Below are 41,463 nucleotides of genomic sequence, written 5' to 3' on the forward strand. Positions count from 1 at the left end.
CGTCCGCACGGGTCACTTCGCGGGTAAACCCGCTCCTATAGGACAACCGCAGGTCCTGTGGGAGCGGTCCCCCGTGAAGGAGCCGGCACAGGCAACCAAAGGCCCCGCCCATGCCCACGATTCCCTACTGGCGCCTGTCCAGCTTCTACCTCTTTTACTTCGCCTTGCTCGGCTCCACCGCGCCGTTCCTGGCGTTGTACTTCGACCATTTGGGCTTCTCGCCGGCACGCATCGGCGAACTGGTGGCCATTCCCATGCTGATGCGCTGCATCGCACCTAACCTGTGGGGCTGGCTGGGGGATCGCAGCGGTCAACGGTTGCTGATCGTGCGCCTGGGCGCTTTGTCGACTCTGGGCACCTTCTCGCTGATCTTCATCGACAAAAGCTACGCCTGGCTGGCACTGGTGATGGCGCTCCATGCGTTCTTCTGGCATGCGGTGCTTCCGCAGTTCGAGGTGATCACTCTGGCGCACCTGCACGGGCAAACCTCGCGCTACAGCCAGGTGCGCCTGTGGGGGTCGATCGGTTTCATCCTCACCGTGGTCGGCCTGGGACGGCTGTTCGAGTGGCTAAGCCTGGATATCTACCCGATGGCGTTGGTGACCATCATGGCCGGGATTTTCATCGCGAGCCTCTGGGTGCCCAATGCCCAGCCGGTGGAGCATGCCGAGCGCAAGGGGGCAGGGGGCTTCCTGCGGCAACTGGCGGCGCCGGGTGTAATGGCGTTCTATGTGTGCGTGGCGCTGATGCAGCTCAGCCACGGCCCTTACTACACCTTCCTCACCCTGCACCTGGAACATCTGGGCTACACCCGTGGCGCCATTGGTTTGCTGTGGGCGCTGGGGGTGGTGGCCGAAGTGCTGGTATTCATGGCCATGAGTCGAATCTTCGCCCGGGTTTCAGTGCGCCATGTGCTATTGGCGAGCTTCCTGCTGGCGGCGCTGCGTTGGCTGTTGCTGGGGAATCTGGCGGACATTCCAGCGGTGCTGGTGTTTGCCCAGCTGCTGCATGCGGCGACCTTCGGCTGTTTCCATGCCGCAGCCATTGCCTTCGTCCAAGGTAGCTTCGGCGCGCGTCAGCAAGGGCAGGGGCAGGCGTTGTATGCGGCCTTGTCTGGCACCGGCGGTGCCCTGGGCGCACTCTATTCGGGCTACAGCTGGAAACTGCTGGGCCCGTCCTTCACCTTTGGTATGGCCAGCGTCGCGGCGCTCGCGGCAGCCGTTATCATTGCCCTTTGTTCGAAACAGACCAGGACCAGCCCCTGATGAGCATTCTCAGCGTTTTCCATCTCTACACCCCCGAGTTGCCGAACAAGGTGCTGACCCACCACGACGATATCGCCGCCACCCTCGCCGAGCAGGGTGTGCGCCTAGAGCGCCGTACCGATGAGCTGCGCATCCGCCCGGGCACAGCCCATGAGCAAGTGTTGGCCGAATGCCATGGGCTGTTGGACCAACTGATGACCACACATGGCAGCGTCGCGTTCGGCCTGCTCAACCGCGATGGCCTTGACCCGAGCCAGGCTGATCTTCGCGCTGAGCATGTGCACGAAGCGGTTGAAGTGTTTGCCGTGATGGGCGGACGCGGACAGGTCAGCTTGCGCCTGGGCGACTACGTGTATGCGGTGTTGTGCGAGAAGGGCGACGTGTTGGTGATTCCCGCCGGCGTGCGCCGTTGGGTGGACTTGGGGGACAACCCGTTCTGCCTGGCGTTGCGCCTGTTTGGCAGCGAATCGGGGATGCAGCCGCAGTTTACCGGCGATTCGACGGCCCGGCAGTTTGCCGGCATGGATGAGCTTTGAGGTACGTTTTTCACGGATAAGCCGCCCCCACAGCCACTCCACCGCCTTTGGAACGATGGAACACCTGTGGGAGCGGGTTTACCCGCGAAAGTCGCGCCGCATCAGCGATAAGTCGGCAGGGCAAAACGCTGCTGGCTCTGCAACATCGAGATCACTGGAAGCTCACTGGCCTGTTCGGCCAAGTCGCGGCGGATGGCGCTGATCGCCCAGGACAACTGCTCGGCGCTGTGCAACTGTGCGTAGGTCAATGCACGGCGAGTCACCTTGCCATCGGCTGCCCGCAGGGTCAGCTGGATACCGCCGTCGGGGCGAGGCTGGGTTTCGACTTGATAGGCGCAGAATACCGAGGCGAACTTTTCCTGGATGAGGTCCATATCTCAACTCCTGACTGTTGTATGGGCAGACGTGAGTTGAGTGTTGCAGTGACCGTGCCATCCTTGCTGATTTGGAAAATTCGTTTGAATTCAATGAGTTGTGAAGAAGAGGAATTTGGGCAACCGTGCATTTCGCATGGTCGTGCATTTTGCACAGTGCAATTTGCAAGGGTCATAAGGTTTGTCTTTCGAGCCGATAGAATCTGAACCTTTGACCGCCTGGCAGTGCCTGACGAAGACTTGGGCTCTTTTCTTGCCAGGAGGTTCCAGATGTCCGACCAACAGCCCACCGCCATGACTGACGAAGAGACGGCCGCGTTTGCCGAGGAAGTCTTCGAGCGTGCCCGGCGCGGCGATGCGCCGATGCTCGAGCGCCTGCTGCAGAGCGGTCTGCCCGCCAACCTGCGCAATCACAAGGGCGACACCTTGCTGATGCTGGCCAGCTATCATGGCCACATCGACGCGGTGCGTGTGCTGCTGGCCCATGGCGCCGACCCGCTGATTGCCAATGACAACGGTCAACTGCCCATCGCGGGAGCCGCATTCAAGGGTGACCTGGCCATGATCCGCTTGCTGATCGAACATGGCGTGCCAGTGGATGCCGCCGCCGAGGACGGTCGTACCGCCCTGATGCTCGCGGCGATGTTCAACCGCAGCGAGATACTCGAGTTCTTGCTGGCTCAAGGTGCCGATCCTGCACGCCAGGATGCCCGCGGCGCCACTGCCTTGGTCGCCGCCCAGACCATGGGCGCACCGGACACTGCCGCGCGCCTGCAGATGCTGGCCGGCTAACCCTCAGGGGGCATTTGCGGCTATCCTTGGCGACTTTTTCGCCAGCGCAGGGGCCCCCCATGAAAAACCAGTTGTTCGAACTCATCAGCCTCATCGGCGCCGGCTGCATGCGCGAGCAAGACATCGAGCGCATCGCCGACGAAGCAGCCCAGGCCTACGCCGATCCCGCCGCCTTCCTGGCCGCCAACCCAGACATCAACTACGACGACAGCTTCCCCATCCCACTGGGTGAATGGGTGGTGGTCGGCAGCCTGCCGGACACCGTGCTGTTCCAGGCCGATAGCTACCAAGAGCTGTTCGAGCGCATCACCGACTCATTCGACAAGAGTGTGCCGTTCAACCTCAAGCCCAAGCAGCTGGCGCGCACCGAGCCGCTGACCGCACTCAATCGCATCCAGGTCCAGATGGGGGCCCTGAACAAGGAGGCCGGCGGTTATGTGCTGGTCAACTTCAGCCAGTTGCTCGATGACGAGTTGCAGATGGTGATGGTGGGGCAGAACGACCTGGCCCGAGTGCTGGAGTTGGGCGCTGAGGTGGGGATCAAGGTCGAGCCGGCGTTGGAAGCATTGAAGGTCGCTGTTCACGTCTGATGGGCTGCTCGTTCGCGGGTGGTCCCGCTCCCGCAGGTATCGATGCGGACCTGCTGGGAGCGGGTTTACCCGTGAAGAGGCGGTAGTGTCAGCCCAACGCGGTATCGAGGAACATCATCACCGCGAATCCGCCCATCAAGCCCAGGGTTGCCGAGGTCTGGTGCCCATTGCGGTGGGTTTCGGGAATCACTTCATGGGACACCACGAAGATCATCGCACCCGCCGCCAAGCCCATGCTCACCGGATAGGCCAGTGCGAAGCCGGTAGAGATACCCAGGCCAATCACCGCACCCAGCGGCTCCATCAGGCCGGAGCCGATCGCCACCAGCGCCGCCTTGAGGTTCGACAGGCCTGTCGCGCGCAGAGCCAGGGCCACGGCCAGACCCTCGGGGATGTCCTGGATGGCAATCGCGCTGGTCAGCGGCAAGCCGATGTTCATGTCGCCGTTGGCGAAGCTCACGCCAATGGCCATGCCTTCGGGCAGGTTATGCAGGGTGATCGCCAGCACGAACAACCACACTCGGTTGATGCGCTCCGCCTCTGGGCCGCAAGGGCCAGTGCTTTCATGTTCGTGCGGGGTGAAGCGATCAAGGCCAAGCATCAACAGCACACCCAGTCCCATCCCCAGCACCACGGTGAAGGCCGCTGCCGGGCCATTGCCGGTGATTTCCCGGGCAGCGTCCAGGCCTGGCAGGATCAACGAGAAGGAACTGGCCGCGAGCATCATCCCAGCGGCAAAGCCGAGCATCACGTCCTGGCTGCGCGTGCTGACATCGCGCAGCACCACTGCCAGCACCGCGCCCAGGGCTGTGGCGCCGAACCCTGACAGCCCACCCAGCAGCGCCAAGTGCAGGTTGTCGGCATGGTCGCCATGGATTGCATTCCACAGGCTGGCCGCGAGCAGGCCGAGCACCACCAACAGGCTCAGGCCCAGGCCGGCGCTGAGCCATGGGGTGGTCGCGGCTTGTTGCCGCCAGGCGTTGAACAGCGAGGCGGGAGCAGGACTTTCAGGAGCGTGGGCAGGGGGCATGCGGACCTCGTGACAATGTATGAACGCAGTCTAGCCATTGACCTATTCCAGCGGCCAAGCATTCCATTCTATCGACGCAATAGCCGGCTATGCTTGGCAGCAAATCTTTTGCCAGGAGCAGTCGCATGGGGTCCACCTTCAACAGCCTTGTCGGGCTCATCATTCTCGCCCTGGACATCTGGGCGATTCTTCACGTGCTCAAGAGCGGCGCCGAGGTGGGCATCAAGGTGCTCTGGATCTTGTTGATCGTATTGCTGCCGGTGATCGGGCTGATCATCTGGGCCATCGCCGGGCCCAGGGGCAACCTGAAATTCTGAAGGCCGCGGTACCAATCCGGCCCATTGGCAGGTTTATCCGCCAATGGGCCCGCTAAACACCGCAAACGCCAGCTCGTGACGAAATTTTCACACTGGATTATCGAAAATCCGCGCCGCACAATGCTGCGTTGGCCCTATAGCCGTGCTTTGATGGCCGGGCCCTTCAGGTAGCAGGGCGATTTCGCCTTTCCGCAAACCCGCAATCCTAGGATCCCCTCATTCATGGCTAACACGGATGCCTTGAAGCAACGGGCCGTGCCGGCTCCGTTCGCGCCGACCCTCAAATCGCACCTGGCCTATACGCTGCTCAGCGGCCTGGTGATCATGCTGATGCTGAGCCTGGTTCGCCTGGCGTTGCTGATCTACAACAGCGACATGATCGGCGACACCCCGTCTTCCACCGTCGCCGAAGGTTTCCTCAACGGCCTGCGCTTCGACCTGCGGGTGGTGGTGTATCTGAGTATTCCGCTGTTGCTGGCGTTGCTCAGCCCTTGGGCGATGGCCCGTCGCGGGTTCTTCCGTCTTTGGCTGACCTTGACGTCCAGCGTGGTGATGTTCCTTGGCCTGATGGAAATGGACTTCTACCGCGAGTTTCACCAGCGCCTGAACGGCTTGGTGTTCCAGTACATCAAGGAGGACCCCAAGACCGTCCTGAGCATGCTGTGGTACGGCTTCCCGGTCGTGCGCTACCTGCTGGCCTGGCTGTTCGGGACCTGGCTGCTGAGCCTGCTGTTCAAGGGCATCGACCGCCTGACCCGCACTGACGGTGCCTCCCAGAGCCTGGCGCCGCGTCGGATCGCCCCTTGGTACCACCGCCTGGCGGTGTTCATGGTGGTTCTGCTGGTCGCCGTCGTTGCTGCCCGTGGCACCCTGCGCCAGGGCCCGCCGATGCGTTGGGGGGATGCCTTCACCACCGACTCGAACTTCGTCAACCAGCTTGGCCTGAACGGCACCTTGACCCTCATCGACGCGGCCAAGAGCCGTTTCGGTGAAGACCGTGCCAACATCTGGAAGCCCACCGTCGAGCAGGACGTGGCCACGCAAACCGTGCGTGACCTGCTGTTGACCCCCAACGACACCTTGGTCGAGGCCGACGAAGCGGCAGTGCGCCGTGACTTCCAGCCGCCCGCTGACCGCACCCTGCCGGTCAAGAACGTCGTCGTGATCCTCATGGAAAGCTTCGCCGGTCATTCGGTGGGCGCCCTGGGCAGCCCGAACAACATCACGCCGTACTTCGACAAGCTGGCCAAAGAAGGCCTGCTGTTCGACCGCTTCTTCTCCAACGGCACCCACACCCACCAGGGCATGTTCGCCACCATGGCGTGCTTCCCGAACCTGCCTGGCTTCGAATACCTGATGCAGACCCCGGAAGGGGGACACAAGCTGTCTGGCCTGCCAGCGCTGCTGAGCGCTCGTGACTACGACGATGTCTACGTCTACAACGGGGATTTCGCCTGGGACAACCAGTCTGGTTTCTTCGGCAACCAGGGCATGACCACCTTCATTGGCCGTAACGATTTCGTCAATCCGGTGTTCTCTGACCCGACGTGGGGCGTGTCCGACCAGGACATGTTCGACCGGGGCAACGAGGAATTGGCCAAGCACGATGGCAAAAAGCCGATCTACGCGCTGCTGCAGACGCTCTCCAACCACACGCCGTATGCGCTGCCCAAGGACCTGCCGGTCGAGAAGGTCACAGGCCAGGGCCGCCTGGACGAACACCTTACGGCCATGCGCTATTCCGACTGGGCCCTTGGCCAGTTCTTCGAGAAGGCGCGCAAGGAGCCGTACTTCAAGGACACCCTGTTCGTCATCGTCGGCGACCATGGCTTCGGCAACCAGCAGCAGGTCACCGAGCTGGACCTGGGCCGCTTCAACGTGCCGTTGCTGTTGATCGCCCCGGGGATCCAGGAGAAGTTCGGTGCGGTCAACCACACCGTGGGTACCCAGGTCGACATCGTGCCGACCATCATGGGCCGCCTGGGTGGCCAGACCCGCCATCAGTGCTGGGGCCGTGACCTGCTGAACCTGCCTGAGGGCGACCCGGGCGTGGGCATCATCAAACCGTCGGGCAGCGAGCAGATCGTTGGCTTGGTCAAGGGTGACCGCATCCTCATCGAGTCCAAGGACATGACCCCGCGCCTGTATCGCTACCAGCTGGGTCGCGAGTTCAAGGCCGAGCTGATCGAGAGTCCCGACCAGCCTGAGCTGCTGAAGAACCTCGAGTCCTACATCCAGACGGCGACCAAGAGCCTGATGGACAACACCGCCGGTGTCGTCCACGGCGTGCCCAAGGACTGACGCCCTCGCGCGCTCCCTCCCACAGGTGATGGACAAGCCTTCACCTGTGGGGCGGGCTTGCCCACCACTGCGGTGAACTGAACAAACGCCCTCGCCGACGGTCAAGGATACTGGCAGTACACACCCGGTATTCTTTGATTGAGAGGACAATTCAATGAAAGAGTGGGAAGTCACCTTCGTCGACCAGAATGGCGTACAGAGCTCACTGCTCTACAACGGCGATCAACGCCCAAGCGATGAGCAAGCCGCCCGCCTGATCCGCTCGCATTTGTTCCCGGTCATCGATGAACTTGACCTCAATGACTTCCAGGACCGCAGTCCATTCCCCACCGTGCGCTGGCTCAAGGAGCAGAGCGGCGTCTCCATCACCCGCATCGAAGAAAGGCCCTGAACGCGCTGCGCTGGCGTTGTGAGCCAGCAGGCACTACGCTCAGACGAGGCCCGGATCTTTCTGCGGATCCGCGTCGGCTCCATTCGCGTCTCTCATTAGCTCGATCTGCCAGGCACTCGATTGTGCAAAGCAGGTGCGTTGTGCACGGAAAGTCTATCCATTGCGTTTGTAGGAGGACGTTTCATGAGCAGCCAGAACGACGATATCAGCAGCAATGTCCTTCGCCAGATGAAAGCTGGCGGTTTCGACTTCACCCGAATCCATCCCATCGAGTTCTATGCGGTGTTCCCTGACGAGGCTGGTGCCCGGCGTGCGGCCGGACAGTTCCGCGGTGAATCCCTCAATGCCCAGGTACGTGAGCTGGACGACGGCGCTTGGCACCTGGAGCTGAGCAAAATCATGTACGCCACCTACCGAGGGATCGGGGCCTTCGAGGAGGCCTTCGAGCAGGTCGTCTCGCCCTTTGGGGGTGAGGTCGAGGGATGGGGCGTGAAGCAGGAGCGGCCAGTCGCCTGAATACCCTGGGCCTGGGGCCGCTGTGCGGCCCTTTGCAGCCTGCGCCGGCGGCACAACCTTTCAAGGCTTGCGCTTGGCCATGTGCGCCAGGTAAGCGATCAATGCGTCGAGCTCTTGCTCGCTCAGCACGTTTTCGGCAAACCCTGGCATTTTCGCCTGGGGCCACTGCCGTAGGCTTTGCGGATCACGAATGTAGCGGCGCAAAAAACCCGGCTGGAAGTACTCAGTGGGGTTGTGGGGCACGTTCAAGTCTGGTCCGAACTGGGCATCGCCTGCGCCATTGAGGCGGTGGCACGCCAGGCAGTTCTGCTGGAACAGGGCAAAGCCTTGGCGTACCGGATCGTTCGCTGCGAGCGTGGGGTCGGGCAGTAGGGCAGGGAAGCGCTCCTGCACCGGTGCCAGGCGGCGAATCGTGGTGATCTGGAACGGCCATTGCTCTGGGCGGATGTTCCCGGCTTGAGGATCGGTCCACACCAGGTAGAACGGCCCGGCACCCGGTTTGCCGTTGCCCAGCGCCGGCCAGGGTTTGGCCGGGTCTTCCACGGCCAGCCAGGCCCGTGCGGGGCCGGCCTGGAGCAAGGGCGCGGCAGGCATTTCGGCGGCGAAGCCATCCAGCGCGACGGCTTGCAAATGATCGTTGGGGCCCACCCCCTCGAGCAGTGCACTCAATGGCACAGCGCGGTAGTGCATGGGGCGCTTGTAGGAGACATCCTGCTCGATACTGATGTCCTGGGCCTGTGGGTGTGCCAGCAATGCCTCGCTTTGCCACTGGCGCGCGGTATGACCGAATTCCAGATGCAATTGCGCCGCCGATAGCGGCAGACAGAACAGCAAGGTCAAAAGGGCAAAGCAATTGCGCATGGGTAATCTCCAACCTTGAGTGGTCGAGAGATTACCTGTGCAATGCCAACAATGGCCACGGCTGCGTTTATCCGAACAAGCGTGTCAGGTTCGGCAGGATGAGCAGCAAGGTCGTGGCGAAGAGAATGAGCCCGGCTTGGCGTACTTTCGATTGTCTGAACATGGCGGACCGCCTTCTTGTTGTTATTCCTGAATAGCCCTTGGCTTCCTTGTCTCGCTTCGGGTCGATCGCAACGGCGCTCGGTGACGCCGGTCGTGCATGCCTCGTGTGTCTGGATATACAACCAACAGTAGGGTGTGCGTTATCCATGTTTGAGAACCCTTTGTTCTATTGGCAGATTCGTTGATTTCTTTCGTTTATGAGGCCAAGGGCTATCACGCTGGCATCCTCTGGCTAGACAGGTGCGGCATGAACGAGCGCCCCGGTGAAATTAGTGACCGTTCGTCAGTGCATCCTACTTGCTTGTAGGTAGGTTTCGCGTCAGTCTCTACAGCAAAAATCCCACACACGTCGTTCAGGACTATCCCTATGTCGTTACGCATCTGCATCCTGGAAACCGATGTCCTGCGACCGGAGTTGACCGCGCAGTATCAGGGCTACGGAAGGATGTTCGAGCAGCTGTTCTCGCGTCAGCCGATCGCAGCGCAGTTTCACGTCTATAACGTGATGAACGGCGAGTACCCTCCCGAGGGCGAAACCTTCGATGCGTACCTGGTGACCGGCAGCAAGGCGGACTCGTTCGGCTCCGATCCGTGGATCCAAACGCTCAAGGCCTACCTGCTCAAGCTCTACGAGCGTGGCGAGAAGCTACTGGGTGTGTGTTTCGGCCATCAGGTGCTGGCGCTGGTGCTCGGCGGTAAGACCGCGCGGGCCGATCAGGGCTGGGGCCTGGGTATCCACCGTTATTCCTTGGCGGCCCATGCGCCGTGGATGGATCCTGAAGTGTCCGAACTGACTCTGCTGATCAGTCACCAGGACCAGGTGACCGAGCTGCCTGAGGGCGCTACGGTCATCGCCTCCAGCGATTTCTGCCCCAATGCGGCCTACCACATCCGCGACCAGGTGCTGTGCTTCCAAGGGCATCCGGAGTTCGTCCATGACTACTCCCGTGCTTTGCTCGACGCGCGCCAGGATGTGTTGGGCGAAGAGGTCTACCGGCGAGCGATCGCCAGCCTGGAGCAAGACCACCAGGGCGATCTGGTCGGCAAGTGGATGTTGCGGTTCATCGGGCACTCGGACAAGGCCAAGGAAAACGCGGCATAAAGAGCCCTGTGGGGGCCGCTTTGCGGCCTCTCACAGGCTTCAAAGCAGCTCGAAGATCGGCCCGTGCGGCAAACGGCTACAGCCAGCCCGAGCGCTTGAAGCTTGCGTACAGCGCACTGCATCCCACGCCAATCACACCTAGAACCCCAAAGTACCCGTAATGCCAGCCAAGCTCCGGCATGTTCTGGAAGTTCATCCCGTAGATGCCTGCAATGGCGGTGGGGAACGCCAGGATCGCCGCCCAGGCAGCGAACTTTCGCTGCACGATGCTCTGGCGTGACGACTCCAGCAGCATGCCGATCTCGATAGTCTGACTGGCGATGTCGCGGATACTGGCCAGATCTTCCATCTGCCGAGTGACGTGGATCTGCACGTCCCTAAAGTACGGGCGCATGTTCTTGTCGATGAAGGGGAAGTTCAGGCGCTGCAGCTCCTCGCTGACCTCCACCATCGGCGCCACGTAGCGGCGTAGGCGCAGGATGTCCCGGCGCAGGCTGTGCAGGCGCTGGATGTCCTCCTCTTGGAGCGAATTGCTCAGCACGCTCTGTTCCAGCTCCTCGATCTCGCCGTGGATGGCCTCGCTGACCGGCTGGTAGTTCTCGGTGACGAAGTCGAGCAAGGCGTAGAGCACGAAGTCTTCGCCATGCTCGAGCAGCAGCGGGCGTGCCTCGCAGCGTTGGCGCACCAAGGCATAGGATTTGGAATGGCCGTTGCGGCAGGTAATGATGTAGCCGTTGCCGGCGAAGATGTGCGTCTCGATGAACTCCAGCTTGCCTTCATGGCGCACCGGCGAATAGGTGACGATGAACAGGGCGTCGCCAAAGGTCTCGAGCTTGGGGCGGCTGTGCTTTTCCAGGGCGTCTTCGATGGCCAGTTCATGCAGGCCGAACTGGCGCTGCAGGTTGGCCAGCTCTTCGGCATTGGGCTCTTCCAGGCCGATCCAGACGAAGTGCCCGGGCTTGCTGGCCCACTCGCTGCCCTCGTCGATACTGATATTGGTGACCTTTCTGCCGGCGCTGTACACCGCCGATGCCACGACTCGCCCCATGGTTGTCCGCTTCTTCGGTTGAACACCCGATACAGCTTGGGCTCAGTCACGTCATAGAGCAACCATCGCCTGTGCCGCTGAGGGCGTCGAGCGCATTGCCGAGCGAATCAGCTTTGCGCCAGCTCACCCTCCATGCGGTCGATGCACTGCTGCATCTGCGTGCGGCATTGCTCGATCAGTGCCGGCAGATCCTGCTGGCCCAGGCCGGCAGTGGCGATCGGTGGCAGCGAGCGCACGATCACTGTGCGCTGGCGCCAGCTGTTCAGGCCCAGGCGCTTGGAGTAGCGACTGACGCATACCGGCACGATGGGCACACCGGCCTCGACGGCCATGTGGAACGCGCCTTTCTTGAAGGCTAGCAGTTGCTCGCCGGGGTTGCGGGTGCCCTCGGGGAAGATCCAGATCGAGGTGTCGTTACGCAAGATGCGGGTGGTCACCTGCATGGCCTTGCGCGCCTGGTAGGCGTTCTTGCGATCCACCAGCACGTTACCGCCGAGCCAGAACAGCTGGCCGAACAGGGGGATCCAGCCCAGGCTCTTCTTGCCGATGGCCACGGTGCGTTGCGGTACCACCTGGCCGAGGATGAACAGGTCGAAGTTGGACTGATGATTGGCGACGATGACGCAGCCGGGTGGTTGGTCCCACAACGGGCCGACCTCGGCCTTGACCTTGATCCGCATCAGCCAGGCGGCAGGCAGGCTGTAGAGGCGGGCGAACAGGCGGCTGTTATCGGGGTTGAACGGCCGGCACAGGCCGATGACCAGACCCGCCACGCCGACGAACAGAAAATGCAGCGCCAGAAGGAGCATGCGGAGCATATAGAGCATGGGACGACTCACACACCAGACAGTCGCGGCGCAGTGTACGGGTGTGCACTGCCTGGGGCAAACCTTTGGGTGTTGTGTCATGGCAAAGCCCGCGGCTAGAGGCGCGCGGGCTCGCGTTTGTGAAAGGCGCTGTCGACTCAACCCATTTGTTGCTGGTCCAGCAAGATGGCGTTGTCCAACGTCTCGAGCAGGTCTTTGCGCACCTTCAGCTTGGTGTTTTTATGCGCCAGCATGTTGATCTTCTTCAACTCGCGGGCGGCAGCCAGGGCAGCCTCCTGCAGTTGTTCAGCGGGCACCACTTTGTCGAGGAAGCCTGCATCCACCGCGGCATGCGGGTCGAACACTTCGGCATTGATCACCGCACGATGGAAGGCCGAACGGCGTAGACGGTCACGGGCCAGCTCGATGCCCGCGTGGTGCATGGTCATGCCGATCTGCACTTCGTTCAGGCAGATCTTGTAGGGTCCTTCGACACCGATACGGTAGTCCCCTGACAACAGCAGGAACGCGCCCTTGGCCACGGCGTTGCCCGGGCAGGCGACCACCACCGGGAAGGGGTGGCTGAGCAGGCGACGGCTCAGGGTGGAGCCCAAGGTGACTAGGCCGACGGCTTCCTTCGGGCCGCTGGTCATCACCTTGAGGTCGTAGCCGCCGGAGAGAATGCCCGGCTGGCCGGTGATGATCACCACGGCGCGCTCTTGCACGGCGCGGTCCAAGGCGGCATTGAAGGCGGCGATGAGATCCGGCGAGATGGCATTGACCTTGCCGTTGTTCAGGGTCAGGGTGGCGATGCCGTCTTCGGCATGGTAGGTAATCAGCTCGCTCATGACAGAGTCCTTTGGGTGACGTGGCGACGACGGTACCCAGCGGCGCCGGTCAGGTAAAGCGATAAGGCTGACCGGTCGGTCAGCGTCTGGGCCGCGCCCCTTGTCGCGACGGGACAGGGGCAACATGGGCTGTAAAAGCACTGGCCAGATTGGCAGCATTGCCCTGGCAGGCCCGTTGTTTTGGCCAATTGGCTTAAGCACATGAAAATTCTGAAAAAAATGCTTGCCAAAGGAAAAGGCTTCTACTAAATTAGCGCGCCTCGACAGGCTGAACTGCTTGAAGAGATCCGGTGAAGTGTCCGAGTGGTCGAAGGAGCACGCCTGGAAAGTGTGTATACGAGAAATCGTATCAAGGGTTCAAATCCCTTCTTCACCGCCACATTCCACAAGAAGCCCCCGTGCAGAAATGCCGGGGGCTTTTTGTTTGTTCGTCTTTTGGCTCAGGGCTGCTGTGCAACCCGTCCTGTCCCGCAATGGGGCTGCCAGGCAGCCCCTGATCTCTCAGAAGCTGACCGAAGCCGACAGTCGCGTTGTGCGTGGTGCGCCCTGGAATAGGTAGTTGTCGCCCAGGTAGTTCCCCACATCCCGCCAGTAGCGTTTGTCGAAGACGTTATCCACCGTCAGGCGCAGCACAGTCTCATAGCCGCCGATGCGGGTGCGATAGCGGCTGCCGAGATCGAACACCGTGTAGCCACCCACCTCCACGTTCCCCGCCTGGCTTGCATACTTGCTGGCGCTGTAGCGGGCGCCGCCGAGCAGGGCCAGGCCTGGGACCGGCAGGCTGTAATCGGCCTGCAATGCGGCGCGCAGACGCGGGACGTTGATCGCCTGGTGCCCTTCGTAGTCATCGGTGCCACTGTTCTGCACCCGGGCATGAATCGCCGCAGCGCTGGCCTGGATTTGCAGGCGCGAGGTCACCCAGCCGCTGGCACCCAGTTCCAAGCCGGTATTCTTCTGCTGGCCTTGCTGCACATAGGTGAAGCCGCCGTTGTCCGGGCGTGCGTATTGATAAGCCTGGCGGATCTGGAATAGCGCGGCGCTGAAGCTCATGCCCTGCCAGTCATGCTTGATGCCCAGCTCCGTCTGGTGCGACAGGGTGGGGGCGAGGATTTCAGAGGCGTTGCTGGCGAACCAGGGCGCGGTACCACCGGCGGACAGGCCTTTTGAGTAGCTCGCGTAGAGCGTGGTGTCCGGCTGCGGCTTGTAGATGAGCGCGGCGTTGGGCAGCAGCTGGTATTGCTGGGTATGGCGACCGGCATCGCCGTTCTCGTCCCAGGTTTCTTCGTCCAGGCGCACTTCGCGGGCACCGATGATGGTTTGCCACTGTTCGTTGAAGGTGATCGTGTCGCTGACGAACAGGCCATACTGGCGGCTGTCCAGGCGGCGTTCGCTGGAACCGACGGGAGCGGTGGCCGGAGGGACTGCAGGTACATCTTCGTTGATGTTGCCGCTGCCGACGCCAATGTTGTAGTAAGGGCGTTGATCCAAGGTGCGACGCTGTGCACTCGTTCCCACCGTCAGCTCATGACCCACGCCCAGGGCGTCGAAGCGGCCATTGAGCATGGCCTGCGCTTCGTCGATGCGACGGGTGTCGTCCGGGCTTCGGAAGTCATAGATGTCGTAGTCGCCTTCGGGGCTGAAATAATTGGGTACCGCGGCACCTGCACAACTGGCTGCGCCGTAGCAACCCCAGGCGAATGCACTGTAATCATCGATCACTACTTTGCTGCGCGAGGCGCTCAGGGTGCCGCTCCAGGCATCGCTGAAGCGGTACTCGAACCGCCCACCCACGTTCAGCGAGTCGTTCTGCACAGGCTTGGCCCAACGCTGATAGGCCAGATGGTCGTCAGGGTCCACGCCATGGGGCACTTCGGTACCGCCCAGCAGTTGATACCCTGGAACCGACAGTTGCTCGCGATGTTGGTACTCGGCATCGAGTTGCAAGATGGCATCGGGGTTGATCTGCCAGTCGAACGCCAGGGAGGCGAAATCGCGCTTGCCGTCGGCATGCTCCACGTAGGAGCGGATGTCTTCATGGGCCAGGTTGGCGCGCAGGCCAAACTGGCGCTCGCTGCCGAACCAGCCCCCGAGGTCGGTGGCCAGGTAGCGCTCGCCTTCCTCGTTGGTCGATACGCTGACGCTGCGCACGTCCTCCGGACGCTTGGTCACGTAGTTGATAAGGCCGCCAGGCGCCGACACACCGCTTTGCAGGCCCGACAACCCCTTGAGCAGTTCCACTTGCTGCTTGTTCTCCAGAGCCACGTTCTGCTCGCCAGCGATGGTCTGACCGTTGATGCGGTAGCTGCTGGCGGCGTTGAGCTCGAAACCCCGCACATTGAAGTTCTCGTAATAGCCGACCGGGGCGTAGCTTTCACCGACCGAAGCATCGCTTTGCAGCACTTCGCTGAGCGTGCGAACCTGGCGATCATCCAACAACTGGCGACTGAACACGCTGACCGAGGCTGGTGTGTCGAGCAGCGGGCCTGGTTGCAAGCCGCCGACCTGGGCTTCGCGAGCCTGATAACCCTCGTCGCCGTAAACCTCCGATACGCGCAGCGGCGCCAAGGTGACGCTGTCATCGGCTAGCCCCTGGGCGCTGTGCAGGGCAAGGCCCAGGCCAAGCAGGCTGAGGGGCAGGCGAGGGCGAAGCGGGGTCATGCAGGGCTCCTTGAAGGCTGGGCGCGGGGTGCGCAGATGCCGGGATGTCAGGCAGGATGGGCGCCGTCGGCGTTGCGTCGGACGGGCAAAAGGGCGCCATGGTAGCAGGCGCGAACGCCCCAGGCGCCAGCATTTCGCAGGCACCTGGGGACTGAAACGATTGGGTGAAGAAAAAAGATCAGCGAGCGGCGGAACGCTGATGTTTTCGCCAGTTGTCGTCGATCTTCGACCAGGTCTTGCCGTCGGTAATGGCCATCAGTTTGCGGCCGTCCTTGAAGGTGGCCAGGAAGGTAGCCTCTTCATCCTTGCCGCCTAGCCAGAGCCCGGCAAGCAGTCCGACGGGCCCTGCTACCAAGGCACCGGCCACGCCCCAGCCGATGGCGCTGCCCAGGCTGCGACTGGGCTCAAGGCTGGCGAGCCTGAGGTCCTTGATGCGTGTGAGGGAAATCCGCTCGCCTGGGGATGGGCTGCGCGGGGTCTTGAGTGTGAGCGATCCATTGCGATACTCGCCTTCACCTTGCAAGAAATCGCCGGATTGCACCGTGAGTCTTGTCATTGTGTCGTCCTGTCCGGGAAAGGGCTTTGACCAGCGCCTACTGAGCGCTGTAGCGCTCGGCAAGTCAACGGGCAGGCGACGGAGGGTTGGTGGCGCATTGCCGCAGGATCTTGCGGGTTAATCCCACGGGCAGGCACAACGAGGATCATCTGCGCCGGCTCTTCCGCGGGTAACCCCCCACAAGGCTTGCCCAGGCCCGCTGGGAGCGGGTTCACCCGCGAAAGGCCAGACAGTCACGCCGCCTGCATGGCCAGCTTGCGCTTGCGCTCGGCCATTGCCCATACCACCAGGGCTAGCGCGCCGATGACCAGTCCGGCCACGACGATCCCCATCCAGCCCTGGCGCTGGAACAACTGGGTGCCCAGCAGCGAGCCCAGCGCTCCACCGATGAAGTAGCAGGTGATGTACCCGGCGTTGAGCCGTGTGCGGGCTTCTGGGCGCAAAGCGATCACTGCGTTCTGGTTGCTGACGTGTATCAGCTGCACCGCAAGGTCCAGTACCAGCACCCCGATCAGCAACGCCATCAGCGAGCTCTGGGCAAAGCCCAGCGGCACCCACGACAGCAGCAGGGCGACCAGCCCGACGGTGGTGCCCAGCGAGCCTTGGCCACGGTCGGCCAGGCGTCCGGCCCAATTGGCCGACAAGGCACCGGCCGCCCCCGCCAGACCGAACAGGCCGATCACGGCATCGGAGTACTGGTAAGGCTCACGGGCCAGGAGGAAGGCCAAGGGGGTCCAGAACAAGGCGAACAGACTGAACGCCAGCAGGCCCAGCAGCGAACGCAGGCGCAATACCGGTTCTTCGACGAACAGGCGGAACACCGAACCGATCAGGGCTGGGTACTTGAGCCCCGCGTGGGAGTGGTGCTGCGGCAGGCTGCGATACAGGGCGATGGCGGTCACCGCCATCAATACCGCGGCCAGTACATAGATGCTGCGCCAGCCGCCGATCTCTGCCATGAACCCTGCGGCAGTACGTGCCAGAAGAATGCCCAGCAGTAGCCCGCTCATCAGCGTGCCCACGGCGCGGCCGCGTTGCTCTGGGGCGCTGAGGGTGGCGGCCATGGGCACCAGCACCTGGGCCACTACCGAGAACAGGCCGGTCAGCGCCGTGCCGAGCAACAGCCAGGGCAGGCTCGGCGCACAGGCGCTGATCACCAGGCCCAAGGTGGCGATGGCGACCATGCAGACGATCAACCGGCGCTGTTCGAACAGATCGCCGAGCGGCGCCAGCAGCAACAGGCCAGCCCCGTAGCTGAGCTGGGCAGCGATGACGATGGTCCCGGCGCTGGCGGTGTCCAGGCCAAATTGTTCGGCGATGCTGTGCAGCAGCGGTTGGGCATAGTAGTTACTGGCCACGGCCAGGCCGGTGGCGGTGGCCATCAGCAGGATCAAGGCGCGGCTCAGGGATGGGGTGTTCATGGCTGCTCTCGTTGCGGGCAATCGGAAGTGGATGCAAGTATCGGGAAGTGCGCGGCATGACGCCAATGTATAGTTTTCAACTTATCTATCTCGAAAACAGATCAATTCATGAACCTCAAGCAGCTCGAATATGCCTTGGCCGTGGCTGACACCGGCAGTTTCACTCGCGCCGCCGAGCGCTGCCATGTCGTGCAGTCGGCACTGAGCCATCAGGTGGCACGGCTGGAGGCGCAACTGGGGGTGAGCCTGTTCGAGCGAAGTTCGCGGCGGGTGCGGCTCACGCCGGCCGGTGAAGCCTTCGTGCTCAGTGCCCGGCCGGCGGTGGAAGCGGCGCTGCGCATCCCCGAGGATGTTGCGGCGGCCTGCGGCCAGGTGCGAGGACGGTTGGCGATCGGTGAAATCAGTTCGCTCACGGCGCTCGATCTGGTCGATCTGTTGGCGGTGTTTCACCAGCGCTACCCAGACGTGGACATCCGCTGGTTGACCGCCAAGAGCGAATGGCTGGTAGCCGATGTCAACGAGCGCCGTCTGGATGTCGGCTTCATCGGCCTGTGGCAGGGCGAGACGCTGCAGGGCGTACAGCATCGTTTGTTGGCCCGTGAGGCCTTGGTGGCGGTGCTGCATCCGGACCATCCTCTGGCAAATCGTGGGCAACTGGCCCTGGCGGAACTCTCGGACCAGGTGTTGGTGGACTTTCCCGAGGGGACCGGTGCGCGCCGGCAGACCGATGAGGCGTTCCTGGCCGCGGGTGTGCAGCGTCGGGTGCAGTTCGAGATCGGTCATATCCGCCTGGTGGAAAAATTCGTCCAGCGCGCCATGGCCGTGGGTTTGGTCCCCGAGCGTATCGCCCAGGGTTTCCAAGGCGTGGCCATGGCCTATCTGGACGATGCGCCTGTGCGTCACCTGTACGCGGTGTGGTCGAGCAGCCCGACGCCGGCGGCGCGGGCGTTCCTCGAGTTACTCCAGGCGCATCTGCAGCCACTATGAGATGTCGCCTCTACGCGGGCAAATCCGAGAAGAGGCGACACGACTCAGGCGGCAAAGCCGCCGTCGGCCGTCAGGCTTGCGCCGGTGATATAACCGGCTTCAGGGCCAGCCAGGTAGGCAACGAAGCTGGCGATCTCTTCGACCTTTCCGTAGCGCCCGATGGCCATCAGTGGGATCAGGCTGTCGGCGAACTCGCCCGACGCCGGGTTCATGTCGGTGTCCACCGGCCCGGGCTGCACATTGTTCACGGTGATGCCCTGTGGGCCCAGGTCGCGAGCCATGCCTCGGGTCAGGCCGACCAGTGCCGACTTGCTCATGGCATAGGGCGCGCCGCCTGCGAACGGCATGCGCTCGGCGTTGGTGCTGCCGATGTTGATGATCCGTCCGCCCTGACCCATATGACGCGCCGCGGCCTGGCTAGCGACGAACACGCTGCGCACGTTGATGGCCAGCATACGGTCGAACTCGGCCAAGTCGAACTCGGTCACCGGCGCCACGGCGAGCACGCCGGCGTTGTTCACTAGGATGTCGAGGCGGCCAAAGGCTTCGACGGTCGCCTGCACGGCCTGCTGCACGGCGGCGGCATCGGCGCTGTCGGCGCGCAGCGCCAGTGCCTGGCCGCCTTCGGCGTGGATGTCGGCAACCAACGTGGCAGCGGTCTCGGTAGCGCTGACATAGGTGAAGGCGACCTTGGCGCCTTCCTTGGCCAAGCGGCGGACGATCGCCGCGCCGATGCCGCGAGAACCGCCCTGGACCAGAGCCACCTTGCCGTTGAGGTTGAATGTGTTGGACATGCTGATCTCCTGCTTCTAAGCAAGGCCCGATGCCTTGGATGGACGCAGTATCGACCCTGGATTACCCGCTGATAAGATGGCAATCACGATTAGCAGAGTAAACCTTAGGTTGATAATCATGGCCGTGGAATCGTTCAGCACACTGGAGTGCTTCATTCGCAGTGCCGAGGTGGGCAGTTTCGCCGAGGCGGCCCGACGCCTGTCCCTGACCCCGGCGGCCGTCGGCAAGAACGTCGCCCAACTGGAAGCACGATTGGGCGTGCGGCTGTTTCAGCGCAGCACGCGCAAGCTCACCCTGACCGAAGCGGGGCAGCGGTTTCTGGGCGAGGTCAGCGACAGTTTTCGCACCATCCAGTACGCCATGGCTAACCTGGCCAGCGCCGAAGGCCAGCCGGCCGGGGCGTTGCGGGTGAGCATGGGCACGGTGTTCGGGCGCCTGTACGTATTGCCATTGCTGGGAGAGTTTTTGCAGCGATACCCGGCGATCATCCCGGATTGGCATTTCGACAACCGCCAGGTCGATCTCATAGGCCAGGGTTTCGATGCAGCCATCGGCGGCGGCTTCGAGCTGCCGCCGGGCGTGGTGGCGCGCAAACTGACGCCTGCGCATCGGGTGCTGGTGGCTGCACCTGGCTACTTGCAACGCCATGGGCCGATCGAGGCACCCGAGGCTTTGCCGCGCCATACCGGTATTCTCATCCGTTCGCCGCAGACCGGCCGCGTGCGTTCCTGGCCGCTGACCAGCCGCTGGCAGGAACAGCGGCCTTTGCAACTGCACCAAGCGATGACCATGAGCGATTCGGACGCCGCCTGTGTGGTGGCCGAGCAGGGATTGGGCATTGCCTTGGTCAGTCTGCCGTTCGCAGTGCCCTATCTGGAGGCCGGGCGTTTGCGTAGAGTGCTGCCGGATTGGTACGTCGACGATGGGCATATCAGCTTGTACTACGCCGAACACAAGCTGCTGCCGGGCAAGACCCGGGCGTTCATCGATTTTGTGATGCAGCGGTTTGCCGAACAGGGGTTGGCGAGGCGGTTCAATGCTCTGGAAGCGCTGTAGATTTGCGGGTTTGGCGTGGGTGGATTCACCCGCGGATGGGCGCGCTCAGACCACCTCGACTACCACCTGAACCTGAGCCACGCCGGCCACCACCAAGCTCACTTCGTCATCGACCTTCTTGCCCAGCAACTGCTGCCCCAGGGGCGAGCGCGGGGTGATGACCGTTACCTGTCCATCCCCTGCATCGATCTTGAGCCCGGCGGCCTCGGGACCTAGGAACAGCAGACGTTGCTCACCGCTTTCGTCTTCCAGGGTGACAAGGTTGCTGATCTGGATACCGCGCGCCGGATCATAGTCGCGTAGCAGCAACTGCTGGTACGCCAGCAGCGACTGGCGGATCTCGGCTGTGCGTCGGGCCTGGCCGGTGGCGAGGTACGAGGCCTCGAGACTCAGGGTGTCGTATTTGTTCTCGGCGATGTTCTCCTCAGCGGTAGCCGCTTCGTAGGCGGTCTGGGCCGCGCGACGGAGCACATCCTCATCGCGTGCGAGGGTCTCGACGATACGGGCGAGCAGGGTAGTCTTGTCCATGGTCAGTAGCAGAATTCCAGCACGTTGGCCTGGCTCTTGTCGGTGGGGGCGGTGCGGTTTTGCTGCAGCCAGAACTGGCACTTGGGGTTGTTCAGGTTGCGCGGGTTGCCCTGTGCGGCATCGGCGGCCTGGCGGGCCTGTTGCTCCTGCAGGATCACCTTGTAGCGTTCGAACATCTCGGCCTGGGCATCGGCGGGCTGGGCTGGTGCTGGCGCAGCGGGGTAGAGGGCCGGTGCAACGGTCTGGGCCACCGGTTGCACCTGCTGCGGCCACCACCGCCAGGCCAGCCATAGGCTCAGGGCGATGGCCACGGCGCCGAGCCATAGGCCAAAGGCCACGCAGAGGATCAGCTGCGCAGGCTTGAGGGTAATCTTCAGTTCGCGGTGACGGGGCATGAGGGCCTCCTGGCAGGCAGTTCTTGGCCTGCATTGTCGCATGGCGGCGGTCGATATTTTCAGCTTCGCGCTTTCGTCTGCGACAATTTATCCGCAGAATCCGCGGTTTTTCCGCGCGGTGAGGGGAGTGGGCATGAAAGCCACCTGGGACATCTTCTGCACAGTCGTGGACAACTACGGCGATATCGGCGTGACTTGGCGCCTGGCCCGGCAACTGGTGGCCGAACAGGGCCTGGCCGTACGCCTGTGGGTGGATGATCTGACCGCGTTCGTGCGCTTGTGTCCGCAAGCCGATGCCGGTGCCTCGCAGCAATGGCAGGCAGGTGTCGACGTGCGGCACTGGCCGGCCCCGTGGCAGCCGGTGGAACCCGCCGATGTGGTGATCGGCGCCTTTGGTTGCCGGCTGCCTGCGGACTACGTCGAGGCCCTGCGGCTGCGCCCCCGGCCTGCGTTGTGGCTGAACCTCGAATACCTCAGCGCCGAAGACTGGGTGGAGGGCTGCCACGGGTTGCCTTCGCCACAGGCCAATGGCCTGCGGACGGTGTTTTTCTTCCCAGGCTTCACCGACAAGACCGGCGGCTTGCTGCGCGAGGGCTCGCTGCTGGCTCGGCGTGAGGCCTTCGAGGCGGATCCAGCGGCACGCCGGGCGTTTCTCCAGCGCCTGGGTGTGCAGGTGGAGGAGGGCACTCGGTTGATCTCGCTGTTCGCCTACGAGAACGCGCAACTGGGGAACTGGCTCGAGGCTCTGGCCGAGGATGCCCAACCCAGCCACCTGTTGGTGCCAGAGGGGCGCATCCTGGCCGGTGTGCGTCGTTGGCTCGACGCGCCAACCCTGGGCGTTGGCGACATGCGGCGCAGAGGTGCGCTGACCGTGCAGATCCTGCCTTTCGTCAGTCAGGACGACTACGACCGGTTGCTCTGGGCCTGCGACTTCAATGCCGTGCGTGGCGAGGACTCGTTCGTGCGCGCCCAGTGGGCCGGCCGGCCCATGCTGTGGCACATCTATGTCCAGGAAGAGAACGCCCACTGGGAAAAACTCGAGGCGTTTCTCGCACTTTATCGCCAGGGCTTATCAGAAAAAGCAGGGGATGCGCTGGTCGATCTTTGGCGTGCCTGGAACAAGGATCAGGACATGGGCGCCGCCTGGCGCGGGGCGCTTGGGCACTGGCCGGAGCTCGTGGCCCATGCCCGCCAATGGAGCGCCGCACAGGCCGCTCGGCCGGACCTTGCCACGACGCTGGTACAGTTTTACCGAAATTGGCTATGATACGCGGCCTCGATTTTTATAAATCCATCCAGATTCGGATACTTCGTAATGAAAACTGGTAAAGAACTGAAACCCGGTACCGTACTGCGGATCGACAACGATCCGTGGCTGGTACAGAAAGCCGAATTCACCAAGTCCGGTCGCAACAGCGCGATCATGAAGACCAAGCTGAAGAACCTGCTGACCGGCTACAAGACTGAAACCGTCTACTTCGCCGACGACAAGCTGGACGACGTGATCCTCGATCGCAAGGAAGTCACCCTGTCCTTCATCAGCGGTGATGCCTACACCTTCATGGACACCACCGACTACACCATGTACGAACTGAACGCCGAAGACATCGACGCCGTTCTGCCGTACATCGAAGAAGGCATGCAGGACGTCTGCGCCCTGACCATGTACGAAGAGAAAGTCGTATCGGTCGAACTGCCGACCACCATCAGCCGTCAGGTCACCTACACCGAGAACGCCGCCCGTGGCGACACCTCGGGCAAGGTCATGAAGCCGGCCAAACTGGCCAACGGCACCGAAATTCAGGTTGCCGATTTCATCGAGATCGACGAGTGGATCGACATCGACACTCGCGACGGCAGCTTCAAGGGCCGTTCCAAGAAGTAATCCTTCTTGCGATCGCAAAAAACCCGGCCTCGGCCGGGTTTTTTTTGCCACTGCAAAATCTTCATGTGATGCCAGGCAGTGCCTTTTACGGGAATGAACCCGCTCCCAGGAGGACACCGCGGCCCTGTAGGAGCGGGTTTCTCGCGAAGAGGCTCAGACGGTCACATGCAGCCTGACATCCACATTGTTGCGGGTGGCGTTGGAGTAAGGGCACACGTGGTGCGCCTTCTCGACCAGTTCCTCGGCTTCGGCCTGGGCCAGGCCTGGCAGGTTGATGTGCAGATCGATGTCCAAACCGAACCCGCCGGGGATCTGGCCGATGCCGACCTTGGCCGTGATCGAGCTGTCTGCTGGCAGTTGCTTCTTGGCCTGGCCTGCGACGAACTTCAAGGCGCCGATGAAGCAGGCCGAGTAGCCGGCGGCGAACATCTGCTCAGGGTTGGTGCCTTCGCCGCCTGCGCCGCCCAATTCCTTGGGAGTGCTCAGTTTGACCTCGAGCTTGCCGTCGCTGGAGCGGGATTTACCATCGCGACCGCCGGTGGAGGTTGCTTCAGCGATGTACAGGGGAGTGACCTTTTGCATCTTGAGCCTCGCTTGTGTGCTGTGCGCCATGGCGCTGGGGTGGGTACGGGATTTAAATTAGCGCTCAATTATTTTGCGCGCAAGATAAATTTGCCACCGCTCATCGGAACGGCCCTACCAGCATAGCCCTCAGAGGTTTTTTTGCAGGCTGGCGCGTAACTCCAACAGGTCGGCTTGCAGTTGTTGCAGGCGTTCGACGCTACGTCCGCTGGCCTGCAGGATGCACGGGGGTACGCGCTTGGCCTCGATCTGCAGGGCGCGGCCCTTGTCGGTCAGTTCTACCAGTACCACCCGTTCATCCTCACGGCTGCGGGTGCGCTTGAGCAGGCCTTCGCTTTCCAGGCGTTTGAGCAAGGGTGTGAGAGAACCGGGATCGGTGAGCAGGCGTTGGCTGATCTCGCCCACGGTCAGGCCGTCCTGCTCCCAGAGCACGAGCATGGCCAGGTACTGCGGATAAGTCAGGCCCAAGGCTTGCAACAAGGGCTTGTAGACCTTGGTCATCAGCAACGAGGTGGAGTGCAGGGCGAAACAGACCTGGTTGTCCAGCAGCAGCTCGTCGCAGGGGGCATTGGTGGTGGCGTTCATGCAGGTCCTTCAATGAGTTCAAGGTGAAAATCTAGCACGCTGATGGTTAGCGCGCTTACTACCCGCGCAGTTCGCTGCGCAGGGCCAAGTCCCATGGTGGTATCGGGCTGAATCGGCTCTTGAGGAATTCGAGCAGCAAGCGACTGCGAGAGTTCGTTTCATGTGCCAGGCGCATTGCATAGATGCCGCTGCTTTCTGCTGGCGGCAGGCCGTTGTCGCAGAACAACGGCACCAGTTCACCCCGCAGCAGGTAGTCGCTGATCAACCACGTGGGCAGGTGCGCGATGCCGAGCCCGGCCAGGGCGCCGAACAGCAGGGTTTCGGCATTGTTGGCCGCCATGCGCATGCGCGCGGGGCGATACAGGCGTGCCTGGCCATCTACCGTGAAGCGCCAGGCGAAGGGGGGAGCCAGTCCGTCCCAGTCCAGGCCGTGGTGCTCCGGCAGTTCGCTGGGGCAGGCCGGTACGCCGCGGCTGGCCAGGTAGGCGGGGCTGGCACAGGCAATGCGCACCATGTACGCCAGGGGTGTGGCCACCAGGCGGGTGTCGGCCAGGGGGCCTGCACGCAGTACCAGGTCGACCTCTCCCAGGTGGCTGCCGTGCAGGTCGACGAAGCTGTCGATCAAGCGCAGCTGCACGTCCAGGCCCGGATAGGCCGCCAGGAAATCCGCAATCGCCGGGGCCAGGTGGCGGCGACCGAAGGCAGCCGGGGCATCGACGCGGATCAGGCCTTCCGGCGCGCTGCTCAAGGACACTGCTTCGGCTCGCGCCAGGCGCAGCTCCTCGATGATGCGTCGGGCACGTTCGGCGAAAGCCTTGCCGGCGGGCGTGGCTCGAACCGCGTGGGTGCTACGGTCGAACAGGCGGCTGCCCACCGCCTGTTCGAGATTGTCGATGCGCCGCGCCACGGCCGAAGGCGTCAGCGGGTGACGCCGGGCGGCGGCGGAAAAACTGCCGGTTTCCAGTACATCGAGGAACAGGCTCAGTTGTTCGGTGAGAATATCGGGGCTCATGGTGGCTCTGCTTGTGCGAATGACGCAAAGCCATTGTGCGCTGCTGTGCGTTTCCCTGCCAGGCATCAATCGCTAGCATGCGGACATCGTTGAATGTGGATGAGGCCCTGATGATCGAGTGGTTGATGAACATAGCGCTGGGCGCTGCCCTGGGTACCCTGGGTGGTCTGTTCGGCATCGGTGGCGGTCTGATCGCCATACCGGCCCTTGGAGTGCTGTTCGGCCTCGACCAGCAACTGGCCCAGGGCACGGCCTTGGTCATGGTGGTGCCGAACGTGTTGCTGGCGCTGTGGCGCTATCACCAGCGCAACCGCATCGAACTGCGCCACGCGCTGCCGTTGGCGGCGTGCAGCTTTTTGTTCGCGTGGCTCGGTTCGATCTGGGCGGTGGGCATCGACGCCCATTCCATGCGCCTGGGCTTCGTGGGCTTTCTGGTGGCGCTGGCGGTGTGGAATGTGGCGCGGATGTTCCTACCGGTCGCCCCGCCGAGCACCGAGCTGCGCTACTCCTGGCCGTGGCTGGGCGTGCTGGGCAGTTTTGCCGGTGCCATGGGCGGGTTGTTCGGGGTAGGCGGGGCAGTGGTGGCCACGCCGATCCTGACCAGCGTATTCGGCGCCACACAAGTTGTGGCGCAAGGGTTGTCCCTGGCCTTGGCCGCGCCCAGCACACTGGTGACACTGGTCACTTACGGCGTGCACGGCAGTGTCGACTGGCACGCGGGTATCGCGCTGGCCATCGGGGGCCTGCTCAGCATCAGCTGGGGGGTGAAGCTCGCCCACGCGCTCCCGGAAAAAGTACTGCGTACGCTGTTCTGTGCCTTCCTGGTGGTCTGTGCGGTGATGCTGGCGTACGAGCTGTAGTTGCCGGCCTTACTTGAAGCCTTCCACGATGTAATCGGCCATGCAGTCGGTGATGGGCGACTGATGCTGGGTATTTCGCAGCAGCATCACGTTGGCCAAGGGCAGTTGCGGCAGGCCTTCCTGCTCACCGAGGGTGCGCAGATTGCCGCTGATCAGGCTCTGCAGTTGCGCTGTCACCGCCAAGCCAGCGGTGACGATGGCGAAGATCGCCGCGAGGCTGGGGCTTGTGTAGGCGATGCGGTAGTCGATGCCTTGGCTTTCCAGGGCATTGCAGGTCCAGGCGCGGCAGAAGCAATCGGTGTTGAACAAGGCCAGAGGCATGGGCCGTTGCTCCTGCGGGCAAAAGCCCTGGGCTGCGGCCCAGACCAGCCGCTCCTGGCGCAGCAACTGGCCAATCTCGTTGCCGGGCTCGCGGGTGACGATGGTCAGGTCCAGATCCTGGCGCAGCATCAGTTGCTTGGACGAGTCGCAGTGCACCTCCACTTGGATCAGCGGATACGCCTGGGCGAAGCTTGAAAGAATGGTAGGCAGAAAGCGCATGGCGTAGTCATCCGGCGTGCCGATGCGCACCACGCCGACCATGTGCGGCATGCGCAGGGTGTTGAACACCTCGCCCTGCAGCTTGAGGATGCGCCGGGCATAGCCGAGCAGGACCTGGCCTTCGGCGGTCAGGCGGACTTGGCGGCCGTCGCGCTCGAACAGCTGGCGTTGGAGGATGTCTTCTTCCAAGCGTTTCATCTGCATGCTCACCGCCGACTGGGTGCGGTTGACCACCTCGCCGGCGCGGGTGAAGCCGCCTTGCTCGGCAATTGCAACGAAGGTGCGCAGGACATCCGAATCCAGGTTCTGGTACTGGGACATTGCATCAATCTCCGAGATGCATGGCATCAGAAACATTCGTTGGATTGATCTTAAGCCTGGCGAGAGACTGAAGCCATCTTCACGGAGGGCTTCAAGATGAAAGGTCAGATCACTTCCCTGTACGTCAAACCTGCCTTTTCGATCACCCATCTGGGAGAGGCCGCACTGGCGCGGATCCTTCGCTGGTATCAGCTGTACCGTCAGCGTCGTGAGCTGCTGAGCCTGAGCGATGCGACCTTGCATGACCTGGGGTTGAGCCGGGCGGATATCCAGCAGGAGGCAGAGCGGCCATTCTGGGATGACCCACTGCGCAAATGACCGGGTGTTGCGGTGGTTTTTTGCGGGTAAACCCGCTCCTACAAGGGTACTGCCACCCTTGCGGTAGCGGGTTTACCCGCGAAGCCGCGACGCGATGCGCCCTTAGCGACGCACTTGCTTGAGCGTTTCGGCAATCAGGAAGGCCAGTTCCAGCGACTGATCAGCGTTGAGCCGTGGGTCGCAATGGGTGTGGTAGCGATCCGACAAGCCATCCTCGGTGATCGGGCGCGCTCCGCCAATGCACTCGGTGACGTTCTGTCCGGTCATCTCGATGTGGATACCGCCGGCATACGAGCCTTCGGCCTGGTGCACCTGGAAGAACTGGCGCACCTCATCGAGAATCTGCGCGAAATCCCGCGTCTTGTAGCCGCTGCTGGCCTTGATGGTATTGCCGTGCATCGGGTCGGAGCTCCACAGCACTTTGCGACCTTCGCGCTCGACGGTGCGGATCAGCCCGGGCAGGTGATCGCCTACTTTGCCGGCGCCCATGCGCACGATCAGGTTCAGACGGCCGGGGTCGTTGGCCGGGTTGAGGGTGTCGATCAGGCGGATCAGTTCCTCAGGGTTCATGCTCGGGCCGACCTTGACCCCGATCGGGTTGTGCACCCCGCGCAGGAACTCCACATGCGCGCCATCCAGTTGCCGGGTACGGTCGCCGATCCACAGCATGTGCGCCGAGCAGTCGTAGTAGTCGCCGGTCAGGCTGTCGCTGCGCACGAAGGCTTCCTCATAGTTGAGCAGCAAGGCTTCGTGGGCGGTGAAGAAGCTGGTTTCGCGCAATTGCGGCGCGCTATCCAGGCCGCAGGCACGCATGAAGGCCAGGGTCTCGTCGATCCGTCCGGCCAGTTGGTGGTATTTCTCCGACAGCGCCGAGTTGGCGATGAAGTCCAGATTCCATTTGTGCACCTGGTGCAGGTCGGCAAAGCCGCCCTGGGCGAACGCGCGCAATAGGTTCAGGCTGGCGGTGGCCTGGTGATAGGCCTGCAGCAGGCGTTCGGGGTCCGGAACGCGGCTTTGCTCATCGAAACCGATGCCGTTGACGATGTCGCCCCGGTAGGCCGGCAGTGTCACCTGACCGATGGTCTCGTCGCCTGCGGAGCGCGGCTTGGCGAACTGCCCGGCCATACGCCCGACCTTCACCACCGGGCAGCCGGCGGCGAAGGTCATGACGATCGCCATCTGCAGCAATACCTTGAAGGTGTCACGGATCTTGGCTGCCGAGAATTCGGCGAAGCTTTCGGCGCAGTCGCCACCCTGAAGCAGAAACGCCCGGCCCTCAGTCACCTCGGCGAACTGCCGGCGCAGCTCCCGGGCCTCACCGGCGAACACCAGGGGCGGGTAACTGGCCAGGGTCTGCTCGACCTTGAGCAGGTGCGCAGCATCGGGGTAGGTCGGTTGCTGCTGGATCGGCAAGGCGCGCCAGCTATCGGGACTCCAGGGTCGGTTCATCACAGGCTCGGTGTTGTCGGCTATAGGCATGATCGCCATGGTATCAGTTGGCGACGCGCTTGTTGCACCGGGGGCATTGGCGGAGAATGTCGGCTTTTGCGCGCACAGGTGTCGGTCATGGGGACGGAGCGGGAAGAGCGGTTGTTGGCCCGGGTCGAGGACGCCTTCGGGGTCATCAGCGTCTATGAAGTGGACGACTACCGCTTCCTGGAGTTTGGCGATGCCATCGAGCAAAGCTGCACGTTTACCGCCGACCCCAGCTGGCTGGAGTACGACTACACTCGCGCCATGCTGGTAGGCGCACTGTGCCATGAGCAGCCCGAGAGCGCGTTGTTCCTCGGCTTGGGGGCCGGCACCCTGACCCAGGCGTGTTTGAAGTTCCTGCCCTTGGACGATGTCGAAGCCATCGAGCTGCGGCCGGATGTGCCGCGCCTGGCCATGGAGTACATGGGCCTTGACGATGATCCGCGGCTGTACGTGCGGGTTGGCGATGCCCTGGAACTGCTGCCGACCGCCGAAAAGGCCGATCTGCTTTTCGTCGACCTGTATACCGACCACGGGCCGGGCGTCGGTCATCTGGCGTGGGGCTTTTTGGAAAACTGCCAGAAGCAGCTCAACCCCGGCGGCTGGCTGGTGATTAACCAGTGGGCTGGCGATGATGGCAGGCCGCTGGGCGCGGCCTTGCTGCGAGGGCTGTACCATCGCCATTACTGGGAACTGCCGGTGAAGGAGGGCAACGTCATCCTGCTGGTACCGGCCGATCTCGACCAAGTACTGGACCTGGACGGCGTGGGTGAGCGGGCCGCGGCCCTGGCGCCGCGTCTTGGGTATTCGCTGGAGTATCTGATCAAGGCGATCCGGCCCGCGACCTGACGGTTGACGAGCGTCTGGGAGGCGTCGCTTTCCATCGAGGCTGTAGAAACGATTCAGCGGCGACGACGCGATAGCGGCAAGGTGGCCCTCTCCACTGAAAAAAATCTCACGGTCGAGCACGGATTCGGGTATAGTACGCGCCGGTCTTTTAGCGGACCTCAAAATCAGGTGGTGCAAACCCTCCGAGTCCAGCTTCGGCTGCACGTCCGCTAGGCGGACCTCCCCAAGACGTTCCTTTTTCAATCGTTTTCGCAAATCCCCGCCGCCAAAGCTGCCTGGGTGACCTTTTGGTCTTTCAAGGCATGTGCAGCTTTGGAGCATGGGTCTTTGCGGATGCACATAGAGGCAGACCCATGACCCAGGAAACCGGCGGATTCGCCGCTCTCGATCTTCATCCGAACATCGTTGCCGCCGTGCTGGCCACAGGCTATGAAGAGCCATCGGCCATCCAGCAACAATCGATCCCGATCATCCTCGCCGGTCACGACATGATCGGCCAGGCGCAGACTGGCACCGGCAAGACCGCTGCCTTCGCCCTGCCGATCCTCAACAAGATCGATGTGAGCAAGCGCGAACCGCAAGCCCTGATCCTAGCGCCAACCCGCGAGCTGGCGCTGCAAGTAGCCACCGCCTTCGAAACCTACGCCAAGCAGATGCCTGGCGTGAACGTGGTGGCTGTCTACGGTGGTGCCCCGATGGGCCCACAACTGCGCGCCATTCGTAACGGCGCACAGATCGTCGTCGCCACCCCGGGTCGCCTGTGCGACCACCTGCGCCGCGACGAGAAAGTTCTGTCCACCGTCCAGTACCTGGTACTCGACGAGGCAGACGAAATGCTCAAGCTCGGCTTCATGGACGACCTGGAAGTCATCTTCAAGGCCATCCCGGAGTCGCGCCAGACCGTACTGTTCTCCGCCACCCTGCCGTCTTCGATCCGCTCCATCGCCGAGCGTCACCTGCGTGAACCGAAGCACGTCAAGATCCAGAGCAAGACCCAGACCGTCACCGCGATCGACCAGGCCCACCTGATGGTCCATGCCGACCAGAAGATTCCGGCTGTGCTGCGCCTGCTGGAAGTGGAAGAGTTCGACGCGCTGATCGCCTTCGTACGGACCAAGCAAGCCACCCTGGACCTGGCCGCCGCGCTGGAAGCCAAGGGCTACAAGGCCGCCGCGCTGAACGGCGACATCGCCCAGAACCAGCGTGAACGTGTCATCGACTCGCTCAAGGATGGCCGCCTGGACATCGTCGTCGCGACCGATGTCGCCGCCCGAGGCCTGGACGTACCGCGCATCACCCACGTGTTCAACGTCGACATGCCGTACGACCCGGAGTCCTACGTGCACCGTATCGGCCGTACCGGTCGTGCCGGTCGCGATGGTCGCGCACTGCTGCTGGTCACCCCACGTGAGCGTCGCATGCTCCAGGTCATCGAGCGCGTGACCGGGCAGAAGGTCGCTGAAGCCCGCCTGCCGAACCCACAGGCCGTGCTCGATGCACGTATCAAGAAGCTGACCGCAAGCCTGGCACCGATGGTTGCCGAGGCAGAAGCCAGCCATGGCGAGCTGTTCGACCGCCTGACCGCAGACCTGGGCTGCAGCCCGCGTGCCCTGGCTTCGGCCCTGCTGCGCAAGGCCACCAACGGCCAAGCCTTGGATCTGGCTTCGGTCGAGCGTGAGCAGCCTCTGGTGCCGACCTTCACCCCGCGTGAGCGCGGCGAGCGTTCCGATCGCGGTGAGCGCAGCGAGCGTGGTGATCGCGAGCGCCGTGCGCCAATGCCGCTGGCCGAAGGCCGCGTGCGTTGCCGTACCGCCCTCGGTGCCCGTGACGGCATCGCCGCCAAGAACCTGCTCGGCGCGATCCTCAACGAAGGTGGCCTGGCGCGTGACGCCATCGGCCGTATCCAGGTACGTGACAGCTTCAGCTTGATCGAGCTGCCTGAAGACGGCCTGGAGCGTCTGCTGTCCAAGCTCAAGGACACCCGTGTGGCTGGCAAGCAGCTGAAGCTGCGCCGCTACCGCGAGGATTGATCCTGGCGCAATGAAAAAATCCCCGGCCTAGGTCGGGGATTTTTTTTGTCGGTGCATTGGCGTGATGTGCCGTACAGGGCCGCACAGGCCTGGGGCGTGAAACGGTCCTCAGTCGAATCGATAGATGTCCATCCCAAGCGCCCCCAAGGTGAATCCTTGATGGACGACACCAAAGCGCTCGCCCGCCCCCAGGGCAAAGAACAACGGCAACAGGTGTTCGTCGCTGGGGTGATTGCGCACGGCAAACGGCGCCTGTTGTCGGTAGTCGAGTAGCGCCTGCCGGTCATTCTGTGTCAGCTTTTCCACTACCCAGTCCCGAAACGCCAGCGCCCACGGCTCGATCACGTCCGGCCCGGCGTGCCAGTCTAGCTCGCCCAGGTTATGGGTAATGCTGCCGGAACCGATCAGTAGTACGCCTTCGGCGCGCAACCCGGCAAGCGCTTCGCCAACTTTGAGCTGCAGGGCTGGGCCAAGTTGGCTGGGCAACGACACCTGGATGACGGGAATGCTGGCATCCGGATACATCAGCGACAGCGGCACCCAGGCGCCGTGGTCGAAAGGGCGGTGGGTGTCCAAGTGGGTGGGCAGGCCTGCTGCCGTCAGCCGGTCGCTGACCTGTTGGGCCAGTTCCGGCTCACCGGGGGCGGGGTATTGCACGGCATACAGCGCAGCAGGAAACCCATGAAAGTCATGCCAGGTTTGTGGCTGTGGATTGCCCGTCACCAACAGCTCACGGCTCTCCCAGTGCGCCGATACCACGATGATCGCCGCGGGAGGTGCCAGGGCATTGGCCAGCTTGGACAATGCCGGCCCGCTGGCGCCGGGTTGCAAGGCGAGCATGGGCGAACCATGGGAAATGAACAGGCTGGGCAGCATGGCGATGTCCTGGCGGTTAAGATGCGTTCATCTTCGATCAGTTACCGATCGAGATCCAATATAAGTTTTCAGCGCATTTCATCGAAAAACCGGGAGGAAGCATGGAGCCGGCGTTCTGGCACAAGCGGTGGGCGGACAATCAGATCGGCTTTCATCAGGCTCAGGTCAATCCTTACCTACAAACCTACTGGCCTGCGTTAGGCCTGGCGCAGGGTAGTCGCGTGCTGGTGCCCTTGTGTGGCAAGAGCCTGGACCTCGCCTGGTTGGCGGGGCAGGGGCATCAGGTGTTGGGCGTCGAGCTGTCCCGGCGCGCAGTAGAGGACTTTTTCAACGACCACGGCTTGGCGCCGCAGGTGACCCAGCAGGGCGCCTTCGAAGTATGGCGCAGCGGTGATGTGGAACTGTGGTGCGGGGATTTCTTTGCGCTGACCGCGCAGCATGTGGGCGATTGCGTCGGCCTGTATGACCGTGCGGCGGTTATTGCCTTGCCCCCTGCCATGCGTGAACGTTACCTGGCGTTGCTGTCGCGGCTGTTGCCGGATGCCTGCAAGGGCCTGATGGTGACGCTCGACTACGATCAGGCACGGCTCGACGGGCCGCCGTTTTCGGTGGCGGATGACGAGGTGCGGGCAGGGTTCGCTGGCTGGCAGGTGGAAACGCTCGAGGAGCGGGAGATCATCCAGGAGAGCCCGAAATTCGAACAGGCCGGGATCACGCGTCTGATTGAGCGGGTATATCGGCTGTTGCGGTGAAGGAGTGTGGTGCAGCGATTGCACAACGAAAAAGGGCGACCGAAGTCGCCCTTTTTTTCATGCGATTGGATCAACCGCGGCGGCGCAGCGCCTCGATGCGGTCTTCCAGTGGCGGGTGGCTCATCAGCAGGCCTGCCAGGCCGTGCTTGAGGCCACCATTGATGCCGAACGCCTTCAAGGTGTCGGGCATGTGCACAGGCATGCCTTGCTCCACGCGCAGGCGCTGCAGGGCGCCGATCATCGCGCCGGTGCCGGCCAGCTGGGCGCCGGCTTCGTCGGCACGGTATTCGCGGCGGCGCGAGAACCACATGACGATCATGCTGGCCAGGATACCCAGGATCAGCTCGGCGACGATGGTCGCCACATAGTAGGCGATGCCTTGGCCTTCTTCGTTCTTGAAGATCACCTTGTCGACGAAGTTGCCGATGATGCGGGCGAAGAACATCACGAAGGTGTTCACCACGCCTTGCACCAGCGCCAGGGTGACCATGTCACCGTTGGCCACGTGGCCGATTTCATGGGCCAGCACGGCACGCACTTCATCAGGCGAGAAGCGCTCGAGCAGGCCCTGGGATACGGCCACCAGAGCGTCGTTGCGGTTCCAGCCGGTGGCGAAGGCGTTGGCTTCGTAGGCTGGGAAGATACCCACTTCCGGCATCTTGATGCCGGCCTCGCGGGACAGTTCCTCGACCGTCTGCAGCAGCCACTGTTCGTGGCGGGTGCGAGGTTGGCTGATGATCTGGGTGCCGGTGGTCATCTTCGCCATCCACTTGGAGATGAACAGCGAGACCAGCGAGCCGGCGAAGCCGAACACGGCGCAGAAGACCAGCAGTTGGCTGAGATTGAGGTCAACGCCGTTGGCCGCCATGAACCCGTTGAAGCCGAACAGGCTCAGGGTAATGCTTGCAACCAGCACCACCGCGAGGTTGGTGGCTACAAACAACAGAATGCGCATCATGGTTGTTACGTTCTCCTGACGGATGAAAATGTCGCGTACTGCGGGCTATATAAGGGGCGGGTCACACTGATTCAACCGGCCGACTATTTCAAACTGTGTACGGCGGAGTATGGCAGAGGATAGGGCGTGGGCTGTGGGATAGAGCGTTGCAGGATGTAAGAACTCTCCTGCAGAAAACGCTCCATGACGGCGCTGCGAATCATCGAGGACTATCGCCGACCCCGAAGGCAGTCGGGCGAAGGCGATAGCCTGGGAAGGGACACAGTCCCCCTCCGATAGCTTACTGCTGGTAGGTGCGCAGGAAGTTGCCGATCCGTCCGATGGCCTGCTCCAGATCGTCCACCCGCGGCAAGGTCACCACGCGGAAGTGGTCCGGCCAAGGCCAGTTGAAGGCCGTGCCCTGGACGATCAGCAGTTTTTCCGACAACAGCAGGTCGAGGACGAACTTTTCGTCATTGTGGATCGGACAGACTTTCGGGTCGATCTTGGGGAAGGCGTACAGCGCGCCCATGGGCTTGACGCAGCTCACCCCGGGAATGTCGTTGAGCAACTCGTAGGTGCGGTTGCGCTGCTCGAGCAGGCGGCCTGGCGGCAGCACCAGGTCGTTGATGCTCTGGTAGCCGCCCAGGGCAGTCTGGATCGCGTGCTGGGCCGGCACGTTGGCGCACAGACGCATGTTGGCCAGCATGTCGATGCCTTCGATGTAACTCTGGGCGTGCTGCTTGGGCCCTGAGATGATCAGCCAGCCGGAGCGGAAGCCCGCCACCCGGTAGGACTTGGACAGGCCGTTGAAGGTCAGGCAAAGCAGGTCCGGGGCCAGCGACGCGGTGCTGATGTGCACGGCTTCGTCGTAGAGGATCTTGTCGTAGATCTCGTCGGAGAACACCACCAGGTTGTGCTGGCGGGCCAGCTCCAGCATGCCCAGCAGCAGTTCCTTGGAGTACACAGCGCCGGTCGGGTTGTTCGGGTTGATGATCACCAGGGCCTTGGTGTTCGGGGTGATCTTGGCCTTGATGTCTTCCAAGTCCGGGAACCAGTCGGCCTGTTCGTCACACAGGTAGTGCACAGGCTTGCCGCCCGCCAGGCTGACGGCGGCGGTCCACAGCGGGTAGTCCGGGGCCGGGATCAGCACTTCATCGCCGTTGTTGAGCAGTGCCTGCATGGACATCACGATCAGCTCGGACACGCCGTTGCCGAGGTAGATGTCCTCAATGCCCACACCCTCGATCTGCTTTTGCTGGCAGTACTGCATGACCGCCTTACGCGCGCTGAACAAGCCTTTGGAGTCGCTGTAGCCTTGGGCGGTGGGCAGGTTACGGATCACATCCTGGAGGATCTCGTCCGGCGCCTCGAAGCCAAACGGCGCCGGGTTGCCGATGTTCAGCTTGAGGATGCGATGGCCTTCCTCTTCCAGGCGTTTGGCGTGCTTGAGCACTGGGCCGCGAATGTCGTAGCAGACATTGGCGAGCTTGTTCGATTTGCTGAACTGCATGATGTGATCCCGATTGAGAAGTCGCGGCGCGCCGCCGTCAAAAGGTTTGAAAAGGGCGGAGTGCATGCCAGACTGGCTGGCAAAAGAAGCCAACTAATATACGTGTCACCCCCGCCATAAAGAAAGACGGCGCGAGTGAAATTCAGCCTGCCGAGGTTCCCCCATGCAAAAGATCGACAAAACCCTGGAAGAATGGCGCCAGATGCTGGATCCGGCCCAGTATGAGGTGTGCCGTTTGAAGGGCACCGAGCGCCCCTTCAGTGGCAAGTACAACAGCGAGCGTCGCGATGGCATCTACCACTGCATCTGCTGCGACCTGCCATTGTTCGACTCGCGAGCCAAGTTTGACTCCGGCTGCGGTTGGCCCAGTTTCTACGAGCCGATCGAGCAGAGCGCCATGATCGAGATACGCGACACCTCCCACGGCATGATCCGTACCGAAGTCACCTGCGCGCGTTGCGATGCCCACTTGGGCCACGTGTTCCCCGATGGCCCGCCACCGACCGGCCTGCGCTACTGCATCAACTCAGTGTGCCTGGACCTCAAGCCGCGTGACTGACCGGAGACCTGAGATGGCCGATACGCTGAAGAACATCCGCTGCGTTACCTTGAAGGGCGAGCAAAAGGTGCTGGGTGACTTTCCGGGCAAGGCGCTGCTGGTGGTCAACACCGCCAGCCAGTGTGGTTTCACGCCCCAGTACAAGGGACTGGAGCAGCTGTGGAAGCAATACCGCGAACGCGGGCTGGTGGTCCTCGGGTTCCCCTGCAATCAGTTTGGCAAGCAGGAGCCCGGGGATGCCTTGGACATCGCGCAGTTCTGCGAGCGCAACTTCGGTGTGAGCTTCCCGTTGTTTCGCAAGATCGAGGTCAATGGCCCGGATGCCCATCCCTTGTTCGTCGAGCTGAAAAAGCGCGCACCCGGCATCCTGGGCACGCAGCGGATCAAGTGGAATTTCACCAAGTTCCTGGTCGACCCTGCCAGCGGCAAGGTCACCCGCTACGCCCCCAACACCAAGCCTGAGGCGCTCAAGGCATCGATCGAGGCCTTGCTCAGCCGCTGATCGGCACCCAGTGGTCGACCAACGCCAGCAACTCCTCGCGACGAAACGGCTTGGCCAGGTAATCGTTCATGCCGGCGGCGCGGCAACGCTCGCGCTCCTCGGGCATGGCGTTGGCGGTCAAGGCAACGATCGGCAGTGCTGGCCATCGCCCGTCCTGGCGGATGCGCCGGGTGGCCTCGTAGCCGTCCATCACCGGCATGTTGCAGTCCATCAGCACCATGTCCACCGTCTCCTGCTCCAATCGCGCCAGGGCCTCGGCGCCCTGAGTGGCGAGCAGCACCTGGCAACCGAGTTTGACCAGCATGCCTTTGGCCACCAGTTGATTGACCGGGTTGTCCTCTACCAGCAGGACGCGAGCCCGTATTGGCTGGGGCTGGGCCTGCAGGTGGGGCAGGGGGACGTCGGCCTCGACACCCTCCAATGCGCGGCGCAGCGTCTGATACAGGGTGTTGCGTGCCAGGGGGCGCGCCAGTTGCAGCAGGGGGGCCAGTTGCGTGGCGTGCTCCTGGGTGAGGAAGTTGCCATACGCAGTCACCAGCAGAATCGGCGCCTGCAGGCAGGAGCGCAAGGTGTCCAGGTGGTCCACATCGTCGGTGATTACCAAGTCGGGCGTGGCGTCGGCGGCCTGCGCAGCATCATCGAAGCCGTGATAGGACAGTCCCCAGCCAGGCAGCAGCTTGTGCAACAGTTCGGTCAGGCCACTGGCAGCGTTGCTCAGAACGACGACGCGCCCATGCAAAGGGGCGGGCGGGATGGCCTCGGTGTGCGCGAGCAGGGGCAGCTCAGCCGTGAAGCGGCTGCCAAAGCCTGCTTCGGAGTTGATGTGCAAGTGACCTTGCATGGCCTTGCACAGGTTGCGGGTCAGGGCAAGGCCTAGCCCCGTGCCGCCGTACTGGCGGGTGATGCCGGCGCCGGCTTGGGTGAAGGGCTGGAAGATGCGCGCTTGGGCCTGTTCTGGGATGCCGATGCCGGTGTCGCACACTTCCAGGCGTACGCCCCCGACGATCGGCGTCAGGCGCACATCGACCCGGCCAAAGCGGGTGAATTTGAGAGCGTTGGACAGCAAATTACTCACAATCTGCCGTACCCGGGTCGGGTCGCCCAGCACCGTGCTGGGAAAGTCGGGGCTGATCAGGCAGGTCAGTTCGACGTTGGCTGCCGCGTTCTGCGACAGCAGATTGGCGGTGTCCTCGACCATCGCGCCCATGTCGAAGGGGATGCGCTCAAGCTCCAGTTGCCCAGCATCGAATTTGGACAGGTCGAGAATATCGTTGAGCAGTTCCACCAACACCTTGCCCGAGTCGTGTGCGATGGATAGCTGCTGGCGTTGTTCGGCGGCCAGCGGGCTGTCCAAGGCCAGGGAAATCATGCCGAGCATGCCGTTGAGCGGCGTGCGGATTTCATGGCTCATGTTGGCCAGGAATGCGGCTCTGGCCTGGGCCATGTCCAATGCCTGTTGGCGGGCGTGCTCCAGCTCTTGGTTGGACTGGCTGAGGCGGTTGTTGCTGGCCTTGAGCTCGTCGGTGCGGGCCGAGACGATATCCTCCAGTTCGTTCAGGTACTCGGTCAGGCGGTTTTCGGCATTGCGGCGTTGCTGGATCTCGGTGGACATGCTGACGAACTGCTGGTTGGCGACTTTGACCAGCACGCCGATTTCATCCTGTTCATGGCCATGGGGGCATGTCAGCCGTCCCTGGTGGGGATGGCGCGGGTCGCTGCCGCTCAGAGCGGCGATCACCGTTACCAGTGGTTTGGTCAGCATCATGTAGAACAACGCCAGGAGAATGCCGGCCAGCACCAGGCTGCGGGCGAAACCATTGACCAAGGTGACGCCTGCGCGGTCCAGAAAGCGACCGCCAAAGGCATAGGTGTCGATGTCCAGATACAAAGTGCCGAGGTATTCATTGGGCAGGCTGGACAGAAACAAGCGTTCCTGAAACTGGCGCTGTTCGCCAAACAGGAAATCGCTCAGTGGCCGGTAGCGGTCTTCCTGGCGAGGGCGGCTGGCGTCGGCCAGCACGGTGTCGTTGTTGTCGACCAGGCGCGCGCGGATCACCGCCGGCGATTGCAGCAGGCCACCGATCAGCTCTTGGGCAAGCTCTGCGTCGATGTTGTAAGTGATGCGCGACAGCGGATCGTGGCTGATTTGCAGCAGCGCCTGCACCTCGCGGTTGATGGACGCGTCTTCGCTGGCATAATCGATGCCGATCTGCACGAGGCTGAGCAGCGCCCCCAAGATGAAGCCGACCATGACTGTCAACCGGGCTTGCTTGTATGACAGGCGATTGGTGAACTTGATATCCATGGAGTCCGAGCCGGTTTACGTCCCTTGCGCTGCGCAAGCATAGTCGATACAGCCAAGCTGCTCGCGTTGGTTTCAGGTTCTGTACCGCTCGATCATGGGCTTTGGCGGCACCTCAAACCCGGGGGCTGCATCGTGCGAAGCCTTGGACAAACTCGTCGTGCGCCGGTCGTCCGGCTGCGGCATCCGTAATGCCCGTTGTACCTATCAGTTCGCCCGCTATTGGTTCGGGCGGCAATTGTTGGAGCAGAAACAATGATCGACCTCAACGCCAGCGGCTCCGGCCTCGATGGCTACGACCTGCTGGCCGCGCAAGTGCAGGCGCTGTTTGCCGACGAGCGCGACTTCATCGCCAATGCCGCGCAGTTTTCCGCGTTTCTCTATCATCAGGTTGAGGACCTGAACTGGGCTGGCTTCTATCTCAACCGCGACGAGCAATTGGTGCTCGGCCCGTTCCAGGGCCAGGTGGCCTGCGTGCGCATCCCCTTCGGCAAGGGTGTGTGCGGAGCGGCCGCAGCATCGCGTCAGACCCAGCGGGTCGAGGATGTGCATGCCTTCCCAGGCCACATCGCCTGTGACAGCGCATCCAATAGCGAGCTGGTGATTCCACTGGTGAAGGCGGGCAGGCTGATTGGTGTGCTGGACCTGGACAGCCCGAAGCTGGCGCGGTTCAGCGAGGCGGATCAAGCCGGGCTGGAACGCCTGACGGCGATTTTCCTTGAATTGACAGATTGCTGAAAACGACAAGGGGCCTATGAAAGCCCCTTGTCTTTGCTGCGTTTTCTGTGGGAGCGGGTTTGTCCGTGAACACTGGCGTAGCGCGTTATCTGCTTCGCGCAACGAGCAGGTTGACGAAGTGGTCGAGAGGTTCAGCCCTCAGTCGTAGAGTGCTTTCTTCTTCCAGTTTTCGCTTTCGTCGGTCTTCAGACCTTGGGTCAGCGCATTTTCGTCGTTTTCCGCAGGTTCCATCTTGTCCTTCACTAGTGCGTCGGCACGGGCCAGGAGCTTTTCCAGGTAGATGCGCTGTTCGTCGTATTGCTTGGGGTCCTGCTGTTTGCGCAGGTATTGCACACCCCGGTCGAAAGCCAGCCGCGCCTGGCCGGGTTGGTTCTGCTGCAGGGCTTGCTGGCCCAGGTTGTTGAAGAATTCGATGTGCAGCAGGACTAACAGATGGCGAATCTCCTTGACCCAATACTTGCCTTCATTGGTTTGCAGGAAACCTTCCTGAGTGGCGCGTACGATCTGGTTGTGCAACGACTCCAAGAGAAAACGCACTTCCTTGGCCTTGGCCTCGGTCTGGATCGGGCTGGGCGGGTTGTTGATCGCAATGCCGTCGCCTTTGGCAACGAGGCTTTCCAGCTCGCTGATACGTCCCTTGATCTCGGCGTTGTGCTTGTCCAGCGCCAGTTGACGCTGATAGAGGTTGAGCTCCAGGCGGGTCAGAAGCACCTTGAGGGCCGGTGTCATCAGTTGCCGGGGGAAGGTTTCGCTGATTTCGCCGCAGCGACGCAGGCGTTCTGCCAGTTCTATTTTCAGGCGAGCGCGCTCAAGCTTGGCGTTTTCCACGACATTATTGAGGTAGCCGATCACGATCAGTAGCGCGATACCTGCCACGATGAGCAAGGTGATCAGAAGTGGTGTCACCGTTAACGCCTCGTCAAATAGATGAATTCCGACTTGAGTGTAGGAGAGTTCGCCTATGGCCGGGTAGGGCTATCCGACAGGATTGCGAATTGCTCTGCTAGCACTTTGCCACGAGCTTGCCGACCTGCTGTCAAAAAATCAACGCCAGCCGTTGGGCGCATCATGCCTGTTGTCTTTCTAAAGCCGGAAGTCATTGATTTAAATAAATTTCCAGAAAGGGGTTGACGCCCCCTCAAGGCATCCATAGAATGCGCGCCACTTGCAGCGTAAAGCTCACAGCAAAGCGCGGCAGGGAGTGAAAAGTTGTAGTGTGTGTCCCCTTCGTCTAGTGGCCTAGGACACCGCCCTTTCACGGCGGTAACAGGGGTTCGAGTCCCCTAGGGGACGCCATTTGCGGGAATAGCTCAGTTGGTAGAGCACGACCTTGCCAAGGTCGGGGTCGCGAGTTCGAGTCTCGTTTCCCGCTCCAGTTTTCCTGAGTTCTGCCTCTGGCAGAGCTTAAAAATCCAGTCGCTGTCGAAAGGCATTGAGCTGGTGCGCTGAAAAGCGTTGGGTATGTCCCCTTCGTCTAGTGGCCTAGGACACCGC

At 62.4% G+C, this 41,463-nt stretch carries 41 protein-coding genes, 3 tRNA genes and 2 pseudogenes; 24 read left to right on the forward strand and 22 right to left on the reverse strand.

Annotation, left to right across the window (positions count from 1 at the left end):
• The first annotated feature begins 110 nt into the window (after positions 1-110).
• Complete coding sequence (locus HMPREF3173_RS11400) at positions 111-1,265, forward strand: MFS transporter (RefSeq protein WP_070573190.1); 1,155 nt, start codon at positions 111-113, stop codon at positions 1,263-1,265.
• Positions 1,265-1,801, forward strand: coding sequence for an oxidase (locus tag HMPREF3173_RS11405; RefSeq protein ID WP_070573192.1), 537 nt, complete (start codon positions 1,265-1,267; stop codon positions 1,799-1,801). Before HMPREF3173_RS11400 ends, HMPREF3173_RS11405 begins: the two co-directional genes overlap by 1 nt.
• A gap of 101 nt (positions 1,802-1,902) precedes the next feature.
• Here HMPREF3173_RS11405 and HMPREF3173_RS11410 read toward each other — a convergent pair whose 3' ends face one another.
• Positions 1,903-2,175 (reverse strand): DUF3509 domain-containing protein, encoded by a 273-nt coding sequence (locus tag HMPREF3173_RS11410; RefSeq protein ID WP_043209779.1) that lies wholly within the window; start codon positions 2,173-2,175, stop codon positions 1,903-1,905.
• Between the two features lie 270 nt (positions 2,176-2,445).
• Here HMPREF3173_RS11410 and HMPREF3173_RS11415 point away from each other — a divergent pair, with 270 nt between their 5' ends.
• Both HMPREF3173_RS11415 and HMPREF3173_RS11420 read left to right on the forward strand, forming a co-directional pair.
• Positions 2,446-2,967, forward strand: coding sequence for an ankyrin repeat domain-containing protein (locus tag HMPREF3173_RS11415; protein WP_070573194.1), 522 nt, complete (start codon positions 2,446-2,448; stop codon positions 2,965-2,967).
• Positions 2,968-3,026: 59 nt separating this feature from the next.
• Positions 3,027-3,557, forward strand: a complete 531-nt coding sequence (locus tag HMPREF3173_RS11420) for a hypothetical protein (protein ID WP_070573196.1) — start codon at positions 3,027-3,029, stop codon at positions 3,555-3,557.
• A gap of 88 nt (positions 3,558-3,645) precedes the next feature.
• On the opposite strand, the gene HMPREF3173_RS11425 is transcribed toward HMPREF3173_RS11420, so the two are convergent.
• A complete protein-coding gene (locus HMPREF3173_RS11425; RefSeq protein WP_070573198.1) occupies positions 3,646-4,587 on the reverse strand; it encodes a ZIP family metal transporter in 942 nt (313 codons plus the stop codon).
• 125 nt (positions 4,588-4,712) lie between these two features.
• Between HMPREF3173_RS11425 and HMPREF3173_RS11430 the strand changes: the two genes are divergently transcribed.
• The 4 genes from HMPREF3173_RS11430 to HMPREF3173_RS11445 all read left to right on the forward strand — a co-directional run bounded on the left by HMPREF3173_RS11430 (position 4,713) and on the right by HMPREF3173_RS11445 (position 8,112).
• Positions 4,713-4,904, forward strand: coding sequence for a PLDc N-terminal domain-containing protein (locus tag HMPREF3173_RS11430; RefSeq protein WP_070573200.1), 192 nt, complete (start codon positions 4,713-4,715; stop codon positions 4,902-4,904).
• Positions 4,905-5,126: 222 nt separating this feature from the next.
• Entirely contained in the window at positions 5,127-7,205 is a 2,079-nt protein-coding gene (locus HMPREF3173_RS11435; protein WP_070573202.1) for an LTA synthase family protein, read from the forward strand.
• Positions 7,206-7,359: 154 nt separating this feature from the next.
• Positions 7,360-7,596 (forward strand): hypothetical protein, encoded by a 237-nt coding sequence (locus HMPREF3173_RS11440; RefSeq protein WP_043209794.1) that lies wholly within the window; start codon positions 7,360-7,362, stop codon positions 7,594-7,596.
• 183 nt (positions 7,597-7,779) lie between these two features.
• Complete coding sequence (locus HMPREF3173_RS11445; protein ID WP_043209796.1) at positions 7,780-8,112, forward strand: ribonuclease E inhibitor RraB; 333 nt, start codon at positions 7,780-7,782, stop codon at positions 8,110-8,112.
• Between the two features lie 60 nt (positions 8,113-8,172).
• Here the strand turns inward: HMPREF3173_RS11445 and HMPREF3173_RS11450 are convergent, their stop codons facing one another.
• A complete protein-coding gene (locus HMPREF3173_RS11450; RefSeq protein WP_043209799.1) occupies positions 8,173-8,973 on the reverse strand; it encodes a cytochrome c in 801 nt (266 codons plus the stop codon).
• A gap of 529 nt (positions 8,974-9,502) precedes the next feature.
• Here HMPREF3173_RS11450 and HMPREF3173_RS11455 point away from each other — a divergent pair.
• Positions 9,503-10,237 (forward strand): amidotransferase, encoded by a 735-nt coding sequence (locus HMPREF3173_RS11455; protein WP_043209801.1) that lies wholly within the window; start codon positions 9,503-9,505, stop codon positions 10,235-10,237.
• Between the two features lie 76 nt (positions 10,238-10,313).
• Here the strand turns inward: HMPREF3173_RS11455 and HMPREF3173_RS11460 are convergent, their stop codons facing one another.
• The 3 genes from HMPREF3173_RS11460 to HMPREF3173_RS11470 form a co-directional block, all read right to left on the reverse strand.
• Entirely contained in the window at positions 10,314-11,285 is a 972-nt protein-coding gene (locus HMPREF3173_RS11460) for a magnesium and cobalt transport protein CorA (protein ID WP_070573204.1), read from the reverse strand.
• Between the two features lie 107 nt (positions 11,286-11,392).
• Entirely contained in the window at positions 11,393-12,112 is a 720-nt protein-coding gene (locus tag HMPREF3173_RS11465; protein ID WP_070573206.1) for a lysophospholipid acyltransferase family protein, read from the reverse strand.
• A 137-nt stretch (positions 12,113-12,249) separates the two neighbouring features.
• On the reverse strand, positions 12,250-12,939 hold the full coding sequence (locus HMPREF3173_RS11470) for a crotonase/enoyl-CoA hydratase family protein (RefSeq protein ID WP_043209808.1): 690 nt from the start codon (positions 12,937-12,939) through the stop codon (positions 12,250-12,252).
• 289 nt (positions 12,940-13,228) lie between these two features.
• Between HMPREF3173_RS11470 and HMPREF3173_RS11475 the strand changes: the two genes are divergently transcribed.
• Positions 13,229-13,318, forward strand: a tRNA-Ser gene (locus tag HMPREF3173_RS11475).
• A gap of 122 nt (positions 13,319-13,440) precedes the next feature.
• On the opposite strand, the gene HMPREF3173_RS11480 is transcribed toward HMPREF3173_RS11475, so the two are convergent.
• The 3 genes from HMPREF3173_RS11480 to HMPREF3173_RS11490 all read right to left on the reverse strand — a co-directional run bounded on the left by HMPREF3173_RS11480 (position 13,441) and on the right by HMPREF3173_RS11490 (position 17,574).
• Positions 13,441-15,597, reverse strand: a complete 2,157-nt coding sequence (locus HMPREF3173_RS11480) for a TonB-dependent siderophore receptor (protein ID WP_070573208.1) — start codon at positions 15,595-15,597, stop codon at positions 13,441-13,443.
• Positions 15,598-15,775: 178 nt separating this feature from the next.
• The gene (locus HMPREF3173_RS11485; RefSeq protein ID WP_043209812.1) at positions 15,776-16,153 is read right to left on the reverse strand and encodes a hypothetical protein; all 378 of its coding nucleotides are present in this window, start codon (positions 16,151-16,153) and stop codon (positions 15,776-15,778) included.
• Positions 16,154-16,386: 233 nt separating this feature from the next.
• Positions 16,387-17,574, reverse strand: a complete 1,188-nt coding sequence (locus HMPREF3173_RS11490; protein WP_070573210.1) for an MFS transporter — start codon at positions 17,572-17,574, stop codon at positions 16,387-16,389.
• Positions 17,575-17,682: 108 nt separating this feature from the next.
• On the opposite strand from HMPREF3173_RS11490, the gene HMPREF3173_RS11495 reads away from it, so the two are divergent.
• Complete coding sequence (locus HMPREF3173_RS11495; protein WP_070573212.1) at positions 17,683-18,561, forward strand: LysR family transcriptional regulator; 879 nt, start codon at positions 17,683-17,685, stop codon at positions 18,559-18,561.
• A gap of 44 nt (positions 18,562-18,605) precedes the next feature.
• Here HMPREF3173_RS11495 and HMPREF3173_RS11500 read toward each other — a convergent pair whose 3' ends face one another.
• Positions 18,606-19,355, reverse strand: a complete 750-nt coding sequence (locus tag HMPREF3173_RS11500) for a 3-oxoacyl-ACP reductase family protein (protein WP_043209818.1) — start codon at positions 19,353-19,355, stop codon at positions 18,606-18,608.
• Positions 19,356-19,473: 118 nt separating this feature from the next.
• Here HMPREF3173_RS11500 and HMPREF3173_RS11505 point away from each other — a divergent pair, with 118 nt between their 5' ends.
• Positions 19,474-20,412 (forward strand): LysR family transcriptional regulator, encoded by a 939-nt coding sequence (locus HMPREF3173_RS11505; RefSeq protein WP_070573214.1) that lies wholly within the window; start codon positions 19,474-19,476, stop codon positions 20,410-20,412.
• A gap of 45 nt (positions 20,413-20,457) precedes the next feature.
• Here the strand turns inward: HMPREF3173_RS11505 and HMPREF3173_RS11510 are convergent, their stop codons facing one another.
• Together HMPREF3173_RS11510 and HMPREF3173_RS11515 are read right to left on the reverse strand one after the other, a co-directional pair.
• Positions 20,458-20,940 carry a GreA/GreB family elongation factor gene (locus tag HMPREF3173_RS11510; RefSeq protein ID WP_070573216.1) on the reverse strand — a complete coding sequence of 161 codons (483 nt, stop codon included), beginning with the start codon at positions 20,938-20,940 and terminating at the stop codon, positions 20,458-20,460.
• A gap of 2 nt (positions 20,941-20,942) precedes the next feature.
• On the reverse strand, positions 20,943-21,335 hold the full coding sequence (locus HMPREF3173_RS11515) for a hypothetical protein (RefSeq protein ID WP_043209823.1): 393 nt from the start codon (positions 21,333-21,335) through the stop codon (positions 20,943-20,945).
• 133 nt (positions 21,336-21,468) lie between these two features.
• Here HMPREF3173_RS11515 and earP point away from each other — a divergent pair, with 133 nt between their 5' ends.
• Together earP and efp are read left to right on the forward strand one after the other, a co-directional pair.
• Positions 21,469-22,602, forward strand: a complete 1,134-nt coding sequence (earP, locus tag HMPREF3173_RS11520) for an elongation factor P maturation arginine rhamnosyltransferase EarP (protein WP_070573218.1) — start codon at positions 21,469-21,471, stop codon at positions 22,600-22,602.
• Between the two features lie 48 nt (positions 22,603-22,650).
• Complete coding sequence (efp, locus tag HMPREF3173_RS11525) at positions 22,651-23,220, forward strand: elongation factor P (protein ID WP_043209827.1); 570 nt, start codon at positions 22,651-22,653, stop codon at positions 23,218-23,220.
• A gap of 153 nt (positions 23,221-23,373) precedes the next feature.
• Here the strand turns inward: efp and HMPREF3173_RS11530 are convergent, their stop codons facing one another.
• The 3 genes from HMPREF3173_RS11530 to HMPREF3173_RS11540 form a co-directional block, all read right to left on the reverse strand.
• Complete coding sequence (locus tag HMPREF3173_RS11530; protein WP_070573220.1) at positions 23,374-23,802, reverse strand: organic hydroperoxide resistance protein; 429 nt, start codon at positions 23,800-23,802, stop codon at positions 23,374-23,376.
• Between the two features lie 129 nt (positions 23,803-23,931).
• Positions 23,932-24,387, reverse strand: coding sequence for a MarR family winged helix-turn-helix transcriptional regulator (locus HMPREF3173_RS11535; RefSeq protein ID WP_070573222.1), 456 nt, complete (start codon positions 24,385-24,387; stop codon positions 23,932-23,934).
• Positions 24,388-24,445: 58 nt separating this feature from the next.
• Positions 24,446-25,399 (reverse strand): LysR family transcriptional regulator, encoded by a 954-nt coding sequence (locus HMPREF3173_RS11540; RefSeq protein WP_043209832.1) that lies wholly within the window; start codon positions 25,397-25,399, stop codon positions 24,446-24,448.
• Between the two features lie 110 nt (positions 25,400-25,509).
• Here HMPREF3173_RS11540 and HMPREF3173_RS11545 point away from each other — a divergent pair, with 110 nt between their 5' ends.
• Entirely contained in the window at positions 25,510-26,259 is a 750-nt protein-coding gene (locus HMPREF3173_RS11545; protein WP_070573224.1) for a sulfite exporter TauE/SafE family protein, read from the forward strand.
• Positions 26,260-26,268: 9 nt separating this feature from the next.
• Here HMPREF3173_RS11545 and HMPREF3173_RS11550 read toward each other — a convergent pair whose 3' ends face one another.
• Complete coding sequence (locus HMPREF3173_RS11550) at positions 26,269-27,120, reverse strand: LysR substrate-binding domain-containing protein (protein WP_052352446.1); 852 nt, start codon at positions 27,118-27,120, stop codon at positions 26,269-26,271.
• Between the two features lie 96 nt (positions 27,121-27,216).
• Between HMPREF3173_RS11550 and HMPREF3173_RS11555 the strand changes: the two genes are divergently transcribed.
• Positions 27,217-27,438: a DUF1127 domain-containing protein gene (locus tag HMPREF3173_RS11555; RefSeq protein ID WP_043209839.1), complete on the forward strand. Its 222-nt coding sequence runs from the start codon at positions 27,217-27,219 to the stop codon at positions 27,436-27,438.
• 102 nt (positions 27,439-27,540) lie between these two features.
• Here the strand turns inward: HMPREF3173_RS11555 and HMPREF3173_RS11560 are convergent, their stop codons facing one another.
• The gene (locus HMPREF3173_RS11560; protein WP_043209841.1) at positions 27,541-28,887 is read right to left on the reverse strand and encodes a class II 3-deoxy-7-phosphoheptulonate synthase; all 1,347 of its coding nucleotides are present in this window, start codon (positions 28,885-28,887) and stop codon (positions 27,541-27,543) included.
• Positions 28,888-29,004: 117 nt separating this feature from the next.
• On the opposite strand from HMPREF3173_RS11560, the gene HMPREF3173_RS11565 reads away from it, so the two are divergent.
• Together HMPREF3173_RS11565 and HMPREF3173_RS11570 are read left to right on the forward strand one after the other, a co-directional pair.
• The gene (locus HMPREF3173_RS11565) at positions 29,005-29,760 is read left to right on the forward strand and encodes a spermidine synthase (RefSeq protein ID WP_070573226.1); all 756 of its coding nucleotides are present in this window, start codon (positions 29,005-29,007) and stop codon (positions 29,758-29,760) included.
• Positions 29,761-30,079: 319 nt separating this feature from the next.
• Positions 30,080-31,790: pseudogene (locus HMPREF3173_RS11570) on the forward strand (DEAD/DEAH box helicase).
• Positions 31,791-31,898: 108 nt separating this feature from the next.
• Here HMPREF3173_RS11570 and HMPREF3173_RS11575 read toward each other — a convergent pair.
• Complete coding sequence (locus tag HMPREF3173_RS11575) at positions 31,899-32,666, reverse strand: DODA-type extradiol aromatic ring-opening family dioxygenase (RefSeq protein WP_070573228.1); 768 nt, start codon at positions 32,664-32,666, stop codon at positions 31,899-31,901.
• 101 nt (positions 32,667-32,767) lie between these two features.
• Here HMPREF3173_RS11575 and HMPREF3173_RS11580 point away from each other — a divergent pair, with 101 nt between their 5' ends.
• A complete protein-coding gene (locus tag HMPREF3173_RS11580) occupies positions 32,768-33,418 on the forward strand; it encodes a thiopurine S-methyltransferase (RefSeq protein WP_070573230.1) in 651 nt (216 codons plus the stop codon).
• Positions 33,419-33,488: 70 nt separating this feature from the next.
• Here HMPREF3173_RS11580 and htpX read toward each other — a convergent pair whose 3' ends face one another.
• On the reverse strand, positions 33,489-34,376 hold the full coding sequence (htpX, locus tag HMPREF3173_RS11585; protein WP_043209852.1) for a protease HtpX: 888 nt from the start codon (positions 34,374-34,376) through the stop codon (positions 33,489-33,491).
• A 280-nt stretch (positions 34,377-34,656) separates the two neighbouring features.
• Positions 34,657-35,868 carry a pyridoxal phosphate-dependent aminotransferase gene (locus HMPREF3173_RS11590; RefSeq protein ID WP_043209854.1) on the reverse strand — a complete coding sequence of 404 codons (1,212 nt, stop codon included), beginning with the start codon at positions 35,866-35,868 and terminating at the stop codon, positions 34,657-34,659.
• Positions 35,869-36,031: 163 nt separating this feature from the next.
• Here HMPREF3173_RS11590 and msrB point away from each other — a divergent pair, with 163 nt between their 5' ends.
• Together msrB and HMPREF3173_RS11600 are read left to right on the forward strand one after the other, a co-directional pair.
• On the forward strand, positions 36,032-36,427 hold the full coding sequence (gene msrB, locus HMPREF3173_RS11595) for a peptide-methionine (R)-S-oxide reductase MsrB (protein ID WP_043209856.1): 396 nt from the start codon (positions 36,032-36,034) through the stop codon (positions 36,425-36,427).
• Between the two features lie 13 nt (positions 36,428-36,440).
• A complete protein-coding gene (locus HMPREF3173_RS11600; protein ID WP_070573232.1) occupies positions 36,441-36,929 on the forward strand; it encodes a glutathione peroxidase in 489 nt (162 codons plus the stop codon).
• On the opposite strand, the pseudogene HMPREF3173_RS11605 reads toward HMPREF3173_RS11600, so the two are convergent.
• Positions 36,919-39,275, reverse strand: a pseudogene (locus HMPREF3173_RS11605) (response regulator). The gene HMPREF3173_RS11600 and the pseudogene HMPREF3173_RS11605 overlap by 11 nt on opposite strands.
• A gap of 211 nt (positions 39,276-39,486) precedes the next feature.
• On the opposite strand from HMPREF3173_RS11605, the gene HMPREF3173_RS11610 reads away from it, so the two are divergent.
• A complete protein-coding gene (locus HMPREF3173_RS11610) occupies positions 39,487-39,969 on the forward strand; it encodes a GAF domain-containing protein (RefSeq protein WP_070573236.1) in 483 nt (160 codons plus the stop codon).
• A gap of 138 nt (positions 39,970-40,107) precedes the next feature.
• Here the strand turns inward: HMPREF3173_RS11610 and HMPREF3173_RS11615 are convergent, their stop codons facing one another.
• The gene (locus HMPREF3173_RS11615) at positions 40,108-40,875 is read right to left on the reverse strand and encodes a hypothetical protein (RefSeq protein WP_070573238.1); all 768 of its coding nucleotides are present in this window, start codon (positions 40,873-40,875) and stop codon (positions 40,108-40,110) included.
• Between the two features lie 314 nt (positions 40,876-41,189).
• Between HMPREF3173_RS11615 and HMPREF3173_RS11620 the strand changes: the two genes are divergently transcribed.
• Both HMPREF3173_RS11620 and HMPREF3173_RS11625 read left to right on the forward strand, forming a co-directional pair.
• Positions 41,190-41,265, forward strand: a tRNA-Glu gene (locus tag HMPREF3173_RS11620).
• A gap of 3 nt (positions 41,266-41,268) precedes the next feature.
• Positions 41,269-41,344: transfer RNA gene (locus HMPREF3173_RS11625), tRNA-Gly, on the forward strand.
• Positions 41,345-41,463: the final 119 nt, after the last annotated feature.

It is taken from the genome of Pseudomonas sp. HMSC08G10 (assembly GCF_001808425.1).
Classification (GTDB): Bacteria; Pseudomonadota; Gammaproteobacteria; order Pseudomonadales; family Pseudomonadaceae; genus Aquipseudomonas; species Aquipseudomonas guariconensis.

Excerpts from the sequence above, each read along its gene's own strand:
- HMPREF3173_RS11400 (WP_070573190.1), top strand. The coding sequence starts at position 111 with ATGCCCACGATTCCCTACTGGCGCCTGTCCAGCTTCTACCTCTTTTAC.
- HMPREF3173_RS11405 (WP_070573192.1), top strand. The coding sequence starts at position 1,265 with ATGAGCATTCTCAGCGTTTTCCATCTCTACACCCCCGAGTTGCCGAAC.
- HMPREF3173_RS11410 (WP_043209779.1), bottom strand. The coding sequence starts at position 2,175 with ATGGACCTCATCCAGGAAAAGTTCGCCTCGGTATTCTGCGCCTATCAA.
- HMPREF3173_RS11415 (WP_070573194.1), top strand. The coding sequence starts at position 2,446 with ATGTCCGACCAACAGCCCACCGCCATGACTGACGAAGAGACGGCCGCG.
- HMPREF3173_RS11420 (WP_070573196.1), top strand. The coding sequence starts at position 3,027 with ATGAAAAACCAGTTGTTCGAACTCATCAGCCTCATCGGCGCCGGCTGC.
- HMPREF3173_RS11425 (WP_070573198.1), bottom strand. The coding sequence starts at position 4,587 with ATGCCCCCTGCCCACGCTCCTGAAAGTCCTGCTCCCGCCTCGCTGTTC.
- HMPREF3173_RS11430 (WP_070573200.1), top strand. The coding sequence starts at position 4,713 with ATGGGGTCCACCTTCAACAGCCTTGTCGGGCTCATCATTCTCGCCCTG.
- HMPREF3173_RS11435 (WP_070573202.1), top strand. The coding sequence starts at position 5,127 with ATGGCTAACACGGATGCCTTGAAGCAACGGGCCGTGCCGGCTCCGTTC.
- HMPREF3173_RS11440 (WP_043209794.1), top strand. The coding sequence starts at position 7,360 with ATGAAAGAGTGGGAAGTCACCTTCGTCGACCAGAATGGCGTACAGAGC.
- HMPREF3173_RS11445 (WP_043209796.1), top strand. The coding sequence starts at position 7,780 with ATGAGCAGCCAGAACGACGATATCAGCAGCAATGTCCTTCGCCAGATG.
- HMPREF3173_RS11450 (WP_043209799.1), bottom strand. The coding sequence starts at position 8,973 with ATGCGCAATTGCTTTGCCCTTTTGACCTTGCTGTTCTGTCTGCCGCTA.
- HMPREF3173_RS11455 (WP_043209801.1), top strand. The coding sequence starts at position 9,503 with ATGTCGTTACGCATCTGCATCCTGGAAACCGATGTCCTGCGACCGGAG.
- HMPREF3173_RS11460 (WP_070573204.1), bottom strand. The coding sequence starts at position 11,285 with ATGGGGCGAGTCGTGGCATCGGCGGTGTACAGCGCCGGCAGAAAGGTC.
- HMPREF3173_RS11465 (WP_070573206.1), bottom strand. The coding sequence starts at position 12,112 with ATGCTCTATATGCTCCGCATGCTCCTTCTGGCGCTGCATTTTCTGTTC.
- HMPREF3173_RS11470 (WP_043209808.1), bottom strand. The coding sequence starts at position 12,939 with ATGAGCGAGCTGATTACCTACCATGCCGAAGACGGCATCGCCACCCTG.
- HMPREF3173_RS11480 (WP_070573208.1), bottom strand. The coding sequence starts at position 15,597 with ATGACCCCGCTTCGCCCTCGCCTGCCCCTCAGCCTGCTTGGCCTGGGC.
- HMPREF3173_RS11485 (WP_043209812.1), bottom strand. The coding sequence starts at position 16,153 with ATGACAAGACTCACGGTGCAATCCGGCGATTTCTTGCAAGGTGAAGGC.
- HMPREF3173_RS11490 (WP_070573210.1), bottom strand. The coding sequence starts at position 17,574 with ATGAACACCCCATCCCTGAGCCGCGCCTTGATCCTGCTGATGGCCACC.
- HMPREF3173_RS11495 (WP_070573212.1), top strand. The coding sequence starts at position 17,683 with ATGAACCTCAAGCAGCTCGAATATGCCTTGGCCGTGGCTGACACCGGC.
- HMPREF3173_RS11500 (WP_043209818.1), bottom strand. The coding sequence starts at position 19,355 with ATGTCCAACACATTCAACCTCAACGGCAAGGTGGCTCTGGTCCAGGGC.
- HMPREF3173_RS11505 (WP_070573214.1), top strand. The coding sequence starts at position 19,474 with ATGGCCGTGGAATCGTTCAGCACACTGGAGTGCTTCATTCGCAGTGCC.
- HMPREF3173_RS11510 (WP_070573216.1), bottom strand. The coding sequence starts at position 20,940 with ATGGACAAGACTACCCTGCTCGCCCGTATCGTCGAGACCCTCGCACGC.
- HMPREF3173_RS11515 (WP_043209823.1), bottom strand. The coding sequence starts at position 21,335 with ATGCCCCGTCACCGCGAACTGAAGATTACCCTCAAGCCTGCGCAGCTG.
- earP (WP_070573218.1), top strand. The coding sequence starts at position 21,469 with ATGAAAGCCACCTGGGACATCTTCTGCACAGTCGTGGACAACTACGGC.
- efp (WP_043209827.1), top strand. The coding sequence starts at position 22,651 with ATGAAAACTGGTAAAGAACTGAAACCCGGTACCGTACTGCGGATCGAC.
- HMPREF3173_RS11530 (WP_070573220.1), bottom strand. The coding sequence starts at position 23,802 with ATGCAAAAGGTCACTCCCCTGTACATCGCTGAAGCAACCTCCACCGGC.
- HMPREF3173_RS11535 (WP_070573222.1), bottom strand. The coding sequence starts at position 24,387 with ATGAACGCCACCACCAATGCCCCCTGCGACGAGCTGCTGCTGGACAAC.
- HMPREF3173_RS11540 (WP_043209832.1), bottom strand. The coding sequence starts at position 25,399 with ATGAGCCCCGATATTCTCACCGAACAACTGAGCCTGTTCCTCGATGTA.
- HMPREF3173_RS11545 (WP_070573224.1), top strand. The coding sequence starts at position 25,510 with ATGATCGAGTGGTTGATGAACATAGCGCTGGGCGCTGCCCTGGGTACC.
- HMPREF3173_RS11550 (WP_052352446.1), bottom strand. The coding sequence starts at position 27,120 with ATGTCCCAGTACCAGAACCTGGATTCGGATGTCCTGCGCACCTTCGTT.
- HMPREF3173_RS11555 (WP_043209839.1), top strand. The coding sequence starts at position 27,217 with ATGAAAGGTCAGATCACTTCCCTGTACGTCAAACCTGCCTTTTCGATC.
- HMPREF3173_RS11560 (WP_043209841.1), bottom strand. The coding sequence starts at position 28,887 with ATGAACCGACCCTGGAGTCCCGATAGCTGGCGCGCCTTGCCGATCCAG.
- HMPREF3173_RS11565 (WP_070573226.1), top strand. The coding sequence starts at position 29,005 with ATGGGGACGGAGCGGGAAGAGCGGTTGTTGGCCCGGGTCGAGGACGCC.
- HMPREF3173_RS11575 (WP_070573228.1), bottom strand. The coding sequence starts at position 32,666 with ATGCTGCCCAGCCTGTTCATTTCCCATGGTTCGCCCATGCTCGCCTTG.
- HMPREF3173_RS11580 (WP_070573230.1), top strand. The coding sequence starts at position 32,768 with ATGGAGCCGGCGTTCTGGCACAAGCGGTGGGCGGACAATCAGATCGGC.
- htpX (WP_043209852.1), bottom strand. The coding sequence starts at position 34,376 with ATGATGCGCATTCTGTTGTTTGTAGCCACCAACCTCGCGGTGGTGCTG.
- HMPREF3173_RS11590 (WP_043209854.1), bottom strand. The coding sequence starts at position 35,868 with ATGCAGTTCAGCAAATCGAACAAGCTCGCCAATGTCTGCTACGACATT.
- msrB (WP_043209856.1), top strand. The coding sequence starts at position 36,032 with ATGCAAAAGATCGACAAAACCCTGGAAGAATGGCGCCAGATGCTGGAT.
- HMPREF3173_RS11600 (WP_070573232.1), top strand. The coding sequence starts at position 36,441 with ATGGCCGATACGCTGAAGAACATCCGCTGCGTTACCTTGAAGGGCGAG.
- HMPREF3173_RS11610 (WP_070573236.1), top strand. The coding sequence starts at position 39,487 with ATGATCGACCTCAACGCCAGCGGCTCCGGCCTCGATGGCTACGACCTG.